Consider the following 57,671-nt stretch of genomic DNA (forward strand, 5'->3'; position numbering starts at 1 on the left):
AACCAACGATCTTTAACCAATTACGCTCCCCCATTCCATTTTTCCCTTACATGCTCTTCTCCCTTATAATAATCCGCCTGTTCATCCGCTTGATAGATTTCTTGATAAGGCAAAATGTTGATTTTGCCTGAGTCTGGATATTCGCAAACATCTATTCCCTGATTCGTTCGGAGATCCAGATACCTGCATGGTGCATCCGTATGATTATAAAGCTGGTGCGCCCCTTCCGGTCCCATTTCGAAAAATATTACATCTCCTTCCGTAACCTCCGTAATACCCTCAGGCGTTCTTAACATCGCTTTTCCCGCTAAAATCACAAATATCTCTTCAGCATTTCTATGAAAATGATAAGGATAAGAATATTTATCAGGATCTAAAGATCTGATATCAAAAACTAAATGCTTGGAGCCCACCATTTCAGCTAATCTTTCACTCGTATGCCAAGCAAACTCTGGGATCGGGGACTGTTTTTGAGTAAATGAGACCGTATTTTCATTAAAAATCTTTACCATCTGCACACTCCTCCTCCTTATATTTTGCGTTCAATTACAACAAATAAAGAATCCCAGCTATAGCTAATGAAATAAGACCACCTAAAGCGGACCCATTCGCTACTTTGTTTTTAGCTTTACGGTCTTGCTTAGATTCCGAATAAAAGTTACCTCTTTGTTGTGTACCTGTCGTGAAGGCTCCAACACATATACCTGAAATTATAAAAAATCCCAAGCCTATGTAAATAAAAATTTGCATGAACTTACTCCTTCGCAGGTAAGAATTAGTTATCTATATATAAGATATTTTAACATTAAATTCCTCTGCTACGCGCCATGACTTTCGGACCCAGATGACGCTATTTGCTTATTTTCAGCCTTTGGAGCATGGTTTCGGACTCCAGTGACGTTATTCCTAAGAATGAGGCTCATATTGAGTGTTTTTAATGCCAATAGCGACTATGGGGTCCTTTAGTATCCAAAATGTGGGATAAAGCTTCATATAAGGTCTGCTGGGTCCTATACCGGGCTCATACGCGAAATTTGCAACCTCAGCAAATGGAAATTGGCGTTCAAATGAAGTAAGATACCAAAAAGAAGAAGTGTGCCAACAACCATTTTTTGATTATGGTTATGGCACACTTCTTCTACTCCATACAACCCCTTCGGTTCTGTTTACACTTAATTCCTTTCAAGTTCAAGTGTTGCCAGTGAAACCATCACCCAAGGTGCAAAGTTATTCGACGAATCACCCTTAGGATTGTGTATCCGAAAAAGAAAAGCTTCCCCCGCCTGATTTTTCCAGACCATATAATCTTCTATCCCCTTATCACTGGTAGCCTGTAGATATAATTCTGCAAAACCTAGAGGATGTTCAATTAGTTCCCCGCTATGGTCGTTTGCTTTACCAATTGCAGAAAGCTCGGTTTGTCCCTGTTGCTTCAAAGCTGTGAGATCGTAACCGGCAGGCAAGTGTTCAATTTCGGCATAATAGGTTGGATCCTCAGTTAATGATAAACGACCAGACTGTGAGTCTAGTGTGAAACCCTGAAAAACATACAGGGAATATCCATCACCTTGCCCAAGTGTACCTTCTTGCCCTGAGACCCCTCCCTCCTGTTCACCAAATGCTTTGGTCTTTGGTCGATCGGATGCTAGAGGATCAGTGGCCTCCGGACTGGCGGACTCCTGCGCCTCCATAGAAGGAGTAGCAGAAGGTTCGGGAGTGGTTGTAGCTTCGACAACTGGCGTAGGCGCTGCACTTGACGCTGTAGGCTCTGCCTCGTTTGTTGTTTTATTGTTACTACATGCACCGAGAATTGAGGCAGACAGAAGAATACTAGTAGCTGTAGTTAATAATATTTTTTTCATTACGCACCTCCTTATTACTATAATAGTTATTACCCACATGACTAACGTATCCTCTTATTATTCAAACCTTTTCTTCATTTTTATTGCTACGGATTGAAAAATTTCAAACAATCGACTCGTTCTTATTTACAGCTATGGAGTTGTGCTCGAAATTCAAATTGTTCCCGGACGATTCGGGCACCTGCTATCTTAATAGGCAGACGACACATCAATTAAGTAAAAGACAAATTCCACGAAACACTTTACTTATAACATTTTCAGAAAAAAATAATATAGCGACTCACAGCCAACCGCGGGGTGGTTCTGTAAATCGCCATCCTTAATGATCTGTAACTCAGATTTGTGTCAACACTCTTTGATAAATCCTTTTAAAGTCAGAGCGATGCGGGAATATAACCAATATCTGTCATGACTATGCAGACTCGTCTGAAGAGTTATTTTTTTGATTTATAACTTCTTACTAATAAACTTATACCTTTAAAAATCAAAACCACTAATATCCCGAAAATTATCAAAGTTAATATTAAGTTTGACCAAACTATATCCAAATTCACTCCTCCGTCTCTGCATTTAATTCTTCTATATCAAATCATATCCCATTATTTATGATAAATGAACAACTTCTTACACGTTAAAATTGTTAATCAACAATATGCCAATTTTGATATTCACCTGTAAAACATCCTCGAATAACCTTAACCTCAGCTATTTGTGGGCATTTCGCGGGCATTTTTCGTAGACATATCATTGATGGTTACAAAACCACTATTTTGCCCAAACAAAAAAACCCTCAACACCAAAGGTGTCAAGGGTTTAAAGGTTCTAGTACAAAGTCATGTATTGGTTTCTTTCCCACTCGTGCACTTGTGTACGATAGATATCCCATTCGATTTCTTTCAGCTCGTAGAAGTGAGCCAGCGCATGTTCGCCGAGAGCTTCGGTAATTACATGGCTGCGGATCATTTCGCTTAGCGCTTCTTTCAAATCGGATGGCAAGCTCGGGATGCCTTCTTCAATACGCTCTTCCTCAGACATCACATAGATGTTACGGTCAATTGGGGCTGGAAGATCAAGCTTACGCTTAATTCCGTCTAGCCCTGCTTTCAACATAACAGCAAGTGCGAGGTATGGGTTAGCTGCCGGGTCCGGATTACGAACTTCAACACGTGTGCTAAGCCCTCTCGAAGCCGGGATACGAATCATCGGGCTACGGTTACTTGCAGACCAAGCTACGTAACAAGGTGCTTCATAACCAGGAACAAGACGTTTGTAAGAGTTCACTGTTGGGTTAGTAATCGCTGCAAAAGCACGAGCGTGCTTCAAAATACCAGCCATATAGTAACGTGCAGTTTTGCTCAGACCTAGCTTGTCACTTTCATCGTAGAACATGTTTTCTTTGCCATTAAACAAGGATTGGTGAGCGTGCATACCCGATCCGTTAATACCAAACAAAGGTTTAGGCATAAAAGTTGCATGCAAGCCGTGTTGACGGGCAACCGTCTTCACAACGAGCTTAAAGGTTTGAATTTGGTCAGCAGAAGTGATCGCGTCAGCATATTTGAAATCAATTTCATGCTGGCCGGAAGCCACTTCATGGTGGGATGCTTCGATTTCAAAGCCCATTTCTTCAAGGGTCAATACGATTTCACGACGGCAGTTTTCTCCTAAGTCCGTAGGAGCTAAGTCGAAATAACCACCTTGGTCGTTCAATTCTGTAGTTGGGTTACCTCTTTCGTCTGTTTTGAACAAGAAGAATTCAGGTTCAGGTCCAACATTCATCGCTGTAAAGCCCATTTCTTCGGCTTCCTTCAGACAACGCTTCAGGATACCACGTGGGTCTCCAGCAAATGGAGTACCATCAGGCATATACACGTCACAAATCAGACGTGCAACACGGCTATCAGTCACCCAAGGGAAGATTACCCAAGTATCAAGATCTGGGAAGAGATACATATCGGATTCTTCAATCCGTACATAACCTTCAATGGAGGAACCATCAAACATCATTTTGTTGTCGAGTGCTTTTTCCAATTGGCTAACCGGAATCTCTACATTCTTGATAGTACCTAACAGATCTGTAAATTGCAGACGAATGAAACGAACATTCTCTTCCTTGGCAATGCGTAAAATATCCTCTTTAGAAAAGCTCACGTGATCCTCTCCCTTTCAAAACTCTGTATATTATTATTTATTAAAAAACCGGGATAACTCACCTTGAATAAGCGATACCTGTCCCGGTCTTTTACCGGAAACTAGTTCTTGCTTCAGCAAACGGTGAAGCTGCGAATCTGATAGCTCTCTACGTCTAACCTCTGTGTCAGGGGTAATCACAGTAGCTTCTTCGGATTCCTTAGAGACTGGGTTCATTACTTGCTTGATGCCAGCAATGTTAACACCCTTTTCAATCAAGGCCTTAATTTCTAATAGGCGCTCAACATCATTAAAAGAGAACAAACGTTGATTCCCAGATGTACGTGCAGGTACGATTAGACTGTGCTGTTCATAATAACGAATTTGTCTTGCAGATAAATCAGTTAACTTCATTACAATTCCAATAGGAAATAATGCCATATTTCTGCGGATTTCATCACCCATGACTCATCCAACCTTCCAATGATCTTTTTCTGATCTCATTGTACATTTCCTAATACAGCGTGTCAATGGTGTGTAAGATTTTCTGACAGTAATTTTCGATCACGCATACTTTGGAGTGCCATCAAAACGCCATATTTGACATGGGAGTAGGTTAATCCCCCTTGCATATAGCCGATATAAGGCGCACGGATAGGCGCATCTGCCGATAACTCTAAGCTACCACCTTGTATAAACGTACCTGCCGCCATGATGACAGGATGTTCATATCCCGGCATATCCCATGGTTCTGGAACTACATGGCTGTCTACCGCCGCAGCACGTTGAATTCCCTGCACGAAGGCAATTAAGTGATCCGGTCCATCAAAGGAAACCGCCTGAATCAAATCTGTACGAGGTTCATTCCACGCTGGTTTCGTCTCAAACCCGCAGCGCTGAAATACAGCTGCCGCAAAAATACTGCCTTTAAGGGCTTGTCCAACTGTATGCGGAGCCATGAACAGTCCTTGGTATAACCCGCGGGTAGTTCCTAACATTGCACCTACTTCGCCGCCGATACCAGGAGCTGTAAGACGGTACGCTGTAAGCTCTACTAGATCTCTGCGCCCACAGATGTATCCACCCGTCTCAGCAATTCCACCACCAGGATTTTTAATTAATGAACCCGCTACTAGATCCACTCCAACCTGTGGAGGCTCAAGTTCTTCAGTAAACTCACCATAGCAATTATCAACGAACACAATAACATCCGGTTTCAATGACTTCACTCTCGCTGTCATGTCACCTATTTCGGCTACTGTGAAGGAAGCACGCCAATCATAACCACGCGATCTTTGAATTCCAATTACTTTAGTCTTCTCATTGATAGAGAGAGTTACCTCTTCCCAATCAATCTTACCCTCTGCGGTAAGGGCAACCTCCCGATATGTAATTCCGAAGTCTGCGAGTGAGCCTGTCCCATCTCCTGCTTGGCCAATCACCTTGTGTAAGGTATCGTATGGACGACCTGTGATGTATAAAAGCTCGTCTCCTGGTCGCAGCACACCAAAGAGGGCTGTTGAAATGGTATGTGTTCCTGAAGCAAAATGCGGACGCACCAAAGCTGATTCCGCACCAAAAACGTCAGCATAGACAAGATCCAGCACTTCGCGTCCACGGTCGTTGTAAGCATACCCCGTTGAACCCGCAAAATGATAATCACTGACCTGTTGACGTTGAAACGCTTCAATAACCTTCCATTGATTCTTATCGACAATTCGATCGAGGGCTTTGACTGCACCTTCAATTTCAACTTCTGCGGACTCTGCCGCTCCTAAAATATCTTCTGCAAAAACTGCCATTAGTTCTTATTCGCTCCTTACATTTACTTGCCATCATAATGACAGAAAGCGACAGTTGCCTGACGCTTTTTGTCATTAGCTATTATTTTATACCTATACTACAAGCATTTCCACTTTAGGGGAACAAAGAAGATTACGGTTGGTCCACAAAATCAGCAAGCATGTAACCCCATTTATCATAATCCTCTTTATTAAGACGGACGTTATAGATAACATCGTTCTCGTCATAGGTGGTTTCCAGAACCTCACCTACTCTGTAAAGCAGGGAAGAAATATCGCCACGGTCTCCAGGAATTCGAAAATTCAGCGTATCTCCGGCCAATTCATCAGAGATAATTTCGATAATCCGGGTTAAATCCTCAGGGTTAAACGCACTGATCTTCAAAAAACCTGTGCCGGTTGGCAGCATTTCCAGTTGCTCAGGCTCACATAGATCGATTTTATTAAAAAGCACTATTTGCGGTTTGCTGGCTGCCCCTAAGTCCTGCAAAATAGTTTGCACAATCTCCATCTGCTCCTCACGCATTGGAGATGAGGCATCCACTACATGCAACACCAGATTGGCCTCATTGACTTCCTCCAGCGTTGCGCGGAAAGATGCCACAAGATCATGCGGAAGATTCTGAATGAAGCCTACAGTATCCGTAAGCACTACCTCTTTGCCACCCGTTAGCTGAAGCACACGTGAAGTAGGGTCAAGCGTAGCAAACAATTGATTTTCAATATAAACATCCGCATCCGTAAGCTGCTTAAGCAGCGTCGATTTACCAGCATTTGTGTAGCCGACTAGAGCAACCTGCACTGCCCCTGCCTTACGGCGGCGTTCACGGTGCAGCTCACGGGTCTTAACTACCTCATCCAACTGGCGTTTCAACTCCGTAATCCGATTGCGAATATGCCGGCGATCGGTCTCAAGCTTACTTTCACCTGGCCCTCTGGTTCCTATACCCCCGCCTAATCTGGATAAGTTTTTGCCTTGACCGGATAACCGCGGCAAAAGATAGGACAGCTGTGCCAGCTCTACTTGAATAATACCCTCTCTCGTTTTGGCCCGCCCAGCAAAAATATCCAAAATGAGCTGCGTCCGATCAATAATCTTCAGATCCAAAGACTCTTCAAGGTTCCGTACCTGCGCTCCAGATAATTCCTGATCAAAAATAGCCGTATTAGCTCCAAGACCATCAGCGGCCATGCGGAGCTCTTCTACCTTACCTTTCCCGATAAACCATTTTGAATCCGGTGTTTCCTTATTCTGACGCAACACATCCAGGACTTCAACACCTGCTGTTTCTGCTAACTGTACTAATTCCTGCAGAGAAAGCTCTGGGTCAATACCGGTACGTTTAATTTTATCTGTGACGAGAGTGACCAATATCGCCCGATCTTGAATATCCGTTTCTGTATCATGCGTAGTTATTGCCATTTATTCATGCTCCTTATGACGGTAATAGAATCTTTGTGTACCATTTAATCAGTTTTTCACTTCTTGCTGATGTTATACAGATGAAACTGTTCATTCACAGCACTTCAAAACATTTTATCATAAGTTTCATTGGTAATATAGGCTGATAATGGAACGGCTCCCCATGCTGTCAGCATTTTCATTATGATAATCTTCAATCTTTTATAAAAGATAAACCGACTAAGCACGTATAAACTTAGCCGGTGTCAATTTATTTAAGAGATTATACTCTCCCCTTTTGGATAATCATCGACCGGAAGAACAAGGTCTCTCGGTAAGATCTCCATCAAAGATTGCTTGGATATTTTGACATGTCTGCTTATTAATCTAACCGCTTGATGGCGAATTGCCTGCTCGAGGATATTGCGTACATACCGCGCATTACTAAAATTTTCTTCAATAATTTTCTCATTAAGGATTAACTCTTTTAGTTTCCCGTTTGTTTCCGGAGTAATTATATAGTCTCTTTCAGCTGCCATTTTATGTGCAATCAATATCAGTTCATCTGTTGTATAGTCCTGAAAATCAAGTTGAATTGGAAAACGTGAGGGAAGCCCGGTATTAGCCTCCATGAACATCTCCATTTCATTTGGATAACCCGCTAAGATAATGATGAGATCATCATTCCTGTCCTCCATAACCTTTACAAGACAGTCGATTGCCTCTTTCCCAAAATCCTTATCTCCGCCTCTAGCCAAGCTATAAGCCTCGTCAATGAATAATACGCCACCCATAGCTTTCTTAACAAGGTCTCTGGTCTTTTGAGCTGTATGCCCTATGTATTCCCCCACTAAATCCGCTCTCTCTACTTCGATTAATTGACCTTTACTTAATATGCCCATATTCTTTAACAGCTTGGCAACGATCCTTGCTACAGTTGTTTTTCCAGTCCCGGGGTTGCCTTTAAACAACATATGATAAACCTGATTAACTACATTTAACCCCAGTTCTTGTCTCATTTTTTCCACTTGGATAAGCGCATGAATTTCATATATAAGATCCTTCACCTTTTCAAGACCGATAAGCTCATGAAGCTCTTGCAGGATTTCTTTTGTAGATTCTAAATGATTATTTTGAGCCAGCGCGCTCTCCAATGTTTCATTCGTAATATTTGTTGGGTCTTGATTTTTGAAAGTTATATTCATTCTGGAATCATTAATGGTTATCTTTCTTAAATTTTCTTCACCCATTGTAATCACCTCGTTAGAGCATTATATGCAATAACTGAATGACATCATGCACTTGTTTTAAAGAATGGGGTTTCGACATTGGATTCCCTGCTATCTCTCGCATCTTCTACGATGGTACACGAGGATAGAATGACCGAAATACATAAAAGCCATAAGCAAACGCTTATTTTTTTATCATTTTACACTCCCATTATTTTTGATATACAAATAACAAATAGCCCCCAGTTAGAGTTTAATCCATTTGGGGGCTGGCTTTTCTAATCAAGTCTCTTCCGGAATAGGAGGCGTTATTAGAAGATTCTGATATTCGGGAACAATTACAGGAACAACTGCTGGATTTTCCATTTCGTATAGGCTAGAATTTCACGCGACTTATGCCTTGTCATCGACAGAACAGTGGATTCTGTAAGTCCCAGTTCAGGATTCACATAACCGAGCTCGTCCGCGATTTCGTGTGAACGCCATCCATGATATGTATGCGTAATAATAATTGCTGAAGACAATCCCTCACTTGTCATAATGGCTTTGCTATACAGAAGATTCTCGTAAGTGCTGGTAGCTTTATTTTCAACAGAAATGGCGCTATCCGGAACTCCATGAGCTACTAAATAATTGCGCATGCCTTGACCTTCGGTATATTTAAGATCAGGTTTATCCAAACCTCCAGAAACTATGAAATGCGAGAACATCCCCTCTTGATAAAGCTTAAGCCCGTAATCCAATCGTTCCTTCAATCCCGGGCTAGGTTCATCTCCCCACATCGACATGCCAAGAATGATCCCTGTATCGGCTTTGAGCATAGGATCTGTCGTTGCGGCTTTATTGATATTCCTCAATGCGTACGCACACCACAACAATCCAACTACAACAATAAGCATTAAAGCAATAAGCAACGTTCGTTTAGACCAAATCCGGCGTTTTTTGGGAACAATCCGAATCGGGGAAGAGTCTCTTCCATAAACGTACCATTCCATCTTTATTTCCTCCTGAATTCTCCATGATGAAATAATTCGGCACGATGTTTCAAAGAGAGAGAGAAATAAGGGAAAGCATGAGCATCGATGCCACGTAAAATAGTATGGGCAGTCTCCCAGGCTAGCTTATAATCGCTTTCTGAGATATCTTGCCTCTCCAGTGCTTCCTCCAGTTCATCCTCATCGAGCAAAAACACCTCGCCGTTCCAAAGTACTACCACGTCCAGATACAAATCGTCAAACCAAGGCACACCTTGGTCAGTGACGCCTTGCACCTTACAGGTGTCTATGTACCATTGAACAATATTTTGTTTTTCGTCGAACATAGCCGTCACAATATAGTGACTGTCTTTCGGAAAATATTGCAGCCAGGAATAACCTTTATCTGCAATACGATATGTATGTCGTCCATAGCTCTTCCACAGTGGTTCTTTCAGCCCGTAGATGGTGTAAAGCGTAATATATCCGCTGAATTCCCGGCTCTCCACATAGCGGCAGGCAAAATGGCGACGCGTAATCCGGCGCCAGTTGGCCCGGTCTCCGAATTTACGTTTCATAGAAATTACCCTCTCCAGTATGGTCTATTCAGCTTAACACATTTAGAGGATACACTCAAAACATCCCGCAAAATACAAGAAATTTTCTTCTAAACCTAACAAAAACGGCAGCCTAGCTTCGCTTTTTAAATAAAGCGAAGCTGGGCTGCCATGGATAAAGCTTATTATTTGAAATTCAAACTCGTTTATTGAGCGGAAGAATCTCCGTTCACAAACCCCGCCTCTGGATCAGGGTTTGTGGACACATTCCCGCTCTCATCGCCGGAACCTTCTCCACCGATAGTGGGTTCTGGAGTTGGAGTCGGCACTGGTGTTGGCGGTGGCGGGGTGATTTCAGGGATCGTCCCTGTACCTCCGTCATTTCCGCCACCCTCGTTGCCGCCTCCGTTATTGCCACCATTTCCATTCTCTCCGTTGTTGCCACCTTCCTCTGGGGTCGGGGTCGGAAGATTAGGATCTATGGTTGGTTCAGGGGTTGGCATTTCATCCTGCACGGATACACTAACCACATTGGATGGTTCGCTCTCCACTTTCAGCGCAGGGTCATAAGAAGTTACATAATACTCGTAAACCAAACCAGGCAGTGCACTAAAATCCCCTGCGCTGGTAGTCACTGTATTTAACAGTGAGCCAAACTCAGCTTCCGATGTCTCTCTACGATAAATACGATACTCAACTCCGGAAATAGGAACTGCCTCCCAATTGAGATTTACAGTCATCGTAGAAGGATCATATGCTGCTGATAGTCCAGTAACGGTCTGAGCTGTTTCTGGTGTTTCTGTAGGCTCAGGGGCAATCTCGTTATCGATCTGCGGGAAGGATTTCTTAGGAACATCCTTCAGCGCTTCCTCCATGACCTTACCCCAGAAAGCAGCGGCAAGCGGACTGCTGTTCTTAAGCAGATGCTTTTTACTTGGCTTGTCATAACCCATCCAGACTGCTGCTGTCCATTCCGGCGTGTAGCCTACAAACCACACATCACGGTTCGAGCTGATTCCAGAATATCCACTTTGCGTCGTACCGGTCTTACCCGCCACAGGACGGTCAATCCTAGCTTTTCTACCCGTACCGCTCTCCACGACCTTCTGCATCATCTCAGTCATTTGATAAGCCGTTTCCTTACTCATCACACGCTCAGGCGTTGTATTCGCTTTGTAGACCGTCTCACCACTGCTGTCAGAGATGGATTTAATGGAATAAGCCTCTCTTAGTTCGCCGCCATTTGCAAAAGCGCTGTAGGCTTGCGCCATTTCCAGCGTATTGGTTCCTTTGCTCATGCCTCCAAGAGCCAGCGAGAGGTTCTTATCCTCGTCTTCCAATCCAATGCCTAGTTTCTTGGCAAATTTAAATCCGGTATTCACACCAATTTCATTGAGCAGCCAAACAGCAGGAATATTCTCTGATTTCTGAATGGCATCACTCATGTTGATGCTCTTAGAATATCCGTGCAGGTTGGTTGGACAATAGTTCGCGAAACATTGCTTCTCATTGCTTAGCGTTGAATTCATGGTGAATTTCCCAGATTCCAGCGCTGGAGCATAAGAGACAATTGGTTTGAAAGCAGAACCTGGAGAACGACGGCTGCCAGTTACACGACTGTAGCCTTTTTTCTCATAATTCCGTCCGCCAAGGAGTGCGACAATGCTGCCATTCTCCTGATTCACAATCGTCATTGAGCCTTGTACCAGCTCTTCATCTACACTCTTTTCAAAATTATCACTATCTGCAAAAGCATCTTCAACCGTTTCTTGAGCATGCTTATCCATGGTAGTGTAAATTTTGTATCCGCCGATATTCAGATCATCTTCTGACAATCCAAATTTTTCTTCCGCCTCATCTACTGCAAAATCAATAAATGCTTGATAACGCTGTTTCTTTTCTGGCGGCTTATAGTTATAATCTACGGCTTTTGCTTCGTCTCTTTCCTGCTCCGTTATGTACCCTTGCTCATACATAAGCTGAAGCACTACTGCGCGCCGTTCCTTCGAAAGATCTGGGTTACGCAGCGGGTTGTAACGAGACGGGCCTTTTGGCATTGCCGCCAATGTCGCGATTTCCCAGACCTTAAGCTGACTCAAATCACTTTTACCAAAATATCTTACTGATGCTGCTTTAATTCCGTAAATTGTACCCCCGAAGTTAATCCGGTTCAGATACATCGTAATGATCTCTTCTTTAGATTTCTGATTCTCAAGGGCTACGGCAATAGACACTTCAGTTGCTTTACGGAAAAACGTCTTGTCCCGTGTCAGGAAGATGTTTTTGGCGAGCTGTTGAGTAATGGTACTACCGCCCTCTACCATACTTCGTGCGGCGATATCCTTTACTGCTGCCCGGCCAATCGACCATAAATCCACACCAGAATGTTCGAAGAAACGTTTATCCTCTGTGGCTACAAAAGCATTAACCAATAACGGTGGAATTTCTTCATACTCTACTGGATCACTTTTCTCCAGTGATAATTCGCCGATTAAATTAGCATTGCGGTCATATACCTTAGTAGTTTCATTCACTGTTAGCTTATCTTGGTTCTCAAGCAGAAGCTTTTGACCATTTAGCATAATGAACAGATATCCACCTAATGCACAAAAAATGGCTAATGCCGTAGCGAAGAACAAGCTCCACAGCACACGCTTCTTCGTCAAAAATTTCTTTTTCTTTTTTGGTTTTGATTTTGGTTTTGATTTGGAACTGGACGATCCTCTATCTCTATTGTGATTCGTCCTGGATGTATCGTCTCTAGACATAATGCCTCCTGACTCCCTTTCGGAAATAAACATAAATGGTCTGCCATGAATGAAAAGAACAACCTTCACAGGTTGCTCTCTCACACTCTATTCAAACGATTTATAAACAAGAAAGGTTTCAATTCATTTTTGATAAATATTATTCTTCACTACTGCTGTCTTGCATCAGTGATACACTACGCTGTGGTGTGAACGTGGAAATTGCGTGTTTATACACCATTTGCTGGCGTCCATCACTGTCAATGACGATTGTAAAATTGTCGAATGCTTTAATTATTCCCCGGATTTGAAAACCGTTGGTCAGATATACCGTAGCAGGGATATTTTCTTTGCGTAGTTGGTTCAAGAATGTATCTTGGATGTTAATGGACTTGTTCATATGACGTACCCCCAATGGTTCAATTAGATTGTTCAGAAGTATATTCAAGACCTGAGAGAAACTTTCCTGCTATTATACCACGTATTTTTGAGAAATTCTCAGAAAAGTTTTGTTCACCTTCGACATCGATCCACTCGATTTCCTTCATGTGGCGAAACCATGACAACTGTCTTTTGGCGAATCGGCGAGTATCGCGTTTAAGCAGTATCACAGCTTCTTCCAGCGTCAGTTCTCCCGCCAGGTAAGCGGCAATTTCCTTGTAACCCAATCCCTGCATGGACACAAGGCTTCTGCTGTAACCGTTATCCAGCAGTCCCTTCACCTCAGCAACGAGACCATCCGCCAGCATGCTATCAATTCGGTCCTCAATACGTTTATATAGTATTTTCCGGTCCATTGTCAAACCTATGAGACATAAGTCATAGGGTGATTCCTTCTTTTGAGCAGCATGAGAAGCGGAAAGTGTAGTGTTTGTCTGGTGTTGAATTTCCAGTGCACGGATAATTCTGCGACGGTCGTTAGGATGAAGTTTGGCTGCGCTGACTGGATCAACCGCCTCGAGTCTGGCATGCAGTGCAAGCGCTCCATATTCTTCCGCAAATTGATCCTGCTCTTTACGGAAGGCTTCATCAGCCACTGCTTCCGAGAACTGAAAGCCGTAACATAAAGACTCAATATACAGTCCAGTCCCCCCTACGATAAAGGGAAGCTTCCCTCTAGCGCTTATCTCCTCGATAAGTCTAGTGCCCTGCTCTTGAAATTCAGCGGCAGAATACGCATCCTGCGGATCATGAATATCGATCAGGTGATGGGGAATTCCCTTCATTTCAGCGGTTGTAATCTTAGCTGTACCAATATCCATACCACAATAAACCTGCATCGAATCGCCGGAAATAATCTCAGCGTTATAAGCTGCTGCCAGCTCCAGACTTAACCGGGTTTTGCCTACGGCAGTTGGTCCTAACAGCACTAGAACCTTATGCCTTTCTTTAGTTGTCAATGTGTATCACCCCGTACGATGTTTTGGAGTTGCTTCGGAGCAGCTCAGTAAACCCTAGGCGTTCAAATTCGCCACTCAAAGCCTTTTCTTTTAAAAGAACAGTCTTACGGGCGACCCTAACCGCCTCTGCTACACTCTCTGTCGATAAGGCTGCACGGTTAGCGAATTGCCGCAGCGGGGAAATCGAGGCAGAACCCGTCAGAGGCACGCGAAACATAGGATCGAAGTAGACAATATCCACACTTCGATCTGGTTGAGACCGTAAATAATCCAAATGTTCACTATGCACGACATTAACTCTGCGTAAAGCCTCATTGACCTTTACTTGCCCAGAGGTGTAATGAGACATCCCTTCACTGAGCAGTGCGTACAGCGGTAATGAGCTCTCCAAAGCGGTAACCTCCGAGGACTCACCACCATGCACAGCAAACAGTAAGGAGTCGGCTCCTAATCCGGCTGTACAATCCAATACGCTATCTCCGGGAAGCATTCGAGCAGCAACAAGCATCGGCTCGATCTCACCCTTTAGGATTCGTTTAGCGCGAACGAAGCCCATGCTTGGATGAAACTCCATAGGCTCCATTCCTAAGCGGTGTAGTCGAACAGCGTCCTGAGATAGAATCAGAATATCCTCATCTCCGTAATGTTCAACCATCCTTGTAATTGAGAGTTTCTCACGTGAAGCATAACTACAACCCGTTCTCTCCGCAAGGCTTTGCGCGCGTTCTACTATTTCCATTATCGGGCTATACCCCGTAGTTATAATCATGGTGCCTCCAGTCTTGCTCTCAACAAATTTCAAAAAATGTATAATTACATAACCCGCTTGAACAATTTCTCTAAATCATAGGATGAAAAAGAGATCACAATCGGCCGTCCATGTGGGCAAGTATACGGTTGCTTGCACTCTGCAAGTCGGGATAACAGAGCTTCCACTTCCTGTTCTGTTAGTTTATGGTTGGCCTTAATCGAGGCTTTACATGAACACAGAATCGATGACTTTTCTCTTAGCTTCGCAAGATCAATCATACGCTCACTTAAGACCCACTCCGCCATTTCTTCAACGACCGCCTTCTCATCCCCTTCAGGAAACCAATAGGGCAAGGAACGAACGAGAAAGGTTTGTCCGCCAAAGTGCTCAAGGTATACCCCGGCCTGCTGAAACCAATGTAGACGTTCACTAAGCTGGCGACTTTCAGAAGGCGTGAACTCCAGCGTAATCGGCAGTAGCAGCTCCTGTGAGGCATCCTCCGGCCGACCAAATTTCTCATAGAAGTATTCGTAATTAATTCGTTCATGTGCCGCATGCTGATCGATTAAATAAAGCCCTCCATCATTCTGAGCAATAATATACGTCCCATGATGCTGACCTATATAATTAAGCTCAGGAAAGGCCGGAAGTCCAGGCTCTTCTTGTTGTGGTGGAGCCCATAGCTTCTCAACCGAAAGGAGCTGCTTCTGCGACATTGAGGTTTCTTGCGGGCGATAGCTATTGGAATAACTAGTATTCGCACTAGTTTGGCGCCCCTGCGAAGATGAAGACGGATAGCCTGACCCGTAAGCTGGAGCCACCTCGCGAGCCACCTGATGATCCGCCTGACCTTCCTTGCTAAAATCACGGGTATTACGGTCAAGGCTCGATGACTGTAGTCCACTTAAGAAGTTGGCAGATCCCGTGGGAGCTGTATCCTTCACATCACCAGTCGAAGATGACGGTGGAACGGCCCCTTTGGAAAAAGCAAATTGCTCCTGAATAAAGGAGTTGCTGCCCTTGGGTCCGATTGTTTCCTTGCTTGGACGTGGAATCAGACTTTGCCCCAGCAGTATTTTGCGGATCTCCTGCTCAACAAAGGTGTAAAGCTCATTCTCTTTACTAAATCGAACCTCCAGTTTTGCTGGATGTACATTGACATCTACCAAAGAGGGGTGCATATCCAGTTCAAGAACTAATAGCGGATAACGGTTAATCGGAAGCAAGGTATGATAAGCGCGCATGATTGCTGCGTTCAGACCATTACTGCGAATATAACGTCCACCGACAATAGTAGTGATTGCATTTCGATTGGAACGAGTCCATTCTGGACGACTAATATATCCGGAAATCCGGTAATCCAAGTCTTCTGCCGTAATCGGCAGCATTGCTTTGGCGGCATTGGTTCCGTAAACAGCTGCGATGACCTGCAGCAGATCACCATTTCCGAGCGTATGCAGCAGCTGATTGCCATTATGATGCAAGGTAAAAGAGATCCCCGGATGAGCGAGCGCCATGCGGTACATGGCATCTGAGATATGGCCCAGCTCCGTCTGAATACTCTTCATATATTTCAGCCTTGCCGGCGTATTAAAAAATAATTCACGAACGGCAAGATCACTTCCCCGGCCGGAAGGAGCGTCCTCATTTCGTATGAGATTGCCACCCTCAATGTCTACTAGGCGCCCTTTGCCGTCATCGGCAGTTGCAGTTAGAAGCGATACCTTGGATACCGCGGCAATACTGGGAAGTGCCTCTCCGCGGAAGCCTAAGCTTGTGATTTGAAATAGATCACGGCCATTCAGAATTTTACTTGTAGCATGCCGGTAAAAGGCGGTCTCACAATCTTCAGGATCAATCCCAGAGCCATTATCTTTAACGCGGATGCTCTGCAAGCCCCCCTCTTCTACCGATACCTCAATTCTTGTACTGCCAGCGTCAATCGCATTCTCGACAAGCTCCTTTACAACAGAAGCTGGCCGCTCTACTACTTCACCCGCAGCAATCTGGTTGGCAATATGCTCGTCCAATATATGAATTTTGGCCATTTCATTCACCTCTTATTTAGGCAATCAATTATTATAAAATCTTTATTGCAGATCCTTAACCTTCATCTTCAGCTCGTTCAACAGACTCATCGCCTGCAGCGGCGTCATATTCATAAGATCAGCGTCACGCACAGAAGAAATGAACTCTTTTAGCGCGGGATTCTCATGGATTTCAGTTACCGCTACTTGATGTGCACTACCTTTGCGGTTCTTGGGTGGTTCTTCCTCACCAAAGATAGACAACTGAACAACCTCATTTTCTACAGGTGCCTCAGTGATGACACTTACGGCTTGCGCCACGGAAGATGTGCTAGCAACTTCTCTTACAGCCGCCTGTCTTTCGAGGCTTCCCCCGTAATGAAGTTCAGTACCACCAGGATGGGCTGCCTGCTCAATGCTCTGTAAGAGACCATAAGCTCGGTCAATAATCCCTTCAGGAAGACCCGCAAGACGTGCACAATAGATCCCATAGCTGCTGTCAGCCGCTCCAGGAACTAGCTTGCGCAGGAAGTTTACTTTATCGCCGCTCTCTTGAACAGCCATAGAGTAATTCCGCAGTCCTTTAAGACTCCCTTCCAAATGAGCCAATTCATGAAAATGGGTCGAAACTAGAGCTTTGCAAGAAATAACATCATGTACATATTCAATAACCGCCTGAGCGATGGCCATACCTTCACTGGTCGAGGTACCTCTTCCCAGCTCATCAATAATAATCAAGCTGCGAGCTGTTGCTTTCTCTGTCATAACCTGGATGTCAGCCATTTCCACCATAAATGTACTTTGACCACCGATCAAATCATCAGCTGCTCCAATACGAGTAAAGATCCGGTCTATAAGCGGAACTTCAGCACTGTTTGCTGGAACAAAACATCCAATCTGAGCCATGATGCAGATCAGCGCCACCTGACGCATGTAGGTGCTTTTGCCCGCCATATTAGGACCTGTAATTAGAAGAATGTTACCTTCTTCCTTACTCAGCGTGCTTCCATTTGCAATAAACGCGGAATCTTTAAGCACCGCCTCCACAACAGGATGACGGCCCCCTTCAAGCCGAAGATCATAACCATCCGAAAGGACTGGCTTCACAAAACGATGTTCGGCACTAACTGCCGCCAAGCATTGATACACATCAATCTCGGCAACCTTTTCTGCAAGATTTTGCAGGCGGGGGATTTGCCCGCTGATGCGATTACGCAGCTCGGTAAAGAGGCTGTATTCCAAATCCGTCATTTTATCCTGAGCTTCAAGAATAAGTGCTTCCTTCTCTTTAAGCTCAGGTGTGACAAAACGCTCTGCGTTAGCAAGCGTCTGTTTGCGTTCATAACGTCCTTCCGGCAATGCAGCCAGATTGGATTTGGTGATCTCTATGAAATAACCGAAGATTTTGTTATAGCCGATCTTCAGTGACTTAATGCCAGTGGCCTGTCTTTCCTTAGCCTCCAGTTCAGCGATCCAACGTTTACCGTTACTGCTAGCTTCCCTAAGCTCGTCTAAACGTTCATGATAACCGGAACGGATAATTCCACCGTCGCGCACAGACACCGGGGCATCCTCGACGATTGCACGGTCAATGTCCTCTCGCAGCTCGGCGCATTCATCCATGCTTGCACCGATCTCTCGTAAAGTAGCTGAACCGGAGGTCATACATAATTCCTTCAATGCAGGAATTTGCGCCAGCGATAATTTCAGGGCATTCATATCACGGCCATTGGCGCTGCCAAAAGCAATACGACCCACCAACCGCTCCAAATCATAAATTTCTTTAAGCGCTAAACGCAGGTCCTCGCGAACGATAAACTGATTGTACAAATAATCGACAGCCTCTAGGCGCCGTTCGATCGGAGCTCGCTGCAATAGCGGCTTATCAATTCTACGGCGCAACAGACGGGCGCCCATCGACGTTTCCGTTCGATCCAGCAGCCAGAGCAAGGATCCTTTTTTGGAGCGTTCGCGAACCGTTTCGGTTAGTTCAAGGTTCCGGCGTGTAAATGGATCTAGAATCATATAATTGCCTGGTTCATAAGGAGAAATCTGACTAAGCTGCCCTAACGAACGCCGCTGGGTCTCATTCAGATAAGAGATCAGAAGCGCCAGACATTGTCCACGTTCCTTCTCTAGACGTACCCATGCCGCTTCACCGAACTGACGACGTGCCAGCTCCTCCTCGCGTTTCTCCCAAGGGGTGTAAACTACAGGTTTGGCTAACAGCGGCGTTTCGCTTCGCAGAATCTCCAACAGTGCAGCGTCTCCGATGATCTCAGCCGGTTCATAGATGCCAATCTCATCACGCAGCCATTCGGCTCCAGATAATACCGAAGTAACATATAGCTCACCAGTTGTTAAATCGCAGGCAGCTAATGCCATCATTCCGTCACTTTCGGTAACGCAAACGAGGTAGTTGTTGCTCTTGTCAGCAATGATTTTTCCATCCATCACGGTTCCTGGTGTCACGACGCGTACAATATCCCGCTTCACCATGCCTTTCGTGACTGAAGCATCCTCTAACTGCTCACAAATGGCGACTTTATATCCTTTTTCTATCAGGCGTTGAATATATCCCTCGGCGGCGTGGTAAGGCACTCCACACATAGGGATTTTCTCCTCGCCCCCGCCTTCGCGGCCTGTCAACGTAATCTCAAGCTCCTTGGAAGCCAAAATGGCATCTTCAAAGAACATTTCATAGAAATCGCCCAGTCTAAAAAATAGGAAGGCATCCTTAGCCCCTTCCTTTACCTTTAAATATTGCTCTATCATCGGCGTATATTGTGCCATGGTCAACCTCCATGCCTATTTAATGCTGTCCCCCATTATAACAGAAAATTGGTGGACAAAGTTACCCTGAAACCTCACATTAGTACAACGAAAGACTAGAATACTTATCAGACAAACACTTACAGGAGGTATATTCTTCTGCTTTTAAATATTGTAAAATATTAACACAGAGCATCAGCCCATATGAAAATCAAAGGAGAATACAATATGATACGAAAGCTAACGAAGGATGATCAAGAGCTGCTGATGGCATTGCTGCGGAAAGAGCCGGCGCTTAATTTATTTATCATTGGCGATGTGGAGAATTTTGGGTTTGAACAGGATTTCATGGATTTGTGGGGAGAGATTGATCCAGCTGACGGGCGGATAAAAGCCGTTCTGCTGCGCTTCTATAGAAGCTACCTTCCTTATGCAGATGGCCCTTTTGATGTCGAGGGGTTCGCTGAGATTATCCGAAAGGATAATGACATGCATATGATCTCCGGAGCCTCAGAGGTGGTGAAGGCTTTTGACGGGGAAATTAATTTCAAACAAGTAAAACAGCTGTATTTTGCTGAATTAAAAGATATGAACAATAAAATAAGTGAGTCCTTCTCTTCAGCTGAGCCTATCAAAAAAGCTACAGTTCAGGATGTAGAAGCGATTTGCGCACTCACCGATACCATTGAAGAATTTGAAAGCAGCCGGAATGGTTCAAGAACCAGCCTGCGTAAAACGCTGGAAAGCAACACCGGCCGCACGTATTATATGGAACGGGAAGATAAGGTCATTGTCACAGCTTCAACTTCAGCGGAAAATTCCATGTCAGCGATGATTGTCGGGGTTGCCACACATCAAGCATTCAGAGAGCAAGGCCTTGCTTCGCGCGTAATGGCACAGCTATGTGCAGACCTGCTTCATGAAGGAAAGTCATTATGCCTCTTTTATGACAACCCACATGCCGGAGTTATTTATAAACGACTTGGCTTTCAAGATATCGGTTCATGGACCATCGTTAACATGTAGACCAAATAGTAAAATATCACATTTTTACTTTGCTGCACCATAACTCACGTATATCACGCGACTCATCCCACGTCCGCTCAGCGGCAATATATTCGAATAAAGGCTCGATATAGGGGGCGGCAATCTCGTAGCCGCCTAGGGAACGCAGCTGCGCCAGCAATGGGGGGATTGCGGCGCGCAGCGGAGGTTTATCGCCGCTGTAGTAGGCGATATGCAGGTCTTCCCGGTCTAGCGGGCGTTGCGTCAGGTCCTCATAATGGCTCACGATCAGATGAGCCAGATAGACCGCGCCTTTAGCGATGACCGGGGATACCAGGAAGCTCGGCAAGGTCCGGTACTCGAAGCCGCCATGCGGCTGAGTCCGGAAATCGCCGAGCACGCCGTATCGGGGACGACGCGCCCCTGCGCGGACGTCTTCGAGTAGAAGCATGGGCAGCGCGAGATAGTTATCGAGCGCGCGCAGCAGCGGCGCCGTCAGCGTCACGCCGCTGAAGTGCAGATGGCCGCCGAGGGCCCAGCCCGTCAGCGGCATGCCTCCCGCCCGCCAGCGCAGCGAGCGGTCGGCGATGAGCCGGTCCGCCAGCGCCGCGGCGGACATCAGCTGCGCCAGCAGCGCGCGCGGTTCCCCGCGCGGCTGAGGGCGCAGCTCGGCGACCGGGAACGCGCCGCGCGTTCCCGGAGGTCCGGCGTCGCAGCCAGCGACGCCGTCCGTGGGCAGGTACCGCGACGCAGGCACGACGCGGCCGGTGGATTCCCGGAGGATGATGAACTCCGGGTCCATACCCATCAGCAAGCCGCTGCGGCCCGGCTGCTCCAGAGCCAGCTCTCGTTCCAGCGCTAACGCTGCGGAACGATAAGGCTCGGGCAATCGTTGCCCGGAGGTCTTTACTAGTGGAGTGACTCCCTCCACCACATACCTCCGGTTCCCCATTGCCCTCAGCAGTACCTCACCGCTATCCAGCCCCAAGCTGTACAGCGTGCGGACAGCAATCCGCTGGAGCAATTTCATCACCCCGCGAAGCTCTCCCCGCACTCGGCCTCCCGTGGTATTGCTCTCGGCATTAGCAAAGCTCACAGCTTCGCTATAATTATCGGTGGCCGCACGCATTCCAAGACCCGCTCCAAGCAAAGAGATGTGGAGCACAGTCAAATGATAAACCAATATCTTATAACACTGCCTGTGCCCCTTCTCAGTAGCGTGTGAAGCATATGTATCGACAAAACGTTTTACAGATGGCGTCAGCGTTGCTTCAACTCCGCTTCTAAGCAATCTAGACTCTCTCTCTGCCACAGACAATTCTGAATACACCTTAAGACCTTCATTCATACTCTTTAGCGCCTCCATCCGAGCGTGAACCTTTTTTCATCCTAAAAATAAATAAAAAAAAGGAGGGCATTCGCCCTCTACGCCGCCGCACTCCCTACATATAATGGACCATAACCCATTGATACTCAGTTAACGGCGGCGTATCCTTCCTTACAGCTCATCATCCAGATTGTCAGGGTCCAGATCATCGTAATCGAAGCTATCACCTTCAAAATCATAATCCTTGTCTTCTGGATCATCACTTTGCTCAGTGACATACACACGGACTTTGGTCTCAGCCACCAACTCCACTTCGAATTCGCGCTCTACGCGAAGTGTCACACTGCCTCCGCCTGGCGATACGCCCGCTTCTACACAGTTGGGTTCCTGCGTTGCCTCCGCAGAGACCTCAACTGTTGAAGTGCGGTGTCTCGTGTCCAGGTAGGAAAGCGGGATGAGCTCCACATAAGAGACTGTTTCCTTTGCTACCTCGGTCTGCTTGTTCTTGTCGTACGAGTACCAGATGTTTACATCATAAGTACCAATTACTTCGATTCCGTTCCCGGCGGCAACCGCTTCGTATTGGTGGTTGATAATCCAAGCCCCCAAAATACTAGTCGGATGATGTGGCGGAGTCACGGTATGGGTTGCTGTAGAGAACTTACGACCTTTGCCGCAAATTGCCTTCGTAATGATCTCCCTTGTTTGACGTTTATGGCTTAATGACATCTTTGAACCTCCTCCATACAATCATTCACTATCAAGTGTATGCAGGTTCTAGGCATTTGTTGATTGTTAGACTATAAATAAATTTGAGTAAGCCCTCAAGAAGGCTTTTTCAGGAGACTCATAGTTCATTTTATTTCAAAATTTGTACATATATGAGTAGATTCCAAAAATGGTCCAACCTGTTCCAGAGCCATTCCTGACCCCTCAAAAAACCTTAAAACACCAGCTATTGCGGGATTACCCGCACAATTCCAAGCGATCTATGTTTGCTTAAGTCAATAAAATCCTCATCAATATTCACCAGTGGCCGCAAAGGGTCTGTAGCAAGAATCATAACAATTTTTCCTTTTCGCCCATCTGTCAATTCCACTTCGTTCCCTAGCATTGACTGCATTAACTTATTAATAAACACTCTGCAAATATAAGGGTCGAGCTTACCGAACACACTCTCCTCCATTTGCAGTAATACTTCGTATAAAGGAGCCGCTTTGCGATAAAAACGGTCGGAGGTCATCGCGTGAAACACATCAGCCACAGCAACGATTTTACTGAAATCAGTAATCCGGTTCCCAAGCACACCAAATGGATAACCACTGCCGTCCATTCTTTCATGATGCTGTAAGGCTACTAGCGCTTGGGTATGGTTTGTGCCTACCGTATCCCTGATCATCTCATACCCAAAGGTCGTATGCTTTTTCATCAGCTGAAACTCTTCGTCGGATAATGGACCGGGCTTGGTTAATATGTCATCCGGGATTCTCATTTTGCCGATATCATGAAGAGTCGCTGCAATGGTCAACATGCTCAAATCCTCAGACTTTAGCTTCAGCCATTTGCCTAGCAAGGTAGATATTATGCCCACGGCTACATTATGTCTGTATGTATAATCATCTTTGGTCTGCAAAGCAGCCAATACTCCGTAGAAGTCATTCTTTTCGCTTACCTGCTGGATAAACGGAATCACTTCATTTCTAACTTCCAGCATAGGAATTCTTTTATTTTTGTTATGACGAATCTGTTCAAAAATATTCTCAATCGCAGCTGTACAATCATCAATTGCAAGCTGGAAAAATTCCGCGCTATCCAGCTGGACGACGTCATGAGATTCCAGAGTGATCTTATGTTGTCGAATTAATCTAATATGTTCAGCACTCAATAAAGTCAATGCGGGTAAAACAAATACTCCTTTGTCATTAAAGAGGTTAGCTACAAGTTGTTTTCCGATAAATGATTCCATATCTTTGTCCATACGCCTCACCTGCCAATGCGGAAAATTCGTATATGAATTTCCTGCTTGAATTTGAACTCACCCTATAATTGTTAATCCCTTTCGGAGATCAACTTTTAGTTCATACATATTTTATCGTGATTTCAGGGGCGAATGTTAATACTTCACTTTATTAAAGCCTAATTTTAAGCTTTTTTCCGGGTGAGCAAACGTTTCTCAGGCTTATAGCTGACCGGTATTTTATGGCGTTTCGCAATTTTCAAATAAAGTGCCAATTCTCTGCAAAGCTGCAGAATCGCTGATCGCACTTCGAATTCCTCACGTGTCTCCGGCAAATCCATGCTTTCAAATTCTTGTTCAAGCTCTTCCAGCAAATGTTCCGTGCGGCCTGTATATTCTTCAGCCAAAACATCTCCGCTAAGCTGGTCGAACAATTCAGCTACCATCTCTCCATGCGGTAAATGGCGATATACTTGAGAAATCAGCTGCATCATGCTTTGAATCGATTCCAGCTGCTCCTTACGCATATAGAAATAGACATTCCAAGCTTCATCAGGATGAATCACATGATTCTCCATCTCACGAGTAGCGGCAGTCAGTCCCCGCTGCACTGCATTATCCGCATCAATTAATTCTTTGCCATCCCACATATACGCAGGTTCACGCAAAGTACGGGCCATCTGAGTAAAAATAACTGAAAAGTATCTATCCACTTCCTTGCGGATTCCATAAATAACTCCCCCGGTCTGTGGCATGTAAATCAAGTTAACCACCCCCGCTGAACCGAGACCTATGGCCAGAAGCTCTACTTGCTGCAACAACACATGAAGCGATAACTCAGCTTGTCCAAAAACACGAAACACAATAACAGAGCTAGTGACAATCCCTTCCTTGTAGCCGGACTTCACAATCATCGGAAAGCCAACCAGAACGTATAGTCCAAGCACCCAGTAATGAAATCCTAATATCCAAAATAAAATACACCCAAAAAAGAGTCCCACGAGCGAGGCCAAAAAACGCGCCGTTATCGTCCGGAAACTCCTTTTCAAGGTAACCTCCACACCCAAAATGGCTAAAAGCCCTGCACTTTGTGCATTGGGTATGCCTACTGCAGACGCGAGAAGAACGGACATTAACGTCGCAGCAGCTGTTTTAATCACACGAAATCCCATAACCCTATCTCTCCTTAAAAGCACTAACCGTTAATAGGTAAAGATATAGACATGTTACAAGATTTTGTGTACGGACACAACGTTACATTAGACTTACCGCCGGTATAACAAGCGCTTCTCCAGATACACTACCAGTTGATACATTGCCGTTGCTACGGCTGCGATAATCAGCAGACTGGACATCACAAGCGTGAAATTAAACACCTGGAATCCATATATGATCAGGTACCCAAGACCGGATTTTGCTACTAGAAACTCTCCCACGATAACCCCGACCCATGACATACCCACATTCACCTTTAGGGTAGAGACAACCGTTGGAAAAGATGCCGGAAGAATCACTTTAAAAAACACCTGAACTTTAGAAGCTCCAAAAGAACGAACCACCTTCACCAGATTAGGATCCACACTACAAAAGCTATTGTAAACAACAAGTGTAGTAATGATCACCGTAATCGATAAGGTTGTTACAACGATAGCGGTGAAACCCGCCCCGAACATTACGATAAAAATCGGCCCCAAGGCCACCTTCGGCATACTGTTAAAGACAACCATAAACGGATCAAGCACCGCTGATAAAAACGGAGACCACCAAATAATCACTGCCAGCAGCGTTCCTAACAAGGTTCCCAGAACAAACCCTACCGCAGTCTCTCCTACCGTCATCCCCAAATGAGGCCACAAGCTTCCACTGATCATATCCTGCCAAATCTGCTTGAAGATTTTTGTCGGGTAGCTGAACAATAACTCATCAATCCAGCCCATTCTTGCTCCCGCTTCCCACAGCACAAAGAACAGCAGCAACAGACTGCTTCTTACAGCAATTACCTGATTACGCTGGCGCTGCTTTCTTTTTTTGAAATCCACATGCATTTGCTGCAGCCACAGTTCACGGGAAGCTAAAACTCCCGCTTGCTCTGTTCGTTTCATTAGCTTTCCCTCCCTGCGATCTCCATCTCTGTCCATACTTCATGAAAAAGCTCCGCAAACCCTGGCTGATCACGCGCATACAGCGGTGGGGCTGAGCGGATTAGCTCCGGAACAGGAAACACTTTACGAATCTTCCCTGGATTTCGCTGCAATAAAATAACCCTATTGCTGACCGCAATCGCTTCTGACAGATCATGCGTGACCAAAATAGCCGTGGTTCCCCGGCTGCGTAAGGTCTCTGAGACTAAATCCTCCAGCTGAAGTTTGATCTGATAATCAAGTGCCGAGAACGGCTCGTCTAGCAGCAGCAGTCCTGGATTGGTAGCTAATGTTCGTACAAGAGCCACCCGTTGCCGCATCCCTCCGGATAGCTGAGAAGGATAGGCATGTTCTTTCCCTTCTAATCCCATCTCGCGAAGCAGCTCCAAAGTCCGTTTATGGCTCTCCTCGTTTAAGCTTCCGGTAAGCTCCAGTCCAAGCACAGCATTGTCTAGAATACTCCGCCAAGGAAAAAGATAATCCTGCTGCAGCATATATCCAACCTCAGGTGAAGGGCCTAGAATGGGTTGGCCATTTACGAATACTTCACCCTCAGAGGGCTGCAGCAGTCCGGCAATAATCGATAGGAGAGTCGTCTTGCCACAGCCACTTGGACCTACTAAGCTGACGAACTCTCCCTGCTCGACATTAAGATTTAGATCCTCAACGGCCAGTGAAGCTTCCCGATCGCCGAGATAGGCATGCGTTACTCCCTTTAATTGCACTACTGGAAGCAAGGTCATCCCCTCCTTATAGTTAACAAAATCCATTTAGGATCTTATCTCTCTTATTTAGAGCCACTGCTCTTTATGGTCTTTTCAGCTTTTTCAGCAAAAGTATTGTTCACGATTTTTTCTGCTGGAACACGTTCTTTAAGTTCACCTGCGTTATCCATAACATCCAGCAGATTATTCCATTCTTCATTATCAACAACCGGATTAATGGCGTAGGTGTCCTGTTCCTTGTAGCGTTTTACAGCAGAAATCACAATGTCACGATCCGTTTTATCAAAATAAGTTATTATGGCATCCGTAATTTCTTCAGGACTATGTTCCTTCACCCAAAGCTGAGCACGCTGGATGGCATTAGTGAACTTTTGCACGGTGTCCCCATTTTTGCTTATATAGCTGTTCTTTGACATAAATACTGTGTAAGGTAAATAACCGCTCTCTACCCCAAACGATGCCACTACAGCTCCCCGGTCTTCTCGTTCGAAGATAGAGGCCTGCGGCTCAAACAGCTGCACATAATCACCAGTACCTGAAGCAAATGCACCGGCAATATTAGCAAAATCGATATTTTGGATCAAGGTAATATCCTTCGCAGGATCAATTCCTTTTTTAGATAAAGTAAACGCGCCTGCCATTTGTGGCATTCCGCCTTTTCTTTGACCAAGGAAAGTAGAGCCCTTCACTTTATCCCAATTAAAATCTCCATCAGCCTTCCGGGCGAACAGGAAAGTTCCATCCCTTTGAGTCAGCTGTGCAAAATTAATGACCGGATCATCCGAGCCCTGCTGATACACGTAAATGGAGGTTTCTGAACCAACCAACGCCACATCAATAGCACCTGAAAGCAATGCGGTCATCGTTTTATCGCCACCGGGAATCGTCTGCAGTTCTACATCCAGCCCTTCATCTTTGAAGAAACCTTGAGTCAAGGCAACATACTCGGGTGCATAAAAGACAGAGCGGGTAACCTCCCCAATCTTCACCTTTACCGTCTCTGACTTTCCGCCGCAACCGGCAAGTACTGAAAAGCATAAAGTAATGATCATGAGCGACAATGACAGCTTTTTCCGAATCTTCATTCTTCATTCTCCTTTCTTACCGGGTCCTTCGCCCTTGCTTAAAGCATATGCACATGCCTACTGAAAGGTTAAAATCCCGAATATCGTGGGGAATTAAAAGAATATCCATGATAATAGCGGTTTTTATTGAATTTATGGATAAATATCACTGGATTTGCTGTTTTTATATCTGTGCAAACGTTTTACCTGAGGATTTGATTACAGTACTATAAGAATTAAAGCGCTTACCATTTCCTTTATAGGAAAATTGCAGCAGAAGGGGTTATTTTATATGGATAAACGAGCAACACCTATCACCAAAAAACACACAATAAACGGACTTTTGAGTCTTAGCTTAACTGCCTTTCTGCTATCCGGTTGTTCAGGAAATAATAACAATATCCCTTCCTCTGCCTCCCCTTTTCCATCGCCAAAAGCAAATACTGTTCAGGATACTACAACACCTCCCGCTGCAAAAACGATAACTACTGACGAACAACCCTCAACGGTTTATTATGAGATTTTTGTTCGTTCATTCTATGACTCTGACGGGGATGGCATCGGTGACCTCAAAGGGATTACCAAAAAATTAGATTACTTAAATGACGGAAATCCTGACACCACAGACGATCTGGGGATCGGAGGGATTTGGCTTATGCCTATCAACCCTTCACCAAGCTATCATGGTTACGATGTGACTGATTATCGTGCAATCAATCCAGATTATGGGACGATTGAGGATTTACAGGAGCTCGTTACGGAGGCGCATAAACGTGGGATTAAAGTAATTATGGATTTGGTCGTGAATCACACCTCCAAAGAACATCCTTGGTTCGTAGATTCCGCTAAAAATAAGGACAGCAAATATCGCGACTGGTACATATGGGCTGAAGATCAAGGACGTCCTGCGAATGGAGCCAGTGCCGCTGGTAGTGGCAATGCATGGCACTCTTTACTGGGTAGTCATTATCTAGGTGGCTTTTGGGAAGGCATGCCTGATCTAAATTTTGATCATACGGAAGTTCGTAATGAAATGAAGGATATCGGCAAGTTTTGGCTGGAACAAGGGGTTGATGGATTCCGTTTAGACGCTGCTAAACATATTTACGAAGACCTTCTAACCGACAAAAGCCAAGCCACAACCCATAAAAATGTATTTTGGTGGCAGGATTTCCGCAAAGCGATGAATGAAGTGAATCCTCAAGCTTATATTGTTGGTGAAGTATGGGAGAATTCTGCAGTCACCGTAGGGACTTATTTGGATCAAGCCTTTGACTCCAGCTTTAACTTTGGTTTAGCAGAGACTCTTATTAATTCCGTGAAAACTGAAAAAGACAGCGGGACTGCCTTTACGCTGGAACGTACGTATAATCTGTACTCCAAAATATCTGAGAGCCATTTTACCGATGCGATTTTTTTGACAAATCATGATCAAAACAGAGTCATGAGTCAATTAGACGGCAATCTGGATCATGCAAAAATGGCAGCAGCCCTGCTGTTAACCTTGCCTGGAAATCCTTTTATTTATTATGGTGAAGAAATAGGAATGCTTGGTGTAAAACCAGATGAAGGAATTCGTGAGCCCATGAGATGGATGACAGCGGATCAGGGTGAGGGGCAGACTACTTGGGAGGTCGGCAGCAATAACGCTGATGATGTTAGCATTAATGTCGAAAGCCAGACTAACGACAGCAGCTCACTGCTTAAAAGATACCGCGAACTCATTGCGTTAAGAAACGAAGTCCCTGCGCTCCGTGATGGCGGAATTCGAGACTACACTTCTGGCAATGTAGGGGTAATGGCCTACGAACGTATAACAACAAAGGATCAAGTCCTCGTTGTTCATAACCTAACTGGAGATGAACAAATCATTACGCTTCATCCAAATGTCGAAGGTATCTCTTACACCAAGATCCAAAAGACAACTGCTGACAAAGTGACCTTAAATTCAGATCAGCTTACTCTTCCTCCCTATTCAACGGTTATTGTGAAGTAGGAAAAGAGGAGGAATCTAATACCCACTCTGCCACTGAACTACATAATTGTGCTTTCGATATAGGAAGAGCTACAATCCAGTCTTGGGAAGGATCGCTGCTCATTCGCAGCAACCAGCCACTTGAATGATCGCTTATGAAGCTAGCATACTGAAACTTCCAGCCATTATCACTAGAAATGCAAAGTCGTAATTCTCCCTCTGCGTCGAAGCATTTCATCACTCGTGCAAGATGGTTGGAATGGACGTCATCCCCTGTCTCTGCAGCTAAACACTCTGAGAGACTGTGAACCGTAGAGGAATCCGAGCCTTTTTTCAGCTCCTCAAACCTTTTTTTTGACATTAGCAACGCCGGAATCCCGTGAGCAAAGGGCTCCATCGCTCTCTCACATTCGAACAACTCGAGACAAAAGCTCTCTGTTTCATCTCTGCTCTTCAGCACACACGGAGGAGAGTCCGGTGTATTATTGCAGTAGGCTAGTATTTTATCCTTATGTATTTGCAAACACAGATCTTTAGTTTTCTCCTTCTCTCTATATTTGAATCTACCTATCCTTTCTGCTGTAGGCGCAGTATTTAACAATTCATTTAATACTACTTGGTCGGTTACCCGATCTGGAAATAAAAATTCCGTTAAATCCGTTAAATCCGTTCGTTCTTTCTCATTCACATTATTGTATCCTTCCTGTATTACATATAAATGTATATTAAACTAGCAATCTTTATGTTATCATAAGCTAATTTTAAGGTAAAATTAAGAAACAAGGGGTATGATCATTAACATGAAATACTTGTAGCGAGGTGATTTCAAAATGAGAATGCTCATCACATTTCAGAACAAACTTGTACCTGTGTATTTCACAACAGAAAATAAACAGCCCACTCAAAAAGTACTTAGATTACTTAACAGTACGCTGGAGCTCAAAATTCAAAAGGGCAAAAGTGCCCTCCAGAAATGCCTCAATTCTCTGATTAGTATCGAAATTAAAGGCTCTGAAGCTATATTGCACAGTTACAGTGAAAATGATTCATTGGCGCTATCCCTCTATTAATGGAGGGGTAGTTTTTTTGTCACAACATTGCAGTCCTACGCTTCTAATAAAGAGCGTCCTAAGCAACTAAGAATTGCTGCTTAGACTCGTTTTCTTTTTGAAGCTAAACTTGATCCAAAATGACACTCCGTTTGATTTAGATACCATTTGCGCATACATAGCTTCTACTATCAAAATCATCCTTGGTTCTGCTTGGTGCTATTTTGTACTGCTTTGTGCTATTTCATAGCACATTTTAGATTGCTGCTTGCCGGCCATCCCATAGCCGACTGCTATCGGACCCAGAAGACCTTAATCGCAGCTTTTTGACTCATTTGGAATCCTATTGGACCCCAGAGTCGCTATTGGTACGAAAACACTAATTATCGACCTCAAAAAGCTGAATAGCTGCGCTGGAGTCCGAAACTCTGCTCTAATGCCAGTAATTTCGCATATAACGTCATCTGAGTCCGTTGCCTGCGATGGATGTTTATTACTCGGTGGTGCAGATGTATGTATAGCGGGTTACATGACATTCCAGGGAGTTGTCACTTAACACTATAATAGCCGCTGGGACTCTTGACCATTTTGGAGCTCCCTCTAGCATCTTGATCTAAATCCGAGCCATCATTTGTATTAGATACCATTTACACATACATAGCTTCTACTATTAAAGTATGCGACCTTAGTTCTGTCTGGTTCTGCTTGAGTTCTGCATGGTTTGCTTTGGTTCGACTTGGGACTGCTATATAGCAAAATTGAATTGCTGTTTACTGACTAGTCACATAGCTGACTGCTATTGGACTCATTGTTGGATGCTTTCGGACTCAGTTGACCTTAATCGCAGCTTTTTGGCTCATTTGGAATCCTATCGGACCCCAGAGTCACTATTGGCACGAAAAACACTAATTAACGACCTCAAAAAGCTAAATAGCTGCGCTGGAGTCCGAAACTCTGCTCTAATGACTAAAAATTCGCATATAACGTCATCTGAGTCCGTTGGCCGCTGAGGATAACTTGGAAGGTCACTTAGTGTGTAACTCGACAAATGACTTTGCATTTGTCAGCAGATTAGAGGTAGCGGGTTACCTGACGCTACAATGTCACTTGCCAAAGTAACGTTTGTGGTCGGTCAGCTTCCTTTGCTGATTCTAAGCTGAAACAATCTGCCCAAGACTAAAAACGCAGAGCAGTGATCCCCCTTAACGGGAGGATCACTGCTCTGCTATATTTACGGACTTTTTTAACCCAAGGACTCTGTCTCATTCAGCGAAAAATCTACTATTAGGTAGAGCTAAGCAATTATCAGCTGATCTTGTAATTCTTCTGCTCTGCTTTTTCAGCTTTTTGGATTCGAAGTCTAAATAGCTTCACTAAATTCTGACGCGTATGCTCTTCGTGACAGCTGTCCAATTTTTTAATGATAAACCGATCGATGGACATGTCAATCGCTCCTTTTAGATCATTCTGGAACTTATAGAGACAGGAAATTATTTCCTGTTCTCTTGTATCTCCTATTAACCTTGTTTTCATTTTTTCAAACTCCTTGAGCGTAAACAAATTTCAATGACAAAAAAATAATTTACAAACAAAAGATTACATGCTATATTAAATATAGTTAATATTAAATACACACATGCAAGGGAGAAATCATAATGTCTAAAGTTCTATTTATTAAAGCAAACAACCGTCCAGCAGAACAATCCGTAAGTGTTAAGCTTTACAATGAATTCTTGGAGAGCTACAAACTCAACAACCCAGAAGATGAAATCACTGAGCTTGATCTGTTCGCAGAGCAACTTCCATACTACGACAATACCCTGATCACTGGTATGTATAAAGCCGCTCAAGGATACGAAGCAACACCTGAAGAAGCAGCTGGTGCCGCTATCGTTAATAAATATCTTAACCAGTTCATCGCTGCAGATAAGGTAGTATTCGGTTTCCCACTGTGGAATATGACTGTACCTGCTGTATTGCACACTTATGTAGATTACCTTTGCCAAGCTGGTAAAACATTCTCTTACACTGCTGAAGGTCCAGTTGGTCTTTTGACAGGTAAAAAAGCAATTGTTCTGAATGCAAGAGGCGGTATCTACTCTGAAGGTCCTGCAGCAAGTGCTGAAATGGCAGTAAACTTCATCGTTGGTAACCTTAACCTGTGGGGAATTAAAGATATTACACAAGTAATCATCGAAGGCCACAACCAACTTCCAGCACAATCTGCTGAAATCATTGAAAACGGATTGCAACTGGCTAAGGAAACTGCTGCATCCTTCTAAACCATAACCGTTTAGATGCAATTCAATAATTAAGGGCGCCCCTTAGCTGTCAAAAGCTAAGGGGCGCCCTTTTCCAATGTCTATGCCGTTATATCAATTCTTTTTAATATTCATCCAGCTCTTTACGCCATCCGTATCCTCTGGTTCTGGATGAACTCACTTTAGTGGAAGCTGCGCTTTTTCTCTTAAGCTTGGCTTCTTTATTATTTTGGTACAATACTTCTCGTTGTGTTTTTCGGTAGTTGATTAGTCTCTTCTCTTCCAGTTCACCTGTTTGGACTGCTTCAAGTACAGCACAGCCCTCTTCGCGTTCATGACTACAGTTACTAAAGCGGCACTTAGTAGCTAGGCCGCTGATATCACTAAAGGCTAGATCAAGACCACCTTCATCTTCCCAGAGCTGCAGCTCCCGCATCCCCGGTGTATCTACGATAATCCCCCCATCCGGCAAAACAAACAGTTCACGGTGGGTAGTAGTATGACGTCCGCGGCTATCCCCTTCTCTAACATCCTGAGTAATCTGAAGGTTCTTCCCGCATAGCCAGTTGACCATTGTCGACTTCCCACAACCGGAGGAGCCCGTTAGAGCTACTGTTTGACCCTCACCAATGTAAGGCAGCAGCTTCTCGCGCCCTTCATCTTGTATTGCACTAACAGCATGTACTGATACTCCGGGAGCCGCGCTCTCCATTTCAGCGATTTTACTGTCTGCATCCGGACAAAGATCCGCTTTAGTGAGTAGAATAACTGGATTTGCCCCACTATTCCAAGCCATGATCAGATATCTCTCCATCCGGCGAACATTAAAGTCATCATTCAACGCGCTGACCAGAAATAACGTGTCTACATTGGAGGCAACAATTTGCTCATCTTGTGTATTTCCTGCGACCTTGCGTGAGATCACACTCTGCCGGGGCAATACGCCATGTATAATTCCATGCTCGCCGCCATCTTGCATTGCTAATGCTACCCAGTCTCCAATGGCAGGAAAATCACCCGAGGCTACAAATGTGTGTCTCAGCTTCCCGGCAAGCTCTCCCCACGTCTCTCCTACATCAGTTAACACTTTGTACTTACTGCCGAAATCACCAACGATTCTCCCGGGTATAAATTGTTTATCCTCTGCATGACTCCACTTTTCATTCCATTTTGTACTCCAGTTTTCATTCCAACCATATTGCTTTATGCTATTCATTCATTTCCTCCTAAAAGATATGTTTATGTTTTTTCTTGCCCCTTGGCGTTTTCCGAGAACACAAAAAGCCGCCGGAAATAAAGACTCCGGCGGCGGTATATAGACATGTGGATTTATTACACCAAATCCAATCTTTCTACACACGCAAAAAAGCCACCGGACCCTATACGGTTCCCGGCGGCTCTAATAAGCGTAATTGAGCTTACCTGCTAAACTGCACGAATCAATTATTCAGCAGCAGCTGTTCCCGGAAGACACGTATCCACAACAGTTGAGTTCATTACATTTAAAACTGTCATAAAACATCGTCTCCTTCCGAAATTTAAGATGCTGTTATCATAATTGGTGCAGCAGTAAAATGTCAACCCCAAATTTTCCAGATTACAAAATAGCCTTTAATTCTTTCAGCTCACGGATCATTTTCCAAGGTTGGATGTCCAGCTGATCGTCCCAAGGATGTTTCCTTTGCAGCCAAATTCCTTCAAGGCCAGCCTTACCTGCACCCCAGATATCATTTACCGGATGATCCCCTATAAACAAGGTTTGATCCGCAGAGGCACCCAGCTTGTCTAGTGCCAATTGATAAATCGCAGGATCAGGCTTCGCAATGCCAACTTCTCCAGATATAACTATAGCCTTGAAGTACTCTCGCAGGCCGAGAATATCGATTTTGGTGTTCTGGATTTCTTTTTTACCGTTGGTGACCAGCCCCAAAGTATATCCACGCTCCACGCAATACTCCAGAACCTCCAAAGCATGCTCCATGACTGCGCCATGATTGATGTAGCTCGCATCATAATACGCCCGGATATGTTCAGCCGTCACAGGCTTTTCCCAAGGCAGGATCTCACTAAGTTCTAAGAAAAATCCGTCTTTATCACGATAGCCATCAGCGTCTCTGTGGATCATATCCTCAATCACGGCCTGCGCTTCCGCAGGTTTCAGATGCCCAAGAAAATCCTGCACGAACTGAGTGCTAAAGCTGCGAAATGTATAGTCGCGATCCATTAAAGTATTGTCCAGATCAAATAAAATAGCTTGTACTTCCTTCATCAAGCGATTCCCCTTACATGCTGTTAATTTTCAAACCTAACCTACAGAATGTAATTGTACTATGCCTTAAGAGACAAAGAAAAGACTATTCAACAAAAAGGATTTATGGCTTCCCTTTTACTGAACAGTCTTTATGAAGATTCGTATCTGCGTCATTCCTTTACTCGAAATGCTCTGCCCGATGGGTCAGCATCATTTCTTCATCCGTAATATACAGCGGAAAAGGAGGTGTTTCTTTTAGATAACTTTCTGTAGATAACAATCGATAATGAACCTCTGGCAACCAGGTGTCTTCAAGCAACGGTAGCTTGCCTGTATCACTAATATAACTGTCTACAGCAGCCTGAACTAAATCCAGATAATACGGCACTAACTTGTCTTCTTCCTCGAAAATTTCATAGGTCTCTCGTGACATATAGAAATTCCGTTCGGGTATTCCACCCAAATAACGTTTCAGGCGACTCATATCGATTCTTTTGTCCTCTAAGATTAATGCTGTTCTATTAATAGGTCCAGGCATATCTTCTTCGAACTTTCGAATCGCCTGTTTCACTTGGGGTAATGTGACGGTTACATGATCTGATTTGGGTTGCTTTTTTGTGCGTTTAAATAACATAACGAAAGTCTCCTTTCTAAATATGTCTCAGATAACGCTTACAATTCCATTTTATTCGAAATTCGAATAATTAATCAGTACATTTCAAATCGACACAGAATGTTAATATTTAAAAGATCATTATTTGACATATTCCCACCGAGTCCATACTTCTCGAGGATTTAGTTCATACTTGTCCTTCTCACGATACATAAACTGATGCATGATGAATTCACGACGAATAGTGGCGAAATCTTCATGAAACTGCTTAATAAACTCATTGATTTCCTTTTCCGTATAAACAACTCCTGGCTCCAGCTTCTCAACCATGTATTGAAGCGCTATCAATTTCTTCTTGTATTGTGCTGGAATTTGCCGCAGCCGGCCATCTTTAGAGAAAAAATTACGAATTACAGTATCCTGAAGACTATTCTCAGGTAATTGCTCTTCCATATTCTCAGCTCCTTTCGAAAAAATAAACTGCAGTGAAGCCTCAGCACCATTATTGATAAACTCCGGATTCAACTTAAAATAAACTGTATTTTTGTCGCGTCTTTCTTTTATTAGAGCCGCTTCACGTAATTTAGCCGCATGATGAGTGACTGTAGGCTGCGATAAATTCAACTTCTCAGCCAGCGCTTGCCCGTGCATTTCTCCTTGGGACAGAAGCAACAATAAGCGAAGACGCGTTGGATCAGCTAAAGCTTTATGATAACTCACGATTTTCTCCAACTGCACTGGGTTCACGCTCCTAGAATTTCACAATAAATTGAAACATTAGATATATATCTAATTATATAATAATCAACGTTATTCTTGCAATGGTTATTATACTCAATCTGCTCTTATGGAAAAATTCATGAATTTAGGGTAGGATTTAAAGAAAAGATAGTAACAATCAGGAGGTAACCCGCTTTATGAAAGATGTCATTATTATCGGTGCAGGTCCTTGCGGCCTCTCGGCAGCTATCGAATGCCAACGCCAAGGCCTGTCCAGCCTTATCATTGAAAAAAGCTTTATTGTACACTCCATTTATTTGTATCCAACAAATATGCAATTTTTCAGTACGGCTCAGTTATTAGAAATCGGGGATGTTCCGTTCACTTCGACCAACGACAAACCTTACCGTCACGAAGCGCTTGTCTATTATCGCCGAGCCGCTGAGCAATATGGTCTAGAGATCGCCGCTTATGAAGAAGCTTTATCCATTGAGCCGCTTGAAGATGGAACCTTTGCCGTACATACGTCAAATATGCGTGGTGAGCATCAGAAACGTATCACTGCTAATGTAGTTATAGCAACAGGTTATTTTGATCAGCCGAATATGATTGGCATTCCAGGTGAAGAACTACCTAAAGTTACTCATTATTTCGGTGAAGCTCATCCTTACACGGGAATGAAGGTAACTGTAATTGGCGGCAGTAATTCCGCAGTAGATGCAGCGCTGGAGCTTATGCGTGTAGGAGCTACGGTAGATATGGTATATCGTGGTGAAAGCATCTCAGAGAATATTAAACCTTGGGTTCGGCCAATCTTTGAAGGCATGGTGCAAAAAGGGAAAATCACTCTGCACTTAGGCTCGCGTGTCACTGAAATTACTGCAAGCTCAGTAATTGTTACGGATCATAAGGGGGACAAGAAAGCATTGGATAATGATTTCGTTCTTGCCTTGACTGGCTTCCGTCCTAGCCGTACCCTCCTCACTTCAGCGGGTGTGATCATGGATGACGACATGGATAAGCCTGCTTTTAACACCTCTACCATGGAAAGTAATGTTCCAGGGTTGTATGTTGCTGGAGTAATCGCCTCCGGCCGCAATGCTAACGAAGTGTTTATTGAGACCGGAAGAGGGCATGGTAAGCTTATCGCAGATCACATTGTGTCAAAAGAAAGTTCTAATCCTAAGGAGTTGAAACATTAAGATGGACATGACCTCTTTGCTTTTGCTTGGACTTGCAGCGCTGGGAATTATCAGCAGCAATTCCCCTGTAACAATAGCAATGGTCGTCCTATTACTGCTAAGAGTACTTGGCCTGCAGCAAACCTTTCCTTGGCTAGAAAAATACGGTTTAACCATCGGGATTATCATCCTGACCATCGGGGTCATGACCCCATTAGCCAGCGGCAAAATATCGCTGCAGACAGTCGGTCAATCCTTCTTGCACTGGAAGTCCTTGCTTGCTATCGCTATTGGCATTCTCGTCGCTTTTCTTGGAGGCCGCGGTGCTACGCTCATGACCAACCAACCCACAGTTGTTGCAGGTCTGCTGATTGGCACGGTGATCGGGGTTGCGTTATTTAAAGGCGTTCCGGTCGGACCGCTGATCGCAGCCGGCATTTTATCACTTATGATCGGCAAAATGTAATAGAACAGCACAAAAAAGACCGCTTTTGGCGGTCTTTTTTATTGTGCCTTTTATACAACCATCTTCTTCACTATTCCTCCACCTGAGAAATGGACTGCGGAATTTGCTGCGCCGCTCTTTTTTCAACGACTAATAAATCTTCAACGCCATACTCTGTCTTAATTTTCTGCAACTGCTTCAAAGCCTCTTCTTCTGAATTAAAATATCCTGCTTCCACGAGATATAAGCCTTTCTGATCCTTTAACATCCGCACATCCTCTAACCCATATAACATTTCTTCAGCCATACCCAGCGCCTCACCAGAAGGCTGTGAGACCGTTCTTAAGGAATATACAGAGCCCCCTTTTGCTTCGTCTCCTTTCTCTTTTAACGTAATCACTACCTGTGCTGGCTCTTTATATTCTTTCACCTCATAAGCAACCGAGTCCGTAAGTGTGACATTGAACCGAATGGCCGAATCATCTAGTGTAATTAGTGGATAAGCATCCTGAACATATCGGCTTTGTTTTAATGTCTCCAGATCTTTGACTGCTGAGAATTTTCTGGCCCCACTTACTGTAATCGTCATTGTTGCCGGATTTTCCGTAAACTTTACGTTATATGAGCTTGCCATCTGTTGAGTTTCATCCGGATTTGCAAAATTCAAAATCAATTGATCACTATTCTTCAGTTGTTTGACCGAAATAAAATTCACATCTACTCCATCCTGAATGGTTCCCCCTCCTGCGCTTCCCTCCGTAAATTGCAGAACACTGACCAGCTTACCTAGAACCGGTATTTGATCCATACTACTCGCAAAAGCAGGAACCGTATTTACACCCACCGTAAAAGAAATCAATACAGCAGCAGCTACTGATCCTGTCCATTTCAAGGCACGTTTTGAAGAACTGTTTTTCTGTTTATAGATTTTCCCTCTTTCAATTCCTTTACGAGAAGCGAATGATAGTTCTTTAGGAATTTCAATCTCATTATAGGCTTGTTGTAGACGTTCTAGTTGCTTATCCAAAGTTCTCACTCTCCTCCATACTTATTTTTAATTTTTCCAAACCTCTATAAATAACGGTTTTGACGCTGCTCAGGGGCATATCAAGAACCTCTGCAATTTCCTTTATGGGCAAGTCCTCCAAATATCTCATCACAATCACCATTCTTGATTTTTCATCAAGGCCGCTGAGCGCTTCATGCAAGTCCATAACTTCTTCCCTAGATTTCGGAGCATAGCTGCCTCCTAGCTCTTGATCTATATACACGATTTTTTTAGATTTACGGATAAAGTCCAGCGCACAGTTGACAGCGATCTTGGTGAGCCAAGTTTTAAAATATTGCGGTTGCTTCAATTTATGAATGGAGATATAGGCTTTGAAGACGGTCTCCTGCACAATCTCCAGCGCATCCTCTTGATTCCGCACATAGGAGTAGGCCATTCGGTATAAACGCTCCTGCATGCCGTCAATAAGAACAGTAAAGCTGTCTTCATCACCAGCTATCGCCTTTTCCTCAAGCGTGGTTTTATTCACGTTCCTCACTTCCTTTCATGATGTTTATAAGCTTTAGACGCACATGATCACCGAAAAGACTCAAGTCCCCTGTAGAATTTTTGCCATAGTATAAGTTACTGTGTGCCACAAGCCTGATTGGAATTCAAAAAAAGTGGCCTTCTCTTTCGAGAGGACCACTAAAGTGTTTAATTATTCAAAACATATTAAGCGTCTAAATGCTGTACGTTAAATAATCGCGCATAACTACCCTCTATCGACATCAGCTGTTCATGCGTACCCCGTTCAGTAATTTCACCATTCTCAAGTACGACAATCTGATCTGCATGAGTAATCGTTGACAGTCTATGCGCTACAATTAGTGTAGTACGTTGCGAAGAAAGGGACTGCAGCGCTTGTTGAATTAAATGCTCCGATTCCAGATCCAGCGCCGAAGTAGCCTCGTCTAATATAAGAACCTTCGGATCCTTGAGAAATACCCTTGCGATAGCAACCCGCTGCTTCTGTCCTCCGGATAGCTTAACACCACGTTCTCCCACTTCTGTCTCATAACCCAGTGGCAGCTGCTCAATAAAATCATGCGCATTGGCAGCTTTCGCTGCTGAAATGACCTCTTCTTCCGTGGCGTTAGGATTACCGAATAAAATATTCTCACGCACAGATCCGCTGAATAAGAAATTATCTTGTAAGACCATACCGACAGACCTGCGCAAGCTTTCCTGTGTTAATTCCTGTATATCATAACCATCCATTTGGAGGCTGCCTTTACTGATGTCATAGAATCTCGGGATCAAGCTTATAAGGGAGGACTTTCCTCCACCGCTCATTCCGACGAACGCAATGGTCTGTCCGGGCTGAATACTCAGATTAATATCTTTTAAGACCCAATCATTCTCTTCGTTATATTTAAACCATACATTCTGAAAAGCAATCTCACCACGTGCATCCTTTAGCACTTTTGCTCCCGGCTTGTCTACAATATCGTAAGGCTCATTCAGCAGCTCAAGCACCCGTTCAAGAGAAGCAGAGGCTTGTGTAAGCACCGTCGAGGAATTAATCAATCTTCGCAGCGGAGAATACATCCGGTCCAGATAGCCAAAGAAAGCTACAAAGGTACCTACTGTCAAATTGCCATGAATGACCTGATAACCACCATATCCGATGACCAAAAGAGGTGCTATATCCGTTAATGTATTAATAATTGCGAAGGTCATAGCGTTCCAGCGGGTTTGCGCCATCGCTTTTTTAAGAAAGTTACCGTTGATGTCTTCAAACTGCTTCTGATCCACTTTTTCCATCGTAAAGCTGCGGATAATTGATATCCCTTGAATCCGTTCATGGAGATAACCTTGAATGCCAGCCAGAGCTTGGGAACGATCTTTCGTTAAAAGCTTAAGCCGCTTATACAATTTGTTAACAGCAATTGCGTAAAAAGGCAATACCGAGATAGACACGAGCGCCAGCACCGGATTTAAATAAAACATAAATCCCAAAGCAAAAACTAGCGTAAACGTGTCGAGCCATACATTCATCATGCCGACTTCGACCAAATTTTTGGTCTGCTCAACATCGTTAATAAATCTGGAGATGGCTTCTCCCACCTTGGTATTCTGATAATACCGCAGTGACAGCCGCTGTAAATGACTGTAAAGCTTATTTCGCATATCGAACAACACTTTACTTGTGATAAGCTGAGCAAAGTATTGGCGATAATACTCCACGGGTCCTCTTACGATAACAAATAAAATTAAGGCACCACCCAGAATAAGCATCAAATGCGATACCCGTTCCTCAATCCCCATGCTCGGGTTCATTAGGAGGTCATCAACCACGTATTTCAGAATCATTGGCAGTGTTAGCGGAATACTGAATTTGATCATGCCGATAAACAGCGTAAACACAATCAATTTCATATAAGGTCGTACAAAAGTAAAATATGATTTCCATTGCTTCACAGGAATATTCTTTCCCTTCTCTTTAGTGAGTTGCTAAGTACAGTTGACTTTTGCTCTCTACAGTGTTTTTATAATTTTAGATCATAAGTACAATTGCAGTACCGAACTTCAGGAGGATAACGATGTCTAGACAATTTGTGACGGAAGCCGTCATGATGGCGATTTACGGCCAGCTTCTCGTATCGAGCAGCCCTGTAGAATATATAGTGCCTTATACTACTGTGATGGAACTATACGAACTGCGAGACAGCGATGATCCGTTGATGAACCGTCCGGACGACGACAAGCATGTTAAGTTGAAGATTAGTGAGCTCATTGCTTATTTTGAAGAACCGCTCAACGCGAAGAAGATCAACCGCTGTTTAGCAGTGCCATGGGCGAAAAGCTCAGGTATTCTCCTTGGCGGGCAATCCAAAATCACCATCATTAACAGTATGGATACCGCTGTCTACGGTGAGATGTTCGATCCCATCGAAACAGAGCTTCTGCTGTCCTCACAACGTGAGAAAGTACCTATCCTAACGGATCAATTTGAATTGATTCAACGGATCATCGAGGGTGGAGTTCCAGTTCAGGTGTACGATATTGACGACTTCGACTTCGCTCTGGAGGAAGAAACCTCTCGCAATTTGCACTGATAACACCTATGTATTTCCAACTGGAATACCCTCATTTTTAAAGACAGCATTTGAAAAGCCCCTGCCTTTTGGCAAGGGCTTTTCCTGATTAAAATAAACAATCATTAAGACAACTATACCTGCACTTCGCCGGATACCGGCTTTGGTTCGTACTTATATTCAATGTCATCCTCTGACTCAGAGTATACGATAGATAGGTCATAACCTTCCATATACCACAAGTCCTGCTCCTCCATGTAGAACACAATATCATCCTGTTTGACCTGAATAGCTGGACGCCCAGGCGCTTCTGTAGCAATGCCAAGCGAAAAACCGGGGTGAAGTCCACCTCCCGAGCTATACCGGGGAAATAAACGAATATAGTCTCCATTCTTAAGGTCCAATTCTCTCTTAAACCAAGCTGCCGCTGCTTGACTAATTTCCATGTTCATTTCTCTCAGCTCCTTTGTATATTCTAATCATAACGAAAATAAGTCGATATTCAAACAACTTTATGCAATTAATGATTTCCCAATCCATTTAAAATTAAGTTTGACAAATTCGCGAACCGGATGATAAACTCTGAACATAACTAAACGTCTTCTAGTTATTACCAAATTAATGAAAGGGGTGAGCGCGGTGTTTACGAAGTTACAGCCATATTATTTTACTATTGTTGGAATTTTTACTCAACCGAATACCGAAGCAGCCCAAGTGATTAAGCCATCCTGAAGTTTTTGCGAGTCTTATGGACCGTATAACTTTAGTTCTTGAAGGTCTCTCACATGCTTGGTGCTGTAACGCACCGTGCGCATGATAGCTGTAAATTACAGGCATATCGTCCGTTTTCGGATGATATGCCTTTTTTGTTTGCTGAAGAGATAATCACTTGCGCTTTTATCAGCATCACAAGCAATCATTACAACCTGAAAGGAAGGGATTTACTTGTTCTCTGTTCTTCGCGATCTCGGCTGGTTTTTTCGCCGAGAAAAAAGGCGTTACCTGATTGGACTCATATTACTCATAGGTGTAGGCGTTCTTGAATTACTCCCTCCACGTCTGCTAGGCAATGCCATTGACGACATAGTACGCGGTTCGATTACTACAGCTTCGCTTGCCAAATATATCGGCATGATCTTTATTTTGCTGCTAGTTATTTATTGGATTACCTACATATGGATGCACAAACTTTTCGGAGGTTCCAACCTTGTTGAGCGCCTGCTGCGCTCCCGATTTATGAATCATCTTATGACTATGACACCCTCGTTCTTCGAAAAAAATAGAACTGGTGACCTCATGGCCCGGGCAACCAATGATATCAGAGCCGTCTCAGCTACCGTAGGATTCGGGATGCTTACACTGGTGGATTCTACAATCTACCTCACGGTTGTGCTGTTTGCGATGGGCTTTCTCGTGAGTTGGAAATTGACCCTTGCAGCAGTATTACCATTACCCCTAATTGCAATAGCTATGATTTTTTATGGTAAAGCTATTCATGATCGATACAGCTTAGCGCAGGATGCATTCGGAGATATGAATGACCAAGTGCTCGAATCTGTCTCTGGTGTACGCGTAATCCGTGCTTATGTCCAAGAGCGTCTTGATGAAAAACGTTTCTCGGATATTACTGAAGATGTTTACAACAAAAATATGGCCGTAGCTCGTGTCGATGCTTTCTTCGAACCAACTATCCGCTTCTGCGTCGGACTCAGCTACATTATTGGTCTTACTTATGGGATTTACCTTGTATTCCGCAATCAGATCACACTGGGTGATCTAGTCTCCTTTAATATGTACCTCGGTATGATTGTATGGCCGATGTTCGCTATTGGAGAATTGATCAACATTATGCAGCGTGGCGGAGCTTCCCTCGAACGTATCGACGAGACGTTAAACTCCAAACCCGATGTTCAAAATGCTGCCCATCCCGTTCAAGTTCCCCATCCTACTCGAATCGAGCTTAACGATGTGACTTTCCGTTATCCTTCTTCGACGATAGACAATCTAAGCCATGTCAACTTAACCCTGAACCAAGGGCAGACATTAGGTGTAGTCGGGCGTACAGGAAGCGGGAAATCTACACTGCTCAAACAATTGCTCCGCGAATATCCGACAGGTAATGGAGAGATCCTTATCTCTGGCGTGCCTATTCAACAGATTTCCCTGGATCAGCTGCATAGCTGGATGGGTTATGTTCCACAAGAGCAAATCCTTTTCTCCAAATCCGTTCGGCAAAACATTCAGTTTGGTCTAGACAACGCCGGTGACGATACGATTATGCAAGCCATTACAGCTGCCGCTTTCCAGAACGACCTGGGCACATTGTCCGATGGTCTGGATACTCTGGTGGGTGAACGTGGTGTATCCCTCTCCGGTGGACAAAAGCAACGTGTCTCTCTGTCCAGAGCTTTTATCGCTAATCCTGATATTCTTATTCTGGACGATGCCTTATCAGCCGTTGACGCTCGTACGGAAGCTCAGATTATCGACAATATCCGGAATGAACGTGCCGGAAAAACCACATTAATCTCTACTCACCGTCTCTCCGCCGTCCAACATGCCGATATGATTGTTGTACTGGATAACGGACAAATCGTTGAGCGAGGTACACATCAGGAGCTGTTGGATTTGAATGGCTGGTACCGTGAACAATATGATCGGCAGCAAGTCGAAAATAACTTATCGAATGATTAAACTACAACCATAAATAAACGAGCTACGACTACGCAAAACATTTTAGGAGGTGTCACGGTTGACACAAAGTACAGGCAAACGCCTGCTGGAATATGCATTGACCGCAAAGAAAACCTTTATCGCAGCCCTTCTGCTGCTTTCAATCGGGGTAGCGGCAGAGCTGGCAGGTCCATTTATAGCCAAAAGCATGATCGACAATCACATGCTGGCCATCGAGAAGCCCTATTTCAGCACCACGTCTCCCGATAAGGCGGCTGAATATAACAATAGTTTATACAAACGCGGCGATCGCTTTGAGCCTGGTGAAACTAAAGGCCAAGAAATTCGTGTTCTTCAAGCAGGGAGAAGTTTTTATTTTATTAACGAAGCTGTAACACAGCCTGACGGTGAACGAAAGTTCATCGATGGAGAGATGCATATCACCCGTGGTGATAACGAAGTTATCTATCCGGCGGTTAAGCTATCGGCCGATGAGCTGTTCGCTTTTTACAAACCTGAGCTTCCTGGAATCTATCAGTTGGTCGGAATGTATGCTATTTTTCTTGTAATCTCCATCTTTGCTGAATTCGGAAAAACCTACTGGCTGCAATCTTCGGCGAATCAGGTAATCCGGAAGCTGCGGACAGATGTATACGCACATATCCAGCGACTACCCGTTCATTTTTTTGACAATTTGCCTGCTGGTAAGGTAGTGTCGCGGGTTACAAATGATACCGAGGCGATTAAGGATCTATTCATTGCCGTCCTTTCCAATTTCAGCACCGGTATTATCAATATAACTGGCGTATATATCGCTCTGTTCTTACTTGATGTCCGTCTGGGTCTGATCAGCTTGTTCATTGTACCTATTCTTGTGCTGTGGATCGTGCTCTATCGCAAAATTGCGACCAAATACAATACGATCATTCGCTCACGTCTAAGTGAAATTAACGCCATTATTAATGAATCGATTCAGGGGATGTCAATCGTCCGGATATTCCGCCGTCAGAAGCAGCTTAGTGCAGAATTTGAGAACCTGAACGATGATTACTTGAAATATCAGAATAAAATGTTAAATCTGAATGCTTTCACGTCCCACAATCTGGTGAACTCACTTCGTAGTCTCTCTTTTGTGATGGTGCTTTGGTATTTCGGACATGGCAGTATTACTGGTTCAACCTTTGTATCCTTAGGCGTTCTGTATGCCTTTGTCGATGTGCTCGGACGTTTGTTCCAACCTATCACAGGTATGGTGAACCAGTTGGCGAACCTGGATACTTCTATGGTATCTGCGGGACGTGTGTTTACGCTTATGGATGAACCTGGAGAGAATGTTACTGACGGCTCCATGCCACGCTACAAAGGAAAAGTGGAATTTAAGAATGTATCTTTTGCTTATAAAAAAGACTACGTCCTTCGCGATATCTCCTTTGAAGCACGCCCGGGTGAAACTGTCGCTCTTGTAGGTCATACGGGTTCCGGCAAAAGCTCAATCATCAATCTGCTGTTCCGGTTCTATGATCCACAAAAAGGCGATATTACGATTGACGGTCAAAAGGTTACGGATATTCCGAAGCAGTGGCTGCGGAATCACATGGGCATCGTGCTGCAGGATCCGTACCTCTTCACGGGCACCATTGCTTCGAACGTCAGCCTAGGGGATGAACGAATTTCACGTGAACGTGTAGAACGTGCATTGCGTGAGGTTGGTGCGGATAAGTTGCTCGCTCATCTTCCACAAGGATTTGATGAACCGGTAATTGAGAAAGGAAGTACTTTATCTGCGGGTCAGCGGCAATTGATTTCTTTTGCGAGAGCTCTCTCCTTTGACCCAGCTATTCTTATTCTAGATGAAGCTACCTCCAACATCGATACAGAAACGGAAAGCGTCATTCAGGATGCGCTGGAAGTTCTCAAAAAAGGACGCACCACTTTCATCATCGCTCACCGCTTATCCACGATTCGCAGTGCAGATCAGATTCTAGTCCTACATCACGGAGAGATCGTAGAACGCGGTAGCCACGATGAACTGATGGCGCTTGGCGGAAGATACTTCCGTATGTACCAGCTGCAAGTAGGTGCCGCTGCTAACAGCTCTGACGATAACGCTGGCGCAAGCAACCGTCCAGCACTCGGAAACTTGCAACCCTCTCTTGAGAAAATGTAATTTACAACCCTGAGTCACTTCATTGTGATTCAGGGTTTTTTCCTGCTTGATCTTAGAACAGATGTTCTGTATTATGGGAATTAATACATATCCTTGGAGGAGTAAACGATGCTTACTTATAATCTGACTAAGAAACAAGCCAGGCTGTTTCTGCTATCTCATCAAAAGTTAACTGCCGGAGCTATCCCTTCCGGAAAACTTAGTATTTATGACTATGTTCGTCACGTAGGCTGCATCCAATATGACCCCCTTAATATTGCCGGCCATAATCATGAGCTGGTCCTCCAAGCACGGATTCCGGGATTTACGCCAGAACTGGTCCAAGAGCTTCTGTATAAAGACAGGTTGCTCGTTGATGGCTGGGACAAGAACATGTCTATTTATTGTACAGAGGATTGGCCTTATTTTAAGCGGAGAAGAACAGCTGCTGCCTCCCACCATCAGGCTAATGAGCCTGTAATGGTCGCTGTAGCACAGGTTCGTGAAGAGCTTCAGAAGCGCGGTCCCCTCTCCTCTTTGGATTTAGACGGAAAGGAGAAAGTAGATTGGGCTTGGGCTCCGACAAGATTATCACGAGCTGCAATGGAAAGCATGTACTTTTGGGGAGAGATTGTTGTCCACCATCGTGTACATACTCGGCGATATTATGATTTCGCTGAACGTTTGTTACCCTCAGAGCTGCTGAGTTCAGCCGATCCAAATGTCACGGAAGAACAATTTCACGATTGGTATGTGATACGTAGAATAGGAAGTATCGGCTTGTTATGGAATAAATCTGGAGACGGATGGCTGGGCATATCCGGACTGAAGAGCAAAGAGCGTGCGGCGGCGATTCAGAGATTACTGGAGAAGGATAGTCTCAGAGAAGTTTGGGTCGAGGGGATTAAGGTTCCGCTTTATATCCGCAGTATAGATGCTCCAACCTTGGAGTCTGTGATGCTGCGAGAATCTGAAGAGATTGGGCTTCAACCACGTGATTCATTTGCGGCTGTTTTGGCTCCGCTGGATAATTTGTTGTGGGAACGCGAGCTGGTTCGGCAATTATTCGGATTTCATTACCGCTGGGAGGTCTATAAGCCGGCAATAGAACGAGAATATGGTTACTATGTACTGCCAATATTATATAATGATCGTTTTGTTGGCAGATTTGAACCGGTGATGGATAAGAAGAACCAAACATTGAATATTAACAATTGGTGGTGGGAACCTGGAGAAAGCCTAACACCGGAGATGATTCCGGCATTAGGCGAAGCTTTAACTGCACTCTCTCGCTGTGTTAGAGCTTCTTCGGTTCATTTTAGACCAGAGGTTGTAACAGCTTGCGGCTTAGAAGGATTATTACAATAAGTTTTCCTCCTCTAATCCAAGCTTCGTGAACATTTCTGTGCAGTAGCCTTGCAGTTTAACTTCAAGTCTACTTGCTTTATTTTTAAAACGTTTCAGCTCCCGAATCATTTTAGCTCTTCCGGCAGGCGTAAAGGTTTCCTGTATACGCTCTTTAAAGTAATCATGAACGATGTAATTACGTTGTTTCCACACTTCCTCCAACTGAGCGGTTTCTTGCTCCGAGAAAGGAAAATGATGTTGGATTTCTTTGATGAGTTGGCCGAGTGAATTGCTGAGTTTTCGCTGATAAAGGTCTGTCAGATCTGCTTCTGTTGGCGTTTTTCCTTGTGATAGCTTAGTAAGCAATAGCAAGTTGGTAAGCTGCTGCTCGAGGGCCTGTCCATAATAAACTGCCAGTCCAAAATAGGCGAATAACTCTTTCGATTGTTCACTCTCAGGTACATATGTATCCTTCATCTTTTCCCCCACTTCTGTATCCTTGTTCCTTTTATCTATACAAGTTATGTTTTGTTGTAATCCCTCTGTCTTGATCTGTACAAATAAAAACCGATAAGCAGTGTTATATATACTAATGCTTGTGCAAATGAACCTAACAACTCCGCTAATGACAATGTATCAGCTTTCATCATGGCCTCCATTACAGGAGTTACTGGCGGCAACAACCAGATCAAAAAATGAAATATACCAGGCAAACTTTCGCTGATTTGTGCTCCACCCAGTGATAGTACAACGATAGCTAATAACATACCTGTTGCGTGACTGCCTTTTTGAATCCAAGAAGATTGAAAGAATAGGGCAATAGCCACACCAAGCATACCCAACAATCCATGTCCTATAAGCGCTAGAATTAACCGATATGCCCCAGGTGATTCTGCGAAATGACCTGTTACCCAAGGATAAAGGACAATCAATATATCTAGCAGCAACGTTAGAAAACAAAGCGTTAAGATACTACCTGCACTATGTTTTGCCGCACTTCGCATGTGAACAACTGCAATCTGCCGATGAACAGCGTGCTCATGATTCAAAAAACTAAGACTCATCCAAGCGCAGCTTATAAAGAGCATTACTGCTGTAGCGGCATAGCTATTCATAACTGGATTGGGCTTATAAGAATACAATATCAAGACTGCAATCACAATCCCCGCTAACGGGCCGAAATAACGCTGAGATCGAGTATAACTTCGCAGCATGTAAACGATAAACGGATACACGTTAGCCCCCCTTGGTTCAACTCCTAGGATTCATCCATTTTTCTAAGTCATGCGATCCTCCGCGAGGTTCTACCGATTGTATTGAACCACCCGACTCCAAGATAACCCGCAAAAAAGTATCTGATTCTGAACTTGTTACTGTCAACGCTGTACGTGCTATGTTACAACTATCCTTAAACGTATTTATTGCAATGAAACCTGCCATTTCCTTCAATTGCTGCAATTTCTGAATCGACAGATTAGACAATAGTATGTATGTAGAGGGTTTAAAGTTCAGCTTCTCTGACCCCTGAATTGACTTTACAATTTTCCCTTCATGTATCACATGAACCTGATCCGCAAGCAATTCAATCCATTGGGGTTCATGTACAGAGAAGACTATAGCAGTACCCTTATTTCTCAAACCAATAAGAAGATCAGCTAACTTATTCATTGAGGGGAGATCAAGGCCCGACATAGGTTCATCAAGAAGCAGCAACGAGGGACTTCCCAGCAAGCTTTGAATCAAATTAATTTTTTGCAGCATTCCTTTGGAGAAATTTAGCATCGACTGCTTGCGAAAGTGCTCCAGCTTAAAAAGTTGAAATAACGTTGTTAGCTCCTGCTCGATCAGGACTGGCGCAAGGCCGCTAATCTGTCCCATACTTCGCAAGTACTGTTCTGGGGTCAGCTTCAACCCTGGAAACATCTCAGGTGCATAACCAATTCTCAGATTTGAATCCTTACAACTCAGCTTTCCAGAGGAAATATGGACCAGTCCAGCTAAGATTGACAACAGCGTACTTTTGCCGGATCCGTTCCGTCCGATCAGAGCAGTTGCAGTCCCCTTTTCAATAGTAAACGATACATCTTCCAATACGGGTCGGCGTCCATACTGTTTACTGATCTGTTCTAATTCTATCAGGGGAATAGCAACATCTATACTACCGCTGGCAAAGTTACGATCTACTAAGTTCGCCACTTAACATTCTCCCTTCATATCTACTGTTAATTCTCCGGTTCCCTACGAATTTCCTCTTCTAGGAATCAAAAAAATGAAAGAACTGCCATAGCAGCCCTTTCTAAAACTTCCTTTCTATCCAGTATTCCTCCCCTTTTTTTCTACCAGTAGCATTAATCAAACAGACCTGGATATAAAAAACCAGACTATTGCTATATTTCTACAGCAACAGTCTGGCTATTAGTTCATATATGAGAGTTAAGCTATACGATCTTACGCATATACCTCAACAGCATCGCTAATCAAACGGCATGCCTCTGCAGCTTTACGGCAGGCATTAATACATTCTTGGCAGTGATTATGTATATGCTTGCTGCTCTCATCTGCGCATGCTTCACAAATCTCCGCACATAGTTTTAGAATTCCAGATACAAACGGACTTTGACGAGTCATTGCTTGAATGGCATAAGAACAAATATCCGCACATTCACGATCGAGTCGCATGCTCTCACGAAGTGATGCAAGATCATATTCTTTTAGGCTTGAGACATAGCTGTAGTTACAGGCATTCATACTTTCGAGACAAGCGTCAATGCACTCCTGATATTGAATTCGGGTCATAGCCTTCAACCTCCTGCATTTTTAATGGGTATGCCTTACTATTAACCTACAAGATTAGGAATGAACCACAGCTTCTTCTGAAGCAGAACGGATTACAGGCTTCTTTTGATCGTGCCAGGCCGAACTAAAATACGTCCTTCCATCTCCAGCAGCTTCGTGCGTAACTCACTGGATGAGAAGTGTTCCCCGATAAATACAGCTACGTCTGGGACTTCGCCTTGAGGTGTGATTTTCATAAAATCAGCTTCACGGTAAGCATATTGAAAAAGAAAACGACTGGAGGTGTCATTAAAGGTCACAATGCCTTTAGCCCTATAAACATCCCGCGGAAGCTCCTTGACGAACTGTTCAAAGGTCTCGCTGTTGACAGGTCGTTTGAAGTAATGTGTGTATGCCATCACGTGATCATGAGAAGCATGGGTGCCTCCTAAAGGTAGTTGAGCTTCCTCATGCACTTGGCTTTCGCTGTCGCTCTCTTCAAGCTGTGTATCCGTAAGAACTCCACCTGCACTACGCAGGAGCTCCTCTGTGTCGATCTCACAACGCTCCGCTGGCATAATCGGTGCATAAGAATTCCATTTTCGCAGAACAGTTGTGATCTCTTCCGCTTCATCTGCTGAGACACGGTCAGTTTTATTCAGAATCAAAACAGATGCGCAGCGAATTTGCTCCTGCATCAGTCGATAGGTTGCCCCCTGCTGCGCACGGTACAATTCGAGCAGATGCGCGGCGTCAACGACGGTGATCAAGCTTTTTAGCTCGACTTTTTGATACAGTGAAGTTTCGGTTACACCATCTACAATTTCCAACGGGTTCGCCGCACCTGTGGCCTCAATAACAACCACATCAGGTGATTCCTTCTTGATAAGAGTAGTTAGCTCTGTGCTAAGATCCCCTCGGATAGAACAACAGATACAGCCGCCGAGCAGCTCTGCCATAGGAACGGTTTGCTCAACCAGCAGCCCATCCAGGTTCACTTCACCCAGCTCATTCATCACTACGGCCGGGCGCAAGCCCTGATCTTTCCAATGTTCCAGCAGGCGCTGCAGCAGGGTAGTTTTGCCGCTTCCCAGAAATCCTGACAATATATACACAGGTACAACCTGTTCCATGATTCATCGCTCCTTGCAAATTACGGGTATGGTAGCGAGTTTACTACATGATGCCAAAGCACGCAAGCGGCACACCTATAACCTCAAAAGAATAGCGATTGATAACAAAACTTGTCTTTGCCTTCCCCATACCCTATCATGAGAACATCTCTAATTTAGGAGCTGATCTCATTGTCATCCGTTGAAGAACATCGGAAGGAAGCACCACAATCCGTTTCCTGCTACATCATTACCGTCTCAGACACCAGAACTACTGAAACAGATACCGGTGGAGCATTAATCAAATCCATGCTCGAGGCTGCCGGGTATGAAGTTATTGGTCATACCATTATCAAAGACAACTATCAGGACATTCGTGAACTACTCTATAAAAACGCTGATCACACTGAAGTTGAGGCCGTGTTGCTGACAGGTGGAACAGGAATCTCTCCCCGTGATACCACCTACGAAGCAGTTTCATCCTTGCTTGATAAAACGCTACCGGGCTTCGGTGAGATTTTTCGAATGTTAAGCTACACAGAGGACATTGGTTCGGCGGCAATCCTTAGCCGGGCAATTGCAGGTACGATTGGCAACACAGCTGTTTTTTCTATGCCCGGCTCCACTGGAGCCGTTAAATTGGCTATGGAACGGCTCATTATCCCGGAGCTTCGTCATGTAATGCGAGAGATATACAAACAATAATCCCACCCATTTTTTTATAAACTAGACAAATAACCAAGCACGCCTTTGTTCTGTGCGTATAATACGGTAAGTTCACACACAAAGGAGCTGAAGGAAATGTCAGAAGGATGTCCAAAATGCCCGGCCCAAACTGTCACTGACCCACCTAAGGTGGTTTATCAAGATTACTACCACCCTCAAGTTGTGAATGTTATTCACCCGGTAGAAATCGTTAGACGCCATCACTGTGTCCCAGTTCCTCGTCATTGCTACACCTATTCTGTTAAAGATATCATGTGCGATAACTCCATGATGCCTAGAGGCAGAAGATAACTCTACTTCATAACTCTATCAAAAGAATCCTATAAGTGAGAGAAACATCCATGTCCATCGCATGGGGATGTGCTCTCGCTTTTTTCTGTATAAAAGATTTGACAAACTTGACCATTCCCCCTATAATTTTGAACACTTTACGCGAAAGTGGTTTTTGATTAACCAAACAGTTAATCGGAAAGGAAAGAGATGAGCTCACTCCAAACTTTAAATCGAAAGATCAAAACGGTCGTCAGTCCTTTTCATGAGTTATTATGCAGTCTGCATGTCTTCCATCAACCAGAACACCATCCAACAAGATTACAATGGGCTCTGGAGCTCAAGAAAAGGATGCCTCTTGCTCTACAGGAGAACATCCACACACTTGGGCAGTTGTCAGACCGTTGGATCGCTCTGCTAGATTTACCGGACCGTATGGGTGTCCCTATTTCTTGCAATCAAGGAATCACCCTACTCAAAAAACTTCCGGATGCAGAGCTAGTGTATCTATTTATGAATCAAGAAATTGCACTAAGTACCCTAGTCGAATGGCTGAATGAATCTGAAAGCAAGCGTTCGCTGATGAAGTTGAGTGGAAACGTGAAGTACCTGATAAACAATCTGGCTAGTGTTCGCAAGCTGTTAATCTCAACATTAATTACATACGAACATGATTATTTCGGGCAGGAATGGGACTATATTGAACCATTTATGAACATCTCAGCCGCTCAGTTTCAAGACTTAGCCAGTCGATCCCCGGAAAAGGCACTAAATACGCTCCACCCACGCCTCCTCGCAGAGAACGGGACTCTAACAGTTCAAAAGGCAGTAACGTATTACTTTTCTTATGAACAGCTTGGACAAGTGTACGTTTTTCCTTCTACTTTCATATTTCCGCATCTGCTTGTTGGCTGGTACGAAGATACTTTATTTTTACCACTCACGGTGGATGTTCCCGGTCTTGCCTTTAGTGAAGGACCGCCGAGTGACCTGTTGCGCCAACTCAAAGCTTTAAGTGATGATACGCGGATGCGAATTCTGAAACTACTGTGGAAAAATCCACATTGTACCAAGCAGCTTGCGCCAATATTGGGTATTTCTGAAGCTGCGGTCTCTAAACAGCTAAAACAACTAAGTGAAGCAGGATTTACCCAATCACAGCGAAAAGGGAATTATTTATTTTATTCAGTGAACAAAGAAGTCTTTGATAATCTTCTCGTTCTGCAAAGGCAGTACCTTGAACAATAAGGTTAATGAAAGGTGTGAGTACAGTTGTGGCATATCGCTATCGCAACTCTAAAAAGAAACCAAAAATCTAATCTTAGAGCCTTTCCCTGGACCTTTACATTCGGGCACATTATTGATGGAGTTTATCTAGTCATCATCTCTTATTTTTCTTATGTGTATCTAATCAATGGGGATATAGATTCAAAATTCGCTATCTATAGTGGCAGTGATGACTATCTGACCTATGTAATTATTGGAGGTATGCTCAGTATATTTTCCGTCAGTATGATGATGAATGTATCCAGGGCACTTATTACCGAATGGAGAGAAGGTACACTTGAGGCACTGTTGCTCTCCCCTTCAAGCCGGAGCGGTTATTTTCTAGGAAACGCAGTCCAGCAGTTGTATCGAAGCGGGGCGGAATTGCTGGTGGTTCTCTTCTTTGGCCTTTTGGCAGGACTTCGGCTCCCCTCTGTTCACTTTATATCTCTCCTCGTGGGAATTTTGCTGTTTTTACTATCATGTTATGCGATGGCGCTGGTGCTAGGAAGCATTATGCTTTATACAAGGGACACCTTCATTGTTCAAAATACTCTATTTACGATAACTGCTCTACTATGTGGATTTCAGTTTCCAAGGCAATACTTGCCTGACTACTTGCAGGCTATAGGTGAGATTTTCCCATTGACCTATGCGCTACAACTGCTACGAGGCACGCTGCTAACTGGAGAATCACGATTAATTGATGCATTGCCTATCATACTACTTAGTGTTGTATACATAACGGTTGGTCAATGGACAAATCGGCGCATAGAGCGCGGGTTGTTCGAACGTTTCTAAAACCTTGGAGGGTGAAAACCATTGATAAACATGCATGAAGTTACTAAAATTTACGAAAGCAAACATAGACTGGGCTGGTTCCGTTCGGAAAAAAGATCAGTGACTGCAGTGAAATCACTATCTTTAGATATCGCTGCGGGGGAAATCGTAGGTCTTCTCGGTCTAAATGGCGCTGGAAAAACCACTACAATACGTATGCTCTCTACTCTCCTAGAGCCAACCTCAGGCAGTATTGAAGTCGATGGAATGTCACTGCACAAGAATCGACAGGCCATTCAGCAAAAAGTAAATATGATCGCCGGAGGAGAACGAATGTTGTACTGGCGACTCACTGGTAGAGAGAATCTTCAATACTTCGGTAAACTCTATGGAATGAACAGCCCTCAAATCGCTAGAGAAGCAGAACGTCTTCTGGAGGAAGTAGGTTTGACCCAAGCTGCTGACCAACCCGTTGAGCAATATTCTAAAGGGATGAAGCAACGGCTGCAAATCGCCCGCGGACTTATCAACGATCCACAATACTTATTTCTAGATGAGCCCACACTTGGCCTTGATGCCCCCATTGCCAGGCAGCTTCGCGGTACGATAAGAAAGCTTGCACTGGACAGTGGAAAGGGTATCCTTCTGACCAGCCATTATTTGCAGGAGGTCGAAGAACTCTGTGACCGGGTTTATGTACTGAATCGAGGCGAGCTTCTGCTCTGTGACAAACCTGAGCGGATTGTCCATCAGGTTGCAGGCTCGCAAACTGCTCATTTAGAGGTTACAGGCTGGCATGAATCACTTCGTCCCAAGCTACTAGAGCATCTACGAACATATACTCAGCCTGCGGAATTAATGGGTGTCTGCGCAACAGAAAAACTTGAACTTCGAAATGATGGACTGCAGCGCATTTCTGTAAAGACACCTTCGGCTGATAGGATCATTACAGAGCTGCTGCCATGGACTACGGAGCATGGGCTTAGCATTAAAAGCTTCGCATCCGAAAAACCTAATTTGGAGGATGCGATTATCCTCCTTTCGGAAGGAAGGGTATCATGAACTTACATAGCTTATGGTTTACCCTTAGCGCGGAGATCACTAAGCAGCATCGAAATAGAGTTAAGGGACGCGCAGTGTTTTTTTCACTTCTACTCTGGCCGGCGCTCACCTTTTTAACCACCTACTTTACTATGCAGCCCTTTAGAACAGGAGCAGGATCAGCACTCTCAAAAGTAATACCAGATGGACGGATTCCCCTTTTTCTGCTGAGCGGATATCTCGTCTTTCAGTTATACTGGACGGTTGTGCAAGCCGCATGGTTATTCGAACAAGAACGCAAAGGGGGCACACTTGAGGTAGTGTTCCTAACCCCAGCGTCAAAAATGGCCTTCCTGTATGGACGTTCCATATATTCACTATTTCACGGAATATGGATGTTCGCTTGTTTCTCCATCCTGACTTTCATTTTTCTTGCGGATGCAACGACTGTTAACTGGGGCGCCTTATTGCCTGTATTAGTACTTATCATGATATCAGCGGTTATATGGGGAGCTTTGCTGTGTGCGATATCTCTATTCTCAAGGGATTCAGGGCTAATCTATTACATCTTTCAAGCACCAATGGAGCTGTTTGGTGGGGTTCGTATTCCACCAGCGGTATTCCCAGCATGGGCAACGGGCCTATCCCTTCTGTTTCCACTCACATATAGTCTGGTTCTCGTGCGCGGGGCGTTATACGATAATATCGGGATTAGCTGGTGGTGGGCTCTCGGCGCTTTAATCGTAGGTAGTTCTTGTCTTGTCATTTGTACCCGCTATCTTCTGGTTAGGGCAGAACAACATGCAAGAGTAAAAGGGAATTGGACTTTATTCTAATTGTAAATGACCAAGTCTTTAACACATAGGACCTAAATGACGTTATTTGCCGGTTCTTAGCTTTTTCAGAAGTTTCGCGGACTCCAGTGACACTATTCCTTCAAAAAGGGTTCATATTGGGAGTTTTTAGGGCAGATAACTGCTATGCAGTCCGTTAGAATTCCAAATGGGAAAGAAGACTGTGTTTAAGGTCAGTGGTGTCCGAAAACTGTTTCTTACGCGCAAATGCTCCCTAACCACAAA

54 protein-coding genes (1 of these 54 cut by a window edge) are annotated in these 57,671 nt (G+C 44.2%); 15 read left to right on the forward strand and 39 right to left on the reverse strand.

Translation table 11 applies throughout. The features are described from left to right. The 17 genes from PODO_RS16545 to mutS form a co-directional block, all read right to left on the reverse strand. Nucleotides 1-20: the start of an MBL fold metallo-hydrolase gene (locus tag PODO_RS16545; RefSeq protein WP_038571581.1), read on the reverse strand. 763 nt of this gene lie to the left of the window's left edge; only the first 20 of its 783 coding nucleotides appear in the window; its start codon is at nt 18-20; the stop codon falls past the left edge of the window. Further along, a complete protein-coding gene (locus PODO_RS16550; protein WP_052097084.1) occupies nt 21-512 on the reverse strand; it encodes a cupin domain-containing protein in 492 nt (163 codons plus the stop codon). It abuts the gene before it with no gap. 34 nt (nt 513-546) lie between these two features. After that, nucleotides 547-750, reverse strand: coding sequence for a DUF5316 domain-containing protein (locus PODO_RS16555; RefSeq protein WP_036687728.1), 204 nt, complete (start codon nt 748-750; stop codon nt 547-549). 422 nt (nt 751-1,172) lie between these two features. Beyond that, nucleotides 1,173-1,862: a DUF8580 domain-containing lipoprotein gene (locus tag PODO_RS16560; protein ID WP_052097089.1), complete on the reverse strand. Its 690-nt coding sequence runs from the start codon at nt 1,860-1,862 to the stop codon at nt 1,173-1,175. Nucleotides 1,863-2,684: 822 nt separating this feature from the next. Next, entirely contained in the window at nt 2,685-4,013 is a 1,329-nt protein-coding gene (gene glnA / locus PODO_RS16565) for a type I glutamate--ammonia ligase (protein ID WP_036687730.1), read from the reverse strand. Between the two features lie 33 nt (nt 4,014-4,046). Continuing rightward, the gene (locus PODO_RS16570) at nt 4,047-4,457 is read right to left on the reverse strand and encodes a MerR family transcriptional regulator (RefSeq protein WP_019910684.1); all 411 of its coding nucleotides are present in this window, start codon (nt 4,455-4,457) and stop codon (nt 4,047-4,049) included. A gap of 62 nt (nt 4,458-4,519) precedes the next feature. Beyond that, nucleotides 4,520-5,794, reverse strand: coding sequence for a methionine gamma-lyase family protein (locus PODO_RS16575; RefSeq protein ID WP_038571586.1), 1,275 nt, complete (start codon nt 5,792-5,794; stop codon nt 4,520-4,522). Between the two features lie 133 nt (nt 5,795-5,927). Beyond that, entirely contained in the window at nt 5,928-7,217 is a 1,290-nt protein-coding gene (gene hflX / locus PODO_RS16580) for a GTPase HflX (RefSeq protein ID WP_036687733.1), read from the reverse strand. Between the two features lie 254 nt (nt 7,218-7,471). Continuing rightward, on the reverse strand, nt 7,472-8,446 hold the full coding sequence (locus PODO_RS16585; protein WP_036687736.1) for an AAA family ATPase: 975 nt from the start codon (nt 8,444-8,446) through the stop codon (nt 7,472-7,474). Nucleotides 8,447-8,763: 317 nt separating this feature from the next. Then, nucleotides 8,764-9,420 carry a YdcF family protein gene (locus PODO_RS16590; protein ID WP_036687738.1) on the reverse strand — a complete coding sequence of 219 codons (657 nt, stop codon included), beginning with the start codon at nt 9,418-9,420 and terminating at the stop codon, nt 8,764-8,766. 2 nt (nt 9,421-9,422) lie between these two features. Further along, nucleotides 9,423-9,977, reverse strand: coding sequence for a ribonuclease FAU-1 family protein (locus PODO_RS16595; protein ID WP_036687739.1), 555 nt, complete (start codon nt 9,975-9,977; stop codon nt 9,423-9,425). 185 nt (nt 9,978-10,162) lie between these two features. Then, nucleotides 10,163-12,724: a transglycosylase domain-containing protein gene (locus PODO_RS16600; RefSeq protein ID WP_036687740.1), complete on the reverse strand. Its 2,562-nt coding sequence runs from the start codon at nt 12,722-12,724 to the stop codon at nt 10,163-10,165. A 139-nt stretch (nt 12,725-12,863) separates the two neighbouring features. After that, a complete protein-coding gene (gene hfq, locus PODO_RS16605) occupies nt 12,864-13,103 on the reverse strand; it encodes an RNA chaperone Hfq (RefSeq protein WP_036687741.1) in 240 nt (79 codons plus the stop codon). Nucleotides 13,104-13,122: 19 nt separating this feature from the next. After that, nucleotides 13,123-14,103, reverse strand: a complete 981-nt coding sequence (gene miaA / locus PODO_RS16610) for a tRNA (adenosine(37)-N6)-dimethylallyltransferase MiaA (protein ID WP_076144735.1) — start codon at nt 14,101-14,103, stop codon at nt 13,123-13,125. Further along, nucleotides 14,093-14,842, reverse strand: a complete 750-nt coding sequence (locus PODO_RS16615) for a class I SAM-dependent methyltransferase (protein ID WP_326058535.1) — start codon at nt 14,840-14,842, stop codon at nt 14,093-14,095. The genes miaA and PODO_RS16615 overlap by 11 nt, the downstream gene beginning before the upstream one ends. Before the next feature lie 74 nt (nt 14,843-14,916). Then, nucleotides 14,917-16,902 (reverse strand): DNA mismatch repair endonuclease MutL, encoded by a 1,986-nt coding sequence (gene mutL, locus PODO_RS16620; RefSeq protein WP_038571591.1) that lies wholly within the window; start codon nt 16,900-16,902, stop codon nt 14,917-14,919. A 42-nt stretch (nt 16,903-16,944) separates the two neighbouring features. Continuing rightward, nucleotides 16,945-19,674, reverse strand: coding sequence for a DNA mismatch repair protein MutS (mutS, locus tag PODO_RS16625; protein WP_038571593.1), 2,730 nt, complete (start codon nt 19,672-19,674; stop codon nt 16,945-16,947). Between the two features lie 207 nt (nt 19,675-19,881). On the opposite strand from mutS, the gene PODO_RS16630 reads away from it, so the two are divergent. Then, complete coding sequence (locus tag PODO_RS16630; RefSeq protein ID WP_038571594.1) at nt 19,882-20,679, forward strand: GNAT family N-acetyltransferase; 798 nt, start codon at nt 19,882-19,884, stop codon at nt 20,677-20,679. A gap of 16 nt (nt 20,680-20,695) precedes the next feature. Here PODO_RS16630 and PODO_RS31725 read toward each other — a convergent pair whose 3' ends face one another. The 7 genes from PODO_RS31725 to PODO_RS16665 form a co-directional block, all read right to left on the reverse strand. Continuing rightward, on the reverse strand, nt 20,696-21,547 hold the full coding sequence (locus PODO_RS31725; protein WP_218918650.1) for a putative amidoligase domain-containing protein: 852 nt from the start codon (nt 21,545-21,547) through the stop codon (nt 20,696-20,698). Nucleotides 21,548-22,156: 609 nt separating this feature from the next. After that, complete coding sequence (locus PODO_RS16640; protein WP_036687755.1) at nt 22,157-22,714, reverse strand: outer spore coat protein CotE; 558 nt, start codon at nt 22,712-22,714, stop codon at nt 22,157-22,159. Nucleotides 22,715-22,940: 226 nt separating this feature from the next. Further along, nucleotides 22,941-23,963, reverse strand: coding sequence for an HD-GYP domain-containing protein (locus tag PODO_RS16645; RefSeq protein WP_051491532.1), 1,023 nt, complete (start codon nt 23,961-23,963; stop codon nt 22,941-22,943). 164 nt (nt 23,964-24,127) lie between these two features. Next, the gene (locus PODO_RS16650; protein WP_036687757.1) at nt 24,128-25,114 is read right to left on the reverse strand and encodes an aromatic acid exporter family protein; all 987 of its coding nucleotides are present in this window, start codon (nt 25,112-25,114) and stop codon (nt 24,128-24,130) included. A 93-nt stretch (nt 25,115-25,207) separates the two neighbouring features. Next, the gene (locus PODO_RS16655) at nt 25,208-26,044 is read right to left on the reverse strand and encodes an ABC transporter permease (protein WP_036687759.1); all 837 of its coding nucleotides are present in this window, start codon (nt 26,042-26,044) and stop codon (nt 25,208-25,210) included. Beyond that, nucleotides 26,044-26,820 carry an ABC transporter ATP-binding protein gene (locus PODO_RS16660; protein WP_038571596.1) on the reverse strand — a complete coding sequence of 259 codons (777 nt, stop codon included), beginning with the start codon at nt 26,818-26,820 and terminating at the stop codon, nt 26,044-26,046. The genes PODO_RS16655 and PODO_RS16660 overlap by 1 nt, the downstream gene beginning before the upstream one ends. A gap of 50 nt (nt 26,821-26,870) precedes the next feature. Then, nucleotides 26,871-27,893: an ABC transporter substrate-binding protein gene (locus PODO_RS16665; protein WP_038571597.1), complete on the reverse strand. Its 1,023-nt coding sequence runs from the start codon at nt 27,891-27,893 to the stop codon at nt 26,871-26,873. A gap of 271 nt (nt 27,894-28,164) precedes the next feature. Between PODO_RS16665 and PODO_RS16670 the strand changes: the two genes are divergently transcribed. Then, a complete protein-coding gene (locus PODO_RS16670) occupies nt 28,165-29,868 on the forward strand; it encodes an alpha-amylase family glycosyl hydrolase (protein WP_052097095.1) in 1,704 nt (567 codons plus the stop codon). Here PODO_RS16670 and PODO_RS16675 read toward each other — a convergent pair. After that, on the reverse strand, nt 29,855-30,535 hold the full coding sequence (locus PODO_RS16675; RefSeq protein WP_038571599.1) for a hypothetical protein: 681 nt from the start codon (nt 30,533-30,535) through the stop codon (nt 29,855-29,857). The genes PODO_RS16670 and PODO_RS16675 overlap by 14 nt on opposite strands. 142 nt (nt 30,536-30,677) lie before the next feature. Between PODO_RS16675 and PODO_RS16680 the strand changes: the two genes are divergently transcribed. Then, a complete protein-coding gene (locus PODO_RS16680; RefSeq protein ID WP_036687997.1) occupies nt 30,678-30,917 on the forward strand; it encodes a hypothetical protein in 240 nt (79 codons plus the stop codon). A gap of 1,284 nt (nt 30,918-32,201) precedes the next feature. Here PODO_RS16680 and PODO_RS16685 read toward each other — a convergent pair. Next, entirely contained in the window at nt 32,202-32,429 is a 228-nt protein-coding gene (locus PODO_RS16685; RefSeq protein ID WP_038571602.1) for a hypothetical protein, read from the reverse strand. A gap of 122 nt (nt 32,430-32,551) precedes the next feature. Between PODO_RS16685 and PODO_RS16690 the strand changes: the two genes are divergently transcribed. Beyond that, the gene (locus PODO_RS16690) at nt 32,552-33,178 is read left to right on the forward strand and encodes an FMN-dependent NADH-azoreductase (protein WP_038571605.1); all 627 of its coding nucleotides are present in this window, start codon (nt 32,552-32,554) and stop codon (nt 33,176-33,178) included. Nucleotides 33,179-33,281: 103 nt separating this feature from the next. On the opposite strand, the gene rsgA is transcribed toward PODO_RS16690, so the two are convergent. The 4 genes from rsgA to PODO_RS16710 form a co-directional block, all read right to left on the reverse strand. Beyond that, nucleotides 33,282-34,373, reverse strand: coding sequence for a ribosome small subunit-dependent GTPase A (rsgA, locus tag PODO_RS16695; RefSeq protein WP_038571608.1), 1,092 nt, complete (start codon nt 34,371-34,373; stop codon nt 33,282-33,284). 381 nt (nt 34,374-34,754) lie between these two features. Beyond that, nucleotides 34,755-35,426 carry an HAD family hydrolase gene (locus tag PODO_RS16700; RefSeq protein ID WP_038571611.1) on the reverse strand — a complete coding sequence of 224 codons (672 nt, stop codon included), beginning with the start codon at nt 35,424-35,426 and terminating at the stop codon, nt 34,755-34,757. Nucleotides 35,427-35,586: 160 nt separating this feature from the next. After that, nucleotides 35,587-36,042 carry a DUF3939 domain-containing protein gene (locus PODO_RS16705; RefSeq protein ID WP_036688004.1) on the reverse strand — a complete coding sequence of 152 codons (456 nt, stop codon included), beginning with the start codon at nt 36,040-36,042 and terminating at the stop codon, nt 35,587-35,589. Between the two features lie 120 nt (nt 36,043-36,162). Continuing rightward, on the reverse strand, nt 36,163-36,759 hold the full coding sequence (locus PODO_RS16710; protein WP_036688006.1) for a DUF2087 domain-containing protein: 597 nt from the start codon (nt 36,757-36,759) through the stop codon (nt 36,163-36,165). 179 nt (nt 36,760-36,938) lie between these two features. Between PODO_RS16710 and PODO_RS16715 the strand changes: the two genes are divergently transcribed. Together PODO_RS16715 and PODO_RS16720 are read left to right on the forward strand one after the other, a co-directional pair. Beyond that, entirely contained in the window at nt 36,939-37,943 is a 1,005-nt protein-coding gene (locus PODO_RS16715) for a YpdA family putative bacillithiol disulfide reductase (RefSeq protein WP_036688007.1), read from the forward strand. Between the two features lies 1 nt (nt 37,944). Beyond that, a complete protein-coding gene (locus PODO_RS16720; RefSeq protein WP_036688009.1) occupies nt 37,945-38,388 on the forward strand; it encodes a DUF441 domain-containing protein in 444 nt (147 codons plus the stop codon). Nucleotides 38,389-38,458: 70 nt separating this feature from the next. Here PODO_RS16720 and PODO_RS16725 read toward each other — a convergent pair whose 3' ends face one another. The 3 genes from PODO_RS16725 to PODO_RS16735 form a co-directional block, all read right to left on the reverse strand. Beyond that, on the reverse strand, nt 38,459-39,394 hold the full coding sequence (locus PODO_RS16725; protein ID WP_036688011.1) for a DUF4179 domain-containing protein: 936 nt from the start codon (nt 39,392-39,394) through the stop codon (nt 38,459-38,461). Further along, nucleotides 39,387-39,905 carry a sigma-70 family RNA polymerase sigma factor gene (locus tag PODO_RS16730; protein ID WP_036688013.1) on the reverse strand — a complete coding sequence of 173 codons (519 nt, stop codon included), beginning with the start codon at nt 39,903-39,905 and terminating at the stop codon, nt 39,387-39,389. Before PODO_RS16730 ends, PODO_RS16725 begins: the two co-directional genes overlap by 8 nt. A 185-nt stretch (nt 39,906-40,090) precedes the next feature. After that, the gene (locus PODO_RS16735; RefSeq protein WP_036688015.1) at nt 40,091-41,839 is read right to left on the reverse strand and encodes an ABC transporter ATP-binding protein; all 1,749 of its coding nucleotides are present in this window, start codon (nt 41,837-41,839) and stop codon (nt 40,091-40,093) included. A gap of 122 nt (nt 41,840-41,961) precedes the next feature. Between PODO_RS16735 and PODO_RS16740 the strand changes: the two genes are divergently transcribed. Further along, nucleotides 41,962-42,477 (forward strand): hypothetical protein, encoded by a 516-nt coding sequence (locus tag PODO_RS16740; protein ID WP_038571616.1) that lies wholly within the window; start codon nt 41,962-41,964, stop codon nt 42,475-42,477. 113 nt (nt 42,478-42,590) lie between these two features. Here PODO_RS16740 and PODO_RS16745 read toward each other — a convergent pair whose 3' ends face one another. Next, nucleotides 42,591-42,908 (reverse strand): HesB/YadR/YfhF family protein, encoded by a 318-nt coding sequence (locus tag PODO_RS16745; RefSeq protein ID WP_036688019.1) that lies wholly within the window; start codon nt 42,906-42,908, stop codon nt 42,591-42,593. Between the two features lie 493 nt (nt 42,909-43,401). Here PODO_RS16745 and PODO_RS16750 point away from each other — a divergent pair, with 493 nt between their 5' ends. The 3 genes from PODO_RS16750 to PODO_RS16760 all read left to right on the forward strand — a co-directional run bounded on the left by PODO_RS16750 (nt 43,402) and on the right by PODO_RS16760 (nt 48,643). Further along, on the forward strand, nt 43,402-45,150 hold the full coding sequence (locus PODO_RS16750; protein WP_038571619.1) for an ABC transporter ATP-binding protein: 1,749 nt from the start codon (nt 43,402-43,404) through the stop codon (nt 45,148-45,150). A 58-nt stretch (nt 45,151-45,208) separates the two neighbouring features. Continuing rightward, complete coding sequence (locus PODO_RS16755) at nt 45,209-47,296, forward strand: ABC transporter ATP-binding protein (RefSeq protein WP_036688022.1); 2,088 nt, start codon at nt 45,209-45,211, stop codon at nt 47,294-47,296. Nucleotides 47,297-47,404: 108 nt separating this feature from the next. Continuing rightward, on the forward strand, nt 47,405-48,643 hold the full coding sequence (locus PODO_RS16760; RefSeq protein WP_038571622.1) for a winged helix-turn-helix domain-containing protein: 1,239 nt from the start codon (nt 47,405-47,407) through the stop codon (nt 48,641-48,643). On the opposite strand, the gene PODO_RS16765 is transcribed toward PODO_RS16760, so the two are convergent. The 5 genes from PODO_RS16765 to PODO_RS16785 all read right to left on the reverse strand — a co-directional run bounded on the left by PODO_RS16765 (nt 48,635) and on the right by PODO_RS16785 (nt 52,530). Continuing rightward, nucleotides 48,635-49,099, reverse strand: coding sequence for a hypothetical protein (locus PODO_RS16765; protein ID WP_038571625.1), 465 nt, complete (start codon nt 49,097-49,099; stop codon nt 48,635-48,637). The genes PODO_RS16760 and PODO_RS16765 overlap by 9 nt on opposite strands. 44 nt (nt 49,100-49,143) lie before the next feature. Further along, on the reverse strand, nt 49,144-49,857 hold the full coding sequence (locus PODO_RS16770) for a hypothetical protein (RefSeq protein WP_036688027.1): 714 nt from the start codon (nt 49,855-49,857) through the stop codon (nt 49,144-49,146). A gap of 16 nt (nt 49,858-49,873) precedes the next feature. Next, nucleotides 49,874-50,818: an ATP-binding cassette domain-containing protein gene (locus tag PODO_RS16775; RefSeq protein WP_038571628.1), complete on the reverse strand. Its 945-nt coding sequence runs from the start codon at nt 50,816-50,818 to the stop codon at nt 49,874-49,876. Nucleotides 50,819-51,070: 252 nt separating this feature from the next. Further along, on the reverse strand, nt 51,071-51,418 hold the full coding sequence (locus tag PODO_RS16780; RefSeq protein ID WP_036688030.1) for a four-helix bundle copper-binding protein: 348 nt from the start codon (nt 51,416-51,418) through the stop codon (nt 51,071-51,073). A 92-nt stretch (nt 51,419-51,510) separates the two neighbouring features. Beyond that, the gene (locus tag PODO_RS16785) at nt 51,511-52,530 is read right to left on the reverse strand and encodes a CobW family GTP-binding protein (RefSeq protein WP_038571630.1); all 1,020 of its coding nucleotides are present in this window, start codon (nt 52,528-52,530) and stop codon (nt 51,511-51,513) included. Between the two features lie 165 nt (nt 52,531-52,695). Between PODO_RS16785 and PODO_RS16790 the strand changes: the two genes are divergently transcribed. From PODO_RS16790 to PODO_RS16810, 5 genes are all read left to right on the forward strand, one after another. Then, a complete protein-coding gene (locus tag PODO_RS16790; protein WP_036688034.1) occupies nt 52,696-53,214 on the forward strand; it encodes a MogA/MoaB family molybdenum cofactor biosynthesis protein in 519 nt (172 codons plus the stop codon). Nucleotides 53,215-53,715: 501 nt separating this feature from the next. Then, nucleotides 53,716-54,753 (forward strand): ArsR/SmtB family transcription factor, encoded by a 1,038-nt coding sequence (locus PODO_RS16795; protein ID WP_080742514.1) that lies wholly within the window; start codon nt 53,716-53,718, stop codon nt 54,751-54,753. Nucleotides 54,754-54,906: 153 nt separating this feature from the next. Continuing rightward, a complete protein-coding gene (locus PODO_RS16800; protein WP_169744778.1) occupies nt 54,907-55,572 on the forward strand; it encodes an ABC transporter permease in 666 nt (221 codons plus the stop codon). Between the two features lie 21 nt (nt 55,573-55,593). After that, the gene (locus PODO_RS16805; RefSeq protein ID WP_212592223.1) at nt 55,594-56,613 is read left to right on the forward strand and encodes an ABC transporter ATP-binding protein; all 1,020 of its coding nucleotides are present in this window, start codon (nt 55,594-55,596) and stop codon (nt 56,611-56,613) included. Next, nucleotides 56,610-57,428 carry an ABC transporter permease gene (locus tag PODO_RS16810; RefSeq protein WP_038571637.1) on the forward strand — a complete coding sequence of 273 codons (819 nt, stop codon included), beginning with the start codon at nt 56,610-56,612 and terminating at the stop codon, nt 57,426-57,428. Before PODO_RS16805 ends, PODO_RS16810 begins: the two co-directional genes overlap by 4 nt. The last annotated feature ends 243 nt before the right edge of the window (nt 57,429-57,671 follow it).

It is taken from the genome of Paenibacillus odorifer, from assembly GCF_000758725.1.
In the GTDB taxonomy this organism is placed as follows: domain Bacteria; phylum Bacillota; class Bacilli; order Paenibacillales; family Paenibacillaceae; genus Paenibacillus_AQ; species Paenibacillus_AQ odorifer.

Bases quoted from the DNA above. Each gene is read 5' to 3' on its own strand.
- hflX (WP_036687733.1), bottom strand. From the start codon at position 7,217: ATGGCAATAACTACGCATGATACAGAAACGGATATTCAAGATCGGGCG.
- PODO_RS16585 (WP_036687736.1), bottom strand. From the start codon at position 8,446: ATGGGTGAAGAAAATTTAAGAAAGATAACCATTAATGATTCCAGAATG.
- PODO_RS16650 (WP_036687757.1), bottom strand. From the start codon at position 25,114: ATGGGATTTCGTGTGATTAAAACAGCTGCTGCGACGTTAATGTCCGTT.
- PODO_RS16615 (WP_326058535.1), bottom strand. From the start codon at position 14,842: ATGGAAATAGTAGAACGCGCGCAAAGCCTTGCGGAGAGAACGGGTTGT.
- PODO_RS16560 (WP_052097089.1), bottom strand. From the start codon at position 1,862: ATGAAAAAAATATTATTAACTACAGCTACTAGTATTCTTCTGTCTGCC.
- PODO_RS16640 (WP_036687755.1), bottom strand. From the start codon at position 22,714: ATGTCATTAAGCCATAAACGTCAAACAAGGGAGATCATTACGAAGGCA.
- PODO_RS16555 (WP_036687728.1), bottom strand. From the start codon at position 750: ATGCAAATTTTTATTTACATAGGCTTGGGATTTTTTATAATTTCAGGT.
- PODO_RS16655 (WP_036687759.1), bottom strand. From the start codon at position 26,044: ATGAAACGAACAGAGCAAGCGGGAGTTTTAGCTTCCCGTGAACTGTGG.
- PODO_RS16550 (WP_052097084.1), bottom strand. From the start codon at position 512: ATGGTAAAGATTTTTAATGAAAATACGGTCTCATTTACTCAAAAACAG.
- PODO_RS16745 (WP_036688019.1), bottom strand. From the start codon at position 42,908: ATGAACATGGAAATTAGTCAAGCAGCGGCAGCTTGGTTTAAGAGAGAA.
- PODO_RS16785 (WP_038571630.1), bottom strand. From the start codon at position 52,530: ATGGAACAGGTTGTACCTGTGTATATATTGTCAGGATTTCTGGGAAGC.
- PODO_RS16780 (WP_036688030.1), bottom strand. From the start codon at position 51,418: ATGACCCGAATTCAATATCAGGAGTGCATTGACGCTTGTCTCGAAAGT.
- PODO_RS16765 (WP_038571625.1), bottom strand. From the start codon at position 49,099: ATGAAGGATACATATGTACCTGAGAGTGAACAATCGAAAGAGTTATTC.
- hfq (WP_036687741.1), bottom strand. From the start codon at position 13,103: ATGAACAAGTCCATTAACATCCAAGATACATTCTTGAACCAACTACGC.
- PODO_RS16700 (WP_038571611.1), bottom strand. From the start codon at position 35,426: ATGAAGGAAGTACAAGCTATTTTATTTGATCTGGACAATACTTTAATG.
- PODO_RS16680 (WP_036687997.1), top strand. From the start codon at position 30,678: ATGAGAATGCTCATCACATTTCAGAACAAACTTGTACCTGTGTATTTC.
- PODO_RS16690 (WP_038571605.1), top strand. From the start codon at position 32,552: ATGTCTAAAGTTCTATTTATTAAAGCAAACAACCGTCCAGCAGAACAA.
- PODO_RS16720 (WP_036688009.1), top strand. From the start codon at position 37,945: ATGGACATGACCTCTTTGCTTTTGCTTGGACTTGCAGCGCTGGGAATT.
- PODO_RS16685 (WP_038571602.1), bottom strand. From the start codon at position 32,429: ATGAAAACAAGGTTAATAGGAGATACAAGAGAACAGGAAATAATTTCC.
- rsgA (WP_038571608.1), bottom strand. From the start codon at position 34,373: ATGAATAGCATAAAGCAATATGGTTGGAATGAAAACTGGAGTACAAAA.
- mutS (WP_038571593.1), bottom strand. From the start codon at position 19,674: ATGGCACAATATACGCCGATGATAGAGCAATATTTAAAGGTAAAGGAA.
- PODO_RS16645 (WP_051491532.1), bottom strand. From the start codon at position 23,963: ATGGACAAAGATATGGAATCATTTATCGGAAAACAACTTGTAGCTAAC.
- PODO_RS16570 (WP_019910684.1), bottom strand. From the start codon at position 4,457: ATGGGTGATGAAATCCGCAGAAATATGGCATTATTTCCTATTGGAATT.
- PODO_RS16575 (WP_038571586.1), bottom strand. From the start codon at position 5,794: ATGGCAGTTTTTGCAGAAGATATTTTAGGAGCGGCAGAGTCCGCAGAA.
- PODO_RS16670 (WP_052097095.1), top strand. From the start codon at position 28,165: ATGGATAAACGAGCAACACCTATCACCAAAAAACACACAATAAACGGA.
- PODO_RS16595 (WP_036687739.1), bottom strand. From the start codon at position 9,977: ATGAAACGTAAATTCGGAGACCGGGCCAACTGGCGCCGGATTACGCGT.
- PODO_RS16760 (WP_038571622.1), top strand. From the start codon at position 47,405: ATGCTTACTTATAATCTGACTAAGAAACAAGCCAGGCTGTTTCTGCTA.
- PODO_RS16740 (WP_038571616.1), top strand. From the start codon at position 41,962: ATGTCTAGACAATTTGTGACGGAAGCCGTCATGATGGCGATTTACGGC.
- PODO_RS16795 (WP_080742514.1), top strand. From the start codon at position 53,716: ATGAGCTCACTCCAAACTTTAAATCGAAAGATCAAAACGGTCGTCAGT.
- PODO_RS16705 (WP_036688004.1), bottom strand. From the start codon at position 36,042: ATGTTATTTAAACGCACAAAAAAGCAACCCAAATCAGATCATGTAACC.
- PODO_RS16810 (WP_038571637.1), top strand. From the start codon at position 56,610: ATGAACTTACATAGCTTATGGTTTACCCTTAGCGCGGAGATCACTAAG.
- PODO_RS16630 (WP_038571594.1), top strand. From the start codon at position 19,882: ATGATACGAAAGCTAACGAAGGATGATCAAGAGCTGCTGATGGCATTG.
- mutL (WP_038571591.1), bottom strand. From the start codon at position 16,902: ATGGCCAAAATTCATATATTGGACGAGCATATTGCCAACCAGATTGCT.
- PODO_RS16665 (WP_038571597.1), bottom strand. From the start codon at position 27,893: ATGAAGATTCGGAAAAAGCTGTCATTGTCGCTCATGATCATTACTTTA.
- PODO_RS16590 (WP_036687738.1), bottom strand. From the start codon at position 9,420: ATGGAATGGTACGTTTATGGAAGAGACTCTTCCCCGATTCGGATTGTT.
- PODO_RS16600 (WP_036687740.1), bottom strand. From the start codon at position 12,724: ATGTCTAGAGACGATACATCCAGGACGAATCACAATAGAGATAGAGGA.
- PODO_RS16715 (WP_036688007.1), top strand. From the start codon at position 36,939: ATGAAAGATGTCATTATTATCGGTGCAGGTCCTTGCGGCCTCTCGGCA.